Here is a 55,866-nt window from a genome sequence, read left to right as displayed (position 1 = left end):
GGCGGTCGGGCCTTGGTCAGCCATCACCGGGCCGCCACCGCCCCCAGGATCTGCCGACGCTTCCGCATCCCCACCGCCGCGTTGATCATCTTGTTCTCCGGTAGGGCCCGGCCCGTCCGCGTCAGGTGCTCAAGCACCATCGGGATCAGGTATGCCGGCACCGTCGAGGGGGCGACGTTGTTCTCGCGCTGCGACCTGGTCACCTACTTATTGTCGATCGCGTATCGACCATCTGTCTCGTCGCGCGATCATGCATTTCTGGATGCTTGACCCGGGTTTCGCCGCCTCGCTAGAATCCCCACGCCTGCGTCGAGAATCGACTCGAATGGCCCTCAAGTTGATCAGGCGTGGGGACGAACCCACGCCCATGTCCGACCGACACCGCCTGCCCTAGACCGCCAGACTTCGACACGTCGAGGACGCGAGCCGCCGTGGCATGCGCCCTCGGAATCGATGCACCATCGCCGCCCGCGACCCGGGCGAGCCGGAGGGTTTCATGCGCGCCCGATCTAGCCGACGACGCAGGCAGTCGTTCTCTCTGGAGCCGCTCGAGTCGCGGACAGTCCTCAGCGCAACGCCTCAGAACCTGCTCGTCAGCTCATCCTGGGAGGGCACGATCCTGGAATTCACGCCCTCCGGGCAATATGTCGGAGGGCTCCCCGTCCCCCAGCTCGACGGCGGAGCCCGCGACCTGATCCAGGACGCATCGGGCAAAATTCAACTCTTTAACGGAACATTCAATCCCTCGCTGAGCACCTACGACCCCGCCTCCTCGAGCTGGTCGCACATGACGCATCCCGGCTGGAGCTCCGTCGGCAACCTCACCTACGGCGGCATCGACGTGTCGGGCCCCTGGGTCTTCGCCACCGACTCCATGACGTACAGCGGCGGGGAGGCGCAGGGCATGATCCGCTTCGACCCGGCGAACGGGACGTCGCTGCGGTTCGCCGAGCACGCCGAATTCAACGACCTCGACGTCGGCCTGGATGGACGGCTCTACGGGCTGGCCGGCAACACGCTGTACGTCTATGACCCGGAGAGCCTGGAGCTGCGCGAGACGATCGCGCTGCCGCTCTATTCGGATGACAGCCGCGAGATCGCCGTCGACGCCAACGGCGACCTCTTCGTCGGGACTTTGCAGAACCAGATCCTGCACTACGACCCCACCGGGACGACGTTGCTGAACAGCATCACCCTGGCGACCGGCCTCTACGACATGGACCTCGCCGAGGACGGGCGGATCGCGGCCGTCGCCTGGGGCAACGTGACGCTGACCGACACCTCGCTCAGCTGGCAGACGGGCTTCCCGACCGGCGGGGGTCCGAGCTACATCGCATTCGGCCACATCCCCCAGCCGCCCAATGCCGGCGGGCCTTACTATACCGTCGAGGGCGGGAGCGTCTCCCTCGATGCCTCAGGCGCCGTCGAGGAAGGGGAGGACCCCGCCGCCCTGACCTTCGAGTGGGACCTGGACTACGACGGATCCGCGTTCCAGGCCGACGCCACGGGCCTGCAGCCAACGGTCGGCTTCCCCGAGAGCTTCGCCCCCCGGACCATCGCGCTGAGGGTGAGCGATGCCGATGGGGCGGTCCGCACCGTGCTTTCGACCCTGGAAGTCGCCAACCTCGCCCCGGCGATCACCTCGGCGACGACAAGCTCCCCCCCTCCCACGGGCGGGGCGAAGGAAGGAGACGTTGTCACGGTGACGGCAGGATTTGCCGACCCCGGGGTCCTGGATACATTCACGGCCATCATCGACTGGGGCGACGGGTCCCCGGCCGAGTCTTTCGCCTATCCGGCCGGGACCACGACCTTGACCCAGGGCCACCTCTATCGCGACGGCGGCCAGTACGACATCTCCGTCGTCGTGGCCGATGACGAGAACGCGTACTCCTCGTCATTCTTTGCCCGCGCCGTGGTCGCCGGCTCGAGGCTCAGCGGGACGACCCTGCAGATCTACGGGACCGAGGGGGCCGACACCCTCACGATCGGGCGGGTCAACGACACGACCGCCAAGGTGCAGGGCTCATTCATCTCCGGGACGAAGTTCTATGACCTGGTCTGGGTCGACCAGATCCAGGTCTTCCTGGGCGGTGGCAACGACCGGGCGACGATGGCCGCGGCGATCGCGAAGCCGGCGTACTTCGACGGCGGCAACGGCAAGGACATCATCACCGGCGGCGGCGGGCCGAACGTCATGCAGGGCGGAGACGGTGACGACCAATTAACCGGAAGCTCGGGCCGCGACCTGCTGATCGGCGGTCGCGGCGCGGACAAGCTCACGGGTGGAGGCGGCGAGGACATCCTGATCGGCGGCACGAGCGTCTACGACACCGACTACGGGACCCTGCTCTACCTCATGGGTGAATGGAACGGTCCGGGTGACTTCTGGTCCCGGACCCGCCTCCTCCGGAATTCCCTCAACACCACGACGGTTCTCGACGACGGGGCCGTCGACGACCTGGGCGGCGGAAACGACCTCGACTGGTTCTTCGCGGGGACGCGGGACAAGACGGACCGCCGCAAGAACGAATAACTAAACCGGTCATGGGGGGAGGCGAGGGGCCGCGACGGTGCGGCCCCTCGACTCGGGGATGGAGCGGGGCATGGCGGCCACGGGTGGCGAGGTGATCGGATCGCTTATTTCATGACGAAACTATCTGTTTAATACTACACTCGATAATGACATAAGTCCAGCGGATTCCCGGGATTCGGGCAGAATTTCGGTGCGTCCCTTACCTGTGCGCGAAACCCGCGAGACCCGGCCATGAGAGAACTGCGAATCGCCGTCGGCACACTGCTCGCCATGGGAAGCGCGTGGCTACTGATGGTAACCCTCGGATTCTCCACGCTCGCGGCGGTAGGCCTGTAGGACGGCAGCCCGGAGTGGTGGCTGGCTGTCTTCAAGGCATTGCTCGGGACGCCGGATGTCTTCATCGACATCGCGGGGGTGATCGGCGGCCTCTGCCTCCGCCTCGACCGACCGGGCCTGCGGATGACGAAGCGAAGGCTGATGGCCCTGGCCGGCATCCCCGCCGTACTCCTGGGGCTCTTCTTGCGGGCGGCCATTCAGGAGAGGCAGTGGATCGAAAGTCGCACGGCCAACCCGGACGGGACGAGCCACGTCGTGAAGGAATACCGCAACTGGTTCGGAGCGACCCGGACGGTCGAGACCGACAAGCCGTAGCCGAGGTTCGTCGAATTCGCTTGTCGGAGTCGCCCTCCCATCCCCGTACTCTCAGCTCGATGCAGACCAGGTGGAGGTTGCGGCCCTCAGTAAGGCGCCGGCTCCCACCCGTAATGATCCGGAGACGGCGGGTTCCGACCCTCGCCCACATACTCCGCCGCCTCGCCCAGTTCCATGAACTGGCGGCCCACGCAGATCCAACGGCCCGGCAGTTCGGACTTGCCGAGCGTCAGCCGGTAGACCACCACCGGACCACGACGATCGGCCATCCGCCCCACCGCGTAGGCGATCCCGCATTGCCAACTCGCCCGGAACGGGATGGACGCGTCGGCCGGGTCGACCGGATGCAGGCCGATGCAGCCCGGCAGGTTGTCGCGCCCGCGGATCGGGCCGTCCGCGGGGCCACACGACGACCAGAATGGGCCGATCGGAAGCACCAGGGCAGGGGGATCGGGGGCGATGGGCTCGTGAGGCACGTCGCCAAGCTATGAGGAACGCCCGTCCACCGCAATCCGTGCGACCTCGAAGGGGGTTACTTCTGGTAACCCCCCTGAGCCTGGAGCCATTCTCCAGGGGGCGTCAGTGGCCCCCTTTGGCGGCAGGGGAAGCTCGGCCGGCCGGACGCTTGGGGTCATCAGTAGTGAGACGAGCCGAGGCAAGGGAGGGCAAGGGGGTCATCAGCTGTTCCCTCCTGATTACCAAGATCGGCCGCGGGGAGGCCCGGCACGGGACAGAAATGGTCGGTCAGAAGGCGTGCGTGAGGAGCGAGACAAGCCGGTCGAAGTCCACCGGCTTGACCAGGTGATGGTCGAAGCCCGCTTCGCGGGACCGGCGACGGTCCTCGTCCTGCCCGTAACCCGACACGGCGATGACGACCGACGCTGTGCAGCACGGCTCAGACCGGAGCCGACGGGCCACCTCGTAGCCGTCCATGCCGGGAAGGCCGATATCCAGGAGCACGAACTCCGGCTTGAAGAGCCGGGCCGTGTCGATGGCCGAGGCCCCGTCGTGGGCCGACTCGACCTCGTTGCCGAGGAGCTTCAGAAGCCGGACGAGGCCGCGTGCCGTGTCCACGTTGTCGTCGACCACGAGGATCCGCGACCCGCGGAGTCCCGGCGCGGCGACACCCCCGGGACCGGCAGGCAGGGGGGCGGGACGAGAGGCCGCAGGCAAGCGGACGGCGAAGGTGCTCCCCTTGCCCGGCCCGTCGCTCCTGGCGGAGACGCTTCCGCCGTGCATCTCGGCCAGCTTCTGCACGATGGTCAGCCCGATGCCGAGTCCCCCCTCGGAGCGGGCGATGGAGCGTTCCCCCTGGGCGAACAGCTCGAACATCTGCGGCAGCTTCTCGGCCGGGATGCCGATGCCATCGTCCTCGATGCTGATGACGACCTGGTCGCCCTGACGCTCGCCGACGAGACGAATCCGCCCGCCGTTGTCCGAGTACTTGGCCGCGTTCGTCAGCAGGTTCACTACGATTTGCTCGACGCGGGTCGCGTCGGCTCGCAGGTGGAGCGCCCCCTCCTCGAACTCGGTGACCAGCCGGTGCTTCCGCTCACGGATGAGCGGCTCGACCGACTCGATGGCCTGCCTCAGGATGGTCCCCGCGTCGCACAGCTCACGCCTCAGGCGAATCTTGCCGCTCGTGATGCGGGAGACGTCCAGCAGATCGTCGATGAGCCGGGCCAGCTGCCTCGTCTGCCGCTCGATGATGTCCTTCGCGAAGGCGACGTTCTCCGGGTCGCTCGACATCTTCAGGACGGTCGCGGCGTTGCCGACGGCGGCCAGCGGGTTCCTCAGCTCGTGGGCCAGCATGGCAAGGAACTCGTCCTTCCGCCGGCCGTTCTCGCGGAGGGCGGACTCGGCCTCCCTGAGCCTGGTCGAGTCGAAGAAATAGCAGGCCACGCCCGGCCGCCCGTCGGGCAGGGTGACGCGGTGGAGTTCCCACTCGTAACCCTCCACCCGGTCTTTGTCCGCCCGCGGGTTGACGAATTCCTTCGAGTGATAAGGCTCGCCCGCGACGAGCGTGTGGCGGAATGCCCGGATCACATCGGCGGCGACCGCCTCGGGCCAGAGGATCCGCATGGCCTCGTCGAAGGGCCGCCCGATGACCGGGCTGACGTTGACGAACGCCCCCTCCTGCGACCCCCGGTTCATCGTGGCGATGCGGAAGTCGGCATCGACGATGTAGATGCCGAAGGGGCACTGCTGGACCAGTTCATAGAGCAGGCTGAGGCTCTGCTTGGCCTCCCCCTCACTCGCTCGTAGCCGGTCCTCGGCCTGCTTGCGGTCGTGGATGTCGATGACCGAGCCCACGTACCCCAGGTACTCGCCCTCCGGCGAGAACCTCGGGCGGCCGATGTCGATGCCCCAGCGATACGCTCCGTCGGCCCGGCGGAAGCGATACTCGCAGCGGAACATCTCCCGCCGGGCGTTCGACTCCACGAAGAGACGTCCGGCGTCCTCGCGGTCCTCGGGATGGACGGCGTCGAGCCAGCCGAACCCGAGGGCCTCGCCCTCTCTCTGGCCGGTGAACTCATACCAGCCCTGGGAGAGGAACGAGCACGTGCCATCCGGCTCGGTGACCCAGAGCATCGCCGGGGCGGCGTCGGCGAAGCTGGCGAAACGCCGCTCGCTGGCCGAGAGGGCCTGCTCGGCCCGTCGCTGCTCGCTCGCGTCGTGGAAGACGAGGACGACCCCCGTGATGTGTCCATCGTCGCCCAGGATGGGGGCGGCACTATCCTCGATGGGACATTCGCTCCCGTCCTTCGCGACGAGCACGGTATGGTTGGCGAGCCCCTGAATCCTGCCCGTGGCGAAGACCGTATCGACCGGGTTGGGCACGGGGTCGCGGGTCGCTTCATTGAGGATGACGAACACCGAATCGAGCGGCAGACCTCTCGCCTGGGCGAAAGCCCAGCCGGTCAACGCCTCGGCGACGGCGTTCATGAAGACGACCCGGCCCGCGAAGTCCGTGGCGATGACCGCGTCGCCGATGCTGTTGAGGGTCGTGGAGAACCACTCGCCGGATTGCCTGAGGGCCTCCTCAGCCAGCTTCTGCTCGTTGCCCTCCCTCCGCAGGCGGACGACCTCCGTGACGTCCTCGACGTGGTGGAGGATGTGGGCGACCTCTCCCTCGGGCGACAGCACCGGCGTGTTGAGCGGGCTCCAGTGCCGCTCCTCGAAGCCGCCCCCGGGCAGTTGGATGTCGTACTGCTGGACGGGCATACGGTCCGGGGCCCGGGTCGCCAGGACCCGGACGAGGGAGGCCCGGAGGTTCCGCACGCCGGTCGCGTTGGGGTCGTCGGGGTTGTCGGGGAAGGCGTCGAAGAGGCCCCGCCCAAGTAGTCCCTCCCGCGTGGTGACCGTCGCCCGAAGGTAGGAGTCGCTCACGGCGACGATGGTGAACCGCCCGTCGGGTCGGAGCACGAGGAAGGGTATGGGGACGGCCTCGAAGAGGGCACGGTATTCCGGGGCGAGGCCCGCATCATTGGTCATGAGTGTGATACTTGCATGGGTGGTGCATGATGCGAATTCGGCCGTCATGGCCGTCGGCCTCGTCCGCGAAGTGCCCCGACTTGCACGGACTAGTATAGGTACCAAACTCCTCGCGAGACAGGCAGGCTTTGGCCAGCACCCGGCACAACACAGCCCGATGTGTCTTCTCCGCGCCAGCCGACGACCTGCACCAACTGATCACGCGGGCGTCCGCACGCGGCCGGTAAAGATGGTCGATTTCGATGGCCCGAAATCAGCCTGCGTGCAGGCTGCCGAGCAGGCTGATCGAGTCGCCCGGAACCGGACGATTCGGGATGCTCGATTTTCCCCGCGAGCAGGGCGTTGAGCAGGGAAATCCGATGGCTCTAAAATGGGCGCGCGGAGGCCCCGAAACCATGTCCTGCGCATGCAGGAAATGGTTGACGCTCGTCCACCGGGACGCGACCCACTCAGAAGCCGCTGATCGAACTGAGGCTCAACGCCCGCCCAACTGCCGGCCCAGCATCTCCGCCAGGCTCCCAGGAGCCCGCAGGAGAGATCGCGACGGGACGGAGGCCTTCCGGCCCGACCCAGGGGCCGGCGGGCCCGCCATGCGGGAAGCAAGGGCCTTCTCGGCGATCTTCCGCAAGGGGTCCGACGCCGGCCGGTCCAGCCAGCCCAATGCTGCATAGTCCAGCGGGTCGGGCAGCGGGGTTGGCCCGGTCTTCATCTGGCCATCCGGCCCCGAGCCGTCGAGGCTCAGGTGGGCCGGTTTTTCTTCTCTCTCTTCTGAATCTACTTCGGGTGCAACGGGCAGCACGGGTTGGGGTGAAGCAGTCTTCAGGTCCGGGGTGCAGGGCGTTTCAGGTCGACGCCAGTTCAGGTAGATGATCCTTCCGCTGCGGCTGCCCGGTGCGTCGTCACAGGCCTCACGCGAGATCCAGCCGGAGTGCTCGAGCCTGGCGAGGCTGTACTGGATGGATCGCTCGGAGCATCGCCCGTGATCGGCCAGTGCATGGTTGGACATGGAGGCCCAGTGCTTGGCCCTTGCGTAGCGGAGGATTGCGGCGATGGTGGCCAGGTCCCTGGGCTTGAGACGCGGGTCGTCCTGGAGCCGGTTGGGGAGGGCCGAAAAATGGTCTTTGACAGCGGGCGCGAGGCGCGTAGAATCGACGCAGCTCAACATGGGGGTATCGTCCCATTGAGTAACCAGCCTTGGCGGTGTTGGTGCACCGAACCACGGCAAACCAGAGATACTTGGCCCCGGCGAGAGATTGCACCCTCTCACCGGGGCCATCTCTTTTATCGCGCCCGCCTCTCGCAAGCAACGCGAGGCGGTCAAGATCCGGACGACAACCGGGCTCGTCTCTGGAACGATTCCATTCTTCGAGGCCGATCCTAAGGCCGTCGAGGCGGCCGATTGCGACCACTTTCGTGACAGCACGAAAATGTTCCGAGACCTGTCGGCTAGAGCTGCGACAGCTTCACAGCCAACTGCCGAAGGTCGTCGCGGGTGCTCGGATTGGCCTGGATGGCGGCGATGATCACCCTTGCTTGGACCAGCCTCAGTCGCCGTGGGCGGCGTCACTTGGGACTCCTTGCGCGGCAACGATACCGTGGCGATTTCGCGGATGGTTTTCGCGACGGCCGCGGTGTACGATCTCGTTCCTCTGTGGCATTCGGATGAGCCGATTTCGTCGCGCTCCTGCCCCGACATGCCCGGATGGGGTGCGGCCTGCATGGTTCTCTCGTGGATCACGAGCATGATGTCCGGAAATCATGCCGTTGCAGATTCGGCACGAACCTGGCGAGGGGCAGTCCGACTCCGGCCATCGAGACGACTCGGTCCGCAATCTCCGCGAGTTGCCAATGCGATCCTCTGGACCATCTTCACCCCCGCTGCCCTGTTCGGCTGCATGGGCTCCAGCGAGATGCCTCCCCCTCAAGATCGGACTGTCGGAGCGACGCCCACGTCCGGGGACCGCCCACCGACCATGGATCCTCCGAGGGATCCCGCGACTACCACGATCGAGGCAACCGCACCGGCCACGGCGGCACCGGATGCCCCGAAATCCGACCCCCCGACCGCGGAGCCTCCGGATGCCCCGAAATCCGACCCCCCGACCGCGGAGCCTCCGGATGCCCCTAAGGGTGACCCTGCTCCCGTGGATTATCCGAAGGATGCCCCTAAGGGTGACCCTCCCCAACCCTTACCCCCTCGGTTCGATCCGCCGGAGGCCTCGAAGGAGCCCGTCGCCGACGAAGTCTCCGTCTTCTACGGGACCGATCGGCGTCCACTCGGTCCCGCGGCCGCAGCCGACGCGGGCGACTCATCCAGTTTGAGGACCGCGGCGCAGGCCGCCTGCCTTGCCCTGGCCGGCATTGCATCGCTCGTGGCGGTCGTGACCGGGCGAGCAACCCTCAGGGCGGCCCTGCTTGCAACTGCCGTCCTGGGTGTCGTCGGATGCGTCTCGGCCCGGATGTGGCTGGGGAAGAGGCGGGAGATCCCAGCCGTCGCCGATGGGAAGCCGATCGGATATGGGCCCGACCGTGGCGAGGTCCGATACGGGTTGTGTCGCGTCACCATCCCACGCGACCACAGGCTCGGCGTGCTCGAGTCTCCATCGATCTTCCGCCTGGAATTCGCCACGGACCCGGCCCGGCACGTCGGCCTGGCCGACGTTGCCGAGTATCCCGTCGACAAATTTCACGCCCGGCTCCGGGCCTCCCTCGACGAGCACCAGAAGGCCCGCGGCAAGCGGCAACTCCTCGTCTTCATCCACGGGTTCAACAACAGCTTCGAGTATGCCGCCCGGCGCACCGCGCAGCTCGCCTACGACCTGGAGTACGAGGGCGTCGCTATGTTCTGGAGCTGGCCGTCGCAGGGCCAGATCGCCAGCTATGCCCACGACGAGAACAACGTCCGCTGGACCGAGCCGCACCTGGAGCGATTCCTGCGCGAGGTGTCCGCCCGCTCGGGGGCCGAGACGATCCACCTGATCGCGCATAGCATGGGCAATCGCTGCCTGACGGAGGCACTGCGCCGACTGTCCACCGGGGCGGGCATCCCGGCGGCGGTGCGCGAGGTCGTCCTGACGGCGCCGGACATCGACGCCGAGACGTTCGCCGAGGACGTGGCTCCGGCGATCGTCGGACCGGGCCATCGCGTGACGCTCTACGCCTCGTCGCGAGATCGCGCGCTGGCCAGCTCCAAGGAATTGCACGGCGGGCCGCGTCTGGGCGAGTCGGGTAATGGGATCGTGATCATCCCTCCGCTGGAGACCATCGACGTCTCGGCGGTGGACACCAGCTTCCTCGGGCACGCCTACTTTGGTGACAACACGTCGGTGATCTCGGACCTGTATTACGTTCTTCGCGGCCATCCCACGTCAAAGCGTGATGGGATCGTGCCCAAGGCGCATTTCGGCAAGGCATACTGGGCGTTCCAGCCGCTGGTCGTGCCGTGACGTCCCCGCACCAGGATGTCGCAAGGCCGGTCAATTCATCCTCGCCGCAAGGATCGGGATGAGCTTTCAGCCCCGTCCATCAGCGTCGCCAGCTTCCCTGCCAACTCCCTCGTGTCCTGACGGCAGATCGGGTCGTCCAGCAGTGCCTCAACGGCCACCTTGACATGGAGCTTTACCTCGGGCTCGACGGGCCAGCTCTGGCGGTGCTTGAGGCACCGAACCGAGGCGAACTGAAACATGGGCCCCGGCCGTAGCTGGCAACTCCTGCCGAGGCCTTTCAGGTTCTAAGTGGTTCATCCGGCAGGTGATTTGCAGGTGGATGGAGGTATCTCCCAGGAGACCTCGCCATGGCCGCCCGCGTCCTTCTCCGCCCGATGACGTCCGAGGAGCAGCAGGCCATCGCCGAGTTGCTCCACTCGCGCACCGCCCCGGTCCGCCTGGTCGAGCGAGCCCGCATCGTCCAGGAGGCCGCCTACGGCCGATCGGCCCCCACCATCGCTGCGGCCCTCGGCTGCTCGCGGCCGACCGTCTATGCTTGGATCCGTCGCTTCAGCGAGCTGGGCATGGCCGGCCTCCAGGAGCGGCCCCGCGCCGGCCGACCGCCGACCTATACCGTCGACCAGCGGGCCGAGGTCCTGGCCGTCGCGCTGACCGCCCCCCAGGACCTGGGCCTGCCCTTCGGCTGCTGGACGCTCGACCGCCTGGAGGCCTACCTCAACGAGCAGAAGGACATCGCCATCAAGCGGAGTCGGATCGACGAGATCCTCGCGGAGGAGGGCCTCCGCTGGCGCAAGCAGGAGACGTGGTTCGGCGAGCGGGTGGACCCCGAATTCGCCGAAAAAAGGGGGCCATCGAGCGACTCTACCGCGAGCCTCCGGCGGATTCGGCGGTCGTCTGCCTCGACGAAATGGGGCCGGAGAGCGCCAAAAGCTTCCCGGGACAGAACCCCCTGCGAACCAAGCCCGAGACGACGGCCGAGGGCAGCCGCCAGCCCGCCGGCCGCGCTCGGCAGGAGGCCGACTACGGCCGCCGCGGCAAGGGTTACGTCTTCGGCGCCTTCCGACCCGCCACTGGCGAAGCCTTCACCCGCCCCTACGACAGCCGCTCGACCCGCAACTGGGTCGAGTTCCTCGGCCAGGTCGAGGCGTGGGTCCCGGCGGACGCCGAACGGGTCTACGCCATCCTCGACAACCTGAGCGCCCACCGCGCCACCGACGTGCTGCTGTTCAGCCTGGCCCATCCCCGCTGGGAGTTCGTCTTCCAGCCAGTCTCCGCGGCGTACCTGAACCTGATCGAGCCGTGGTGGAAGGTGCTGAGAAGCCTGGCGTTGAAGGGCCGCCGGTTCGAGACTTGGGAGGAGATCTGCCAGGCGGTCGAACGAGCGACAGCGTACTGGAACGCGCATCGTCACCCCTTCGTCTGGGGCCGTCGTCGTCGCCATCAACCACGCCGAACGCCGGGAATCGCCGCCGTACCGGGTGTCAGGACACTTGCCGGATGAGCCACTAAGTGGCTAGCCAGAAGTTCTCGGAGAGGATGCGCGCGGTTTGGCGTCGTTGTTTGCCGGTCATGGCCATCAGGTGATCGACGGCACGCTCCAGCGAAACGTCCAGCTCGGGCGTCGGCTCGTTGGCCAGGATCTGCCCCTTGATCTCGCGCCACAGGCCCTCCATCGGGTTGAGCTCCGGGCACGCCGTCGGCAGGAACCGTAGCTCGATGGAGAACTGCTTGGCCAGGGCCCGCGACCGCCTGGCCGTGTGCGGCGAGCCCCGGTCCAGGAACAGCACGATCCGCCAGCCGCGCCAGGTCGAGCGGAAGTGCCGCAGATGGCTCTGGAAACTGTCCTGGTTCCATTGCCCGGCGCGGTCCAGGCGGAGCGTGCCGCGGCCCACGGCGATGGCGCCGAAGAGGACGCGGCGGTCGCGGTTGCCGGTGATCGGCACCTCGGCCTGCTGGCCAGCCCTGGCCCAGGCGGCCCGCAGCGGCGGAGTCTCGGTGAGGATGGTGGCGTCGGAGAAGAGGACGACGGTGCGCGTGCGTCCGGGCAGCCCGCGCCTCAGCCCCCTTTGGCCTGCCGCCAGGTGGGCGATCGGCGCGAGAGGACGAAGCGGGGCCGCTTCCAGCGATAGCCCAGCCCGTGCAAGGCCCGCCGCATGGTGGTGCCGCTGGCCTGCTGGCCTGAGGCCCGGTTCAGGTGGGCCAGCAGCAGGGGCACGGTCCAGTTGGTGTGGCGATAGCCGGCCGCGCGGGGATCCGTCCCCAGGGCGGCCTCGGCCGACTCTTCGGCGGCCCGCCTGGCGGCCGGCGGCCTGCCGGCGCGCGGGCGATCGCCCAGCGACGGGCTTGGATCTCGCTCCTTGGCGAACCGGCCGGCCCAGTTGTAGACGGTCGATCGGCTGACGCCGAGCCGAGCGGCGACGGCGAGCGGCGGCTGGCCGGAATCGAGGTCCAGCAGGGCCAGGGCGCGGTGGATGACGCGGCGGTCGTCGGAGTGACGGGCCAGTCCGCGCAGGTGCTCGCGCTCGGCCGGCTGGAGTGTGATCAGGGCCATGGTCGCGAGTCCTCTGTAGGGCTATCGCAACCATAGGTCAACTCCGGGGAGTCGTCCAATCACTACTGGTGACCTACTTAGTAGATCGTCACTCTTGCTTCGTCGGGTCCGATCCGCGAGTTTATCGGTTGGTGAACATGCGACATCCGGCGGGGAGGCCGTCATGGCCAAGAAGTATCGCGTGACGCTGAAGGCCGAGGAGCGGGGCGAGCTGGAGGCCATGATCTCCCGGGGCAAGGCCGACGCCCGCAAGCTGGCCCACGCCCGCGTCCTGCTCCAGGCCGACGAGGCCGATGGGGGCCCCGCCCGGTCCGACCAGGAGGTCGCCTCGGCCCTCGACCTCAGCACCCGCACCGTCGAGCGAGTCCGCCAGCGATTCGTCGAGGAGGGGCTCGAGTCGGCCCTGATGCCCAAGCCCACCAGGCGCATCTATGCCCGTGCCCTCGACGGCTCGCAGGAGGCCCACCTGATCGCCCTGGCCTGCTCGAAGGCGCCCGATGGCAAGAAGCGGTGGACCTTGCGACTGCTCGCCGAGCGGGTCGTCGAGCTGGGCTACGCCGGGAAGGTCTCGCACGAGACGGTGCGGCGGGCTCTTCAGAAAACGAGCTGAAGCCCCACCTGCGGCGGATGTGGTGCATCCCGCCGAAGCAGTCGGCGGAGTTCGTGCATCACATGGAGGATGTGCTGGAGGTCTACCACCGGCCCTACGACCCGGCGCAGCCGGTGGTCTGCATGGACGAGACGTTCAAGCAGCTCATCGGCGAGGTCCGCCAGCCGCTGCCGCCCGGGCCCGGCCAGGTCGAGCGTTACGACAGCGTCTACACCCGCAACGGCGTGGCCAGCGTATTCCTGGCGTTCGAGCCCCTAGACGGATGGCGCGAGGCGAAGGTCACCGACAGCCGCACGCGGGTCGACTGGGCCCAGTTCATCCGCGAGTTGGTCGACGGCCGGTACCGGGAAGCGGAGCGGGTGGTCCTGGTGATGGATCAGCTCAACACGCACTCACCAGCGAGCCTGTATGAGGCATTCCCGCCCGCAGAGGCGAGGAGGATCGCCGACCGGCTGGAGGTGCATCACACGCCGAAGCACGGCAGCTGGCTGAACATGGCCGAGATCGAGCTGAGCGCGCTATCGCGTGACCTGCCCGATCGGATCGGCGATCGGTCGTCGATGGTGCGGCACGTCGGTGCCTGGAAGGGCCGCAGGAACGGTGCGTGCGTGAAGGCCGATTGGCAATTCACGACCGCCGACGCGAGGACGAAACTCCGCAAGCTCTACCCGACAACCCACGCGTGACAGACCACTAGGTCCTGGAGGTGGTGGACCGCCCGGCGGGCGCGAAGGGGTTCGTCCTGCTGCATCATCGCTGGGTCGTGGAACGCACCTTCGCCTGGCTGGGGCGTTATCGCCGCAACAGCCGGGACTACGAAGGGCGCGTGGAGTCGAGCGAGGCGTTCATCAAGGTGTGCTCGATCCATCGGATGCTCAGGCTCTTGAAGCCCGATCCCGCCGAGGCGACCGCCTATAAATACCCGAGAAAACCGAAGATTATTACCGGATAGACTCTTACTCAGCAGCCGCTTCCTGGCGGCGGGCGACGATCCTGTCCAATGCATCGGGGACCAACCGCTCGGCAAAGCCCGCGGCGAAGGACCAGATCAGGAGCTTGAACCAGTCGATCCCCGCCACCGGACCCGTATGGCGGACGAAATCCGGGAACGACAGATAATCGCCCCCGTGGGCCAGGTCCGGGCCGGCCGTCGCGATCTCGGGGAACGCGATCCCTTTGAGGAGGCCGGCTCCGAAGATCAGGTAGAGGATCGCCGCGAAGATGGCCCCGCTGCACGGGGCCAGAAGCAGGCTCCCCTGCGCCTGCTCCCACGCCAGGCTCGTGGCGATCGGGTCGCCGCCCCCCTGGGCCTTCTCCATCCTGTGCAGGACGCTCATCGTGGCCCCGACCAGGCCCGAGAACAGGACCAGGACCAGCGACGGGTTGTGCTCGCGATGCACGATTGCCAGGTAGGCGATGAAGCACGCGGAGAGGACGAACAGCAGGGCGCTGATGTATCGGATGAAGCGGATCCTGAACCGCTCGCGCACGGGCTGGAGACCGTAGAACCAGTGCAGCTCGCCGACCAGGTGCTCGATATCGGCCCTCACCTCGGGCTCCGGCGCCGTTCGGGGGTCGGGCGGGCTCGAGGCCAGGTAGGCGTCGTATCGAGCCCGGCCGGCCACGTCGCGCAGGCGGTCGCGATACGCCCAGGCGTCGCGCCGCAGGCGGTCGATGTGCCGCAGCTTCAGCAGGGCCAGCTCCAGCGGGTGCAGGTCGGCGCGATGGTGCTTCGGCGACTGGAGGATCGACTCGATGGTCCTCCTCGCGTCGCCGTCTCCCGTGTCCGGCGGCAGCCCCTGGTACTCGGAGACCAAGTAGTCGAAGTAGACCCGGTCGAACTCGTGGAATCGATTCCGGCTGCGGCGGCCGAGGTGGCGGCTCGGCACGCTCGGGCGGTATTCGACGTGACTCATGGAAGCGGCCTTTCGGTACCTCGATGCGATCCCGGCCGCTCGTAGGGCCGGCTCGCTCGCGAGGATCTTCGTCGGGCCCGGGGAACTATTGCCCTCGGAGAATAACGCGGACAAGATGCGACGAGAAAGGTTGACCTACCATGACTCAACTCGACCCCCGCCCGATACGACGCCTCCTACTCCTCGATACCATGATTCTCGTCGCGGTCGGCGTCGAGGGGCACTGAGCCGATTCGACATTTCACATAAGGAGAAGAAAATGCGTGCGAAATCGCTCGCGGCGGGCCTCCTCCTGTCTGCTGTCGCGTGGAACGCGACCGGCCTCCTTGCCCAGCACGCGGACGTCGCGATGAAAGCCGCCGTCAGCCGGCCGGACGATCTTCGTTGGAAGGCGGGCCCGCCTTCCCTGCCGCCTGGGGCCGAATTCGCGGTCCTCGAGGGCGACCCGTCCAAACCCGGACCCTTCGTCTTGCGCATCAAGGTCCCGGACGGCTATCGCATTCCCCTGCACACCCACCCCAAGACGGAACGCGTCACCATCCTCGACGGGACGTTTCGGCTCGGCATGGGCGAGAAATTCGACGCGACCAAGGGCGAGGCTCTGCCGGCCGGGGCCTACGGGACGTGGCCGGCGGGCATGAAACATTACGTCTGGGTCGAGGGCGAGACCATCATCCAGTTGCACGGGGAGGGGCCATGGGCCATCGAGTACGTGAACCCGGACGACGACCCGAGGAAGAAGAAGTAACGCAGGAACGATATGGCTGCCGGGCATGGGGCAAATGAGCAGGGCTAGCCTTCGTCCGAGGCGAGTTGCTCCCATGCTGCCCGGATCACATCGGGCTCATCCCCGTGCGGCCCGCGTGATGGGAACATCGAGGCGGCTTTTGGGGCTCTGATGACTGCTCGGATCGAAGCAACGCCCTTGCGGACACCTATCGGTACATTTTGGCCGGCGTTAGTTCGCCCCGCTCGGGCGAGCATCCGGTAAAGCTCCGGCCGGCCGATCTTCGCTGCACGGGCTGCCTCTGTCCGGGTCATCCCCTGCGCCAGCAGCCGGAGCACCAGCCGGGGGCGCTTCCGCCTCGCCTTGACGCTCAGCATGATCGACCCCTTGAAACCACCGCTCGGGCGAACTGATTTCGACCGCCGAGATTTCAGTTTTTCAGCTCGCCCGCGTCACCGTTGCCCGCTCTTCAACCGAGGGTCCGACCTGGGCCGAGGCCTCGGAGGGGGCAGCACCTTCGGCAACCGGGCGTCGACGCCGGACCGTAGGCACCACAGGCAGACTTCGGAGACAGCCAAGGCCCTCGAGCCGCACCCCGCGCAAGCTCGACCTTGCACCAGCGGCCAGGGTCAGCCCAGCCCCATGATCTGACGGCACGGGGGAGGGGGTACGTCAGGAGGCTCGTAAGTCGCATCGCGCCGCACCTTCCGCTTCTTAAGCAGCGTCGTCCCGAGCTCCAGCGCGATCAGTTCGTCAATGGGCTCCGCCGCGGCCGGGTCGGCCACCTCGCCCATCACGTCCCGATCCTCCTCCGTCAGCGAGACCAGCTTCCACTTCGAACGCTCCTGCTGCGCCCAGCCCCGCGTCACCCACTTGCCCGTGGTCAGGTCGATCACCAGCCCCTGCCGGGAGACCTCGCCCGCGCCCAGGACCACCGCCGGACCGTCCGGGTACTCGGCCCACCGCTTGAACAGGTCGGCGACCCGGTCGAAGTTGTTCGCGAGCATGATCCTGTCCCTCGCGGTGGCGTTGCGAGCGAACCACTCGCGTTCGCCGTAATAACTCACGCTCTGCTCGACCTTGCCGATCTCCTTCATCACCCACCACCAGCCGCCCAACTCGGCGGGGTCGGAAGGGGACTCCCGCTTCGGCCTGGCGATCTGCTGGGGAAGGTCGTCCTCTTCCTCCTCCTCAACATCCGAGAGGAAGGTCGATCGGCCCGTCAGATCGGGCGTGCGGAGGGCCTCGGGCTTCGGCGTCCGCTGTTCGCGGAGATCCCGGGCCACCGCCTGCACCACCTTCGGGCCGTCGGCCACGATGGCCCGCTGCTGCTGCTCGGGCAGCTTGGCGACGGTCGCGGCCGCGGAAACAGCGACCTCATCGCGGTCGACCATCTCGACGAGTTCGGGGACGGCGTGGTCGATGACGGACTTGGACCGCTTCACAGTGTTGAGGCCGACGTTGAGGAGGTCGCCGGCCTCGGCCTGCGAAACAGAGGGTAGTTCAATTGGGCTACCCTCGATCATTGGCCGGTGCTGATTGGTTCCATTGCTGAGGTTGGCCAATCTGCCGGCGATCATCCCCCTCTGTGTCTCGATCAGGTGCATCACGTTCATGTTTGCTGATACGATATAGGCGACCAATTTGTCCGGGTCGCCGTCTCATTCCCGGACGTTCGGCTCGATGCCAAGCTCCTGGCAGGCCCGGTAACGGTTGCGGCCGTCGTGAGTCAGGATGTCGTGCTGCTGGAGGCAACTCCCTCCGGTCTTCACGGTCGCGGGCCCGCACCGGCACGAGCCGACTGGACGGCTCGGTACAGGATGCATCAATTCGCGGAAAGCGCTCTCCGAGCCCAAGGACTGATCGAAATCGGAATCTCGGGGATCACATCGCAAAAATCTGACCTATCCTTCGCATGGAGTCTCCGCAGCTTCCGCCCGCCGCCCTCAAATGGCAGCGGCACTGAATCTCGATAACTCTCCACCAGGAGTGGTTGATGAGGCACACCGTCCGGGGCCGGAGGAAGAAGGCCGCCGCGGCGCTCGAATTGACGATCCTGCTCCCATGGCTTTGCTTGCTGGCCCTGGGAAGCCTCGACATCGGCAGGGTCCTCTCGGCGCACGCGACGATCACCGATTGTGCCCGCAACGGCGCCCTGCACGCGAGCGATGCGACCGCCGCGGCACGGTCCCCCTACGCGAACTATGCGGCCGCCGCGATGGCGGACGGCGCATCGCTGTCGCCGGCGCTGACCGCTTCGAACGTCTCCCTCTCCACGTCCAGCGACAGCTATGGCAGCTACGTCGAGGTGAAGGTCGCCCACGAAGTCCCGCTGCTTTGCGGCGTCCTCTCGGCCTCGACGTGCAAGGTGTCACGCACCGTCAGGATGCGCGTGGCCCCCTAACCGCCGGGATCACCCGGCCGACCCAGGAATTCCCGGGAGGGATCATGCTCGCCAGCCGAAATTGCCGCCGGCGACGCGGTGCGGCCATGCTCGAAGCGGCACTCGTCCTGCCCGTCCTGTTCATGCTCATCTTCGGCCTGGTCGTCGTCGGGATGGCCGTCTCCTGCCATCAGCAGGTGACCCTGCTGGCCCGCGAGGGCGCGCGTTACGCATCGGTGCACGGGGCAGGCCACGCAAAGGATACCGGAGGGGCCGAGGCGACGGAGGAGACCGTCTACTCGCAGGCCATCCTCCCCAAGGCCGTCGGGCTCGACCCCGGCCAAATCACCTCCACGGTGACGTGGGACCACTCGAGCAAGTCGCCGATCTATCAGCCCACCGGATCGAGCACCCTCTACCGGATCAATTACGTCACCGTGGTGGTCAGTTACAAGTGGCGGGCCCCGTCGTTCCCGGGGTCTGCTGCCAGGACGATCACGCTGACGAGTACGTCGAGGATGCCGCTGTGCAACTGAATCCCAGGGAGGCCGCAGGCCGGACGCACCGTGGGGTCGAAGCGAAGCCGGCCGGCTCCGCACTCCGACGGCGGGCCCCTCGCCGGGGGGTGGTCGCCGTCCAGTGTGTCCTGGCACTCAGCGTGCTGATGGGCGCCGCAGCTCTGATCGTCGACGGCGGCATCCTGATGTCCGAGCGCCGCCACGTACAGGCGGCCGCCGACGCCGCGGCCCTGGCTGGCGCCATCGACCTGTACAAGAACTATGCGACCCACGCCGGGGTCGATACGCCCGGCTCGGCCGCCGATTCCGCCAGGGCCATCGCCCTGGCCAATTATCCGGCGGACCCCGCCAACGTGGCGGTGACGGTCAGCATCCCTCCCCAGTCCGCCGAGTCCTCGTCCTACAACGGCAAGGCCGGCTACGTCGAGGTCAGGGTTACCTACGCTCAGGAGCGGGGCCTCAGCACCATCTGGAGCTCGTCGAGGATCCCGGTCACCGGCCGAGCGATCGCGAGGGGACGCTGGGCACCCTCCGACTTCGCGATCCTGACCCTCGCCCCCACCGGCGCCGCCGAGTTCAACGTCTCGGGCGGCGGCTCCGTCGAGGTCAACGGCGGGTCGATCATGGTGAACTCCAACGACGTCGGTGCCCTGAAGAATTCCGGCGGCGGTTCAGTGAAGGCCTCGTCGATCGAAGTCGTCGGCGATTACACGGGCGGCGGTTCGTTCTCGACCACCCCCAAGACCGGCTCAATGCCGATCGAGGATCCGCTTAAATTGCTGGCCGCACCCGCGATACCATCCCCCGGCAATTTCACGATGACGTCGATACCTAACTCTAATGCAAAGCGGTACACACTCTCGCCCGGGGCCTACGATGGTAACGGCGGGACGCCGATGCCCTCGTTCAAAAGCGGCGACGAAGTAATCTTCAAACAGGCCGACGCCAACTCCGCAGGTGGCATCTACTACCTCTACAAAGGGCTGAAAACCTCCGGCGTCACCATGACGATGGGCGACGGGACCGGCGGGATGATGTTTTACAACGCCGGAGTCGGCTCCAGCGATGGCTTCTCGATCACTGGCAATGCCTCGGGGACGGTCAATCTCTCTGGCCTGGACGGGACGGCCAGCTCCACGCGGGCTTACAAGGGCCTGATCTATTACCAGGCCCGGGGTTCGACGCAGGACGTGAGCGTCGCCGGCAACGGGAGCTTCACGCTGAGGGGGACGTTCTACGCCCCGAGCGCCGCCCTCAAGGTCACGGGCAATTCGAGTACCCCGCCGTCGACGATCGGCTCTCAATACATCGCCAACTCCCTGACAGTGAGCGGCGGGGGGGCCGTCGTCCTCGACTACAACAGTGGGCTCGTCGCGCCGGCCCGGTTCATCGGCCTGGTCGAGTAACACCGGATCTCGCGGGCCGTCCCCGGATGGTCCGCCCCCCTCATCGAGCGATGACCGTCAGTTCCAAAACTTGGAATTCGGACGTAGAAGGGGGATGAATCACCAACCTTACCCCGGCGACCTGACCGAAGCCCAATGGGCCATCCATCAAAGACTGGCCATGCCTACGGCCCCCGGTCGGCAAGCCCGGATGCAGGGCCTGATGCGGGAGAATCCCATGTTCTCGACGCGAACAATTGCCAGCCTCCGGGCCAGCGTCGGACCCATCCGTTTTTCGTTGCACTCAGGAAAATGGATGGGATTGCGCATCATTTCGGTCGAATAAGGCGGGAGTCCTTGGATGCGAGCAAGCCTCTGGTCCTCGGATTCGACTGACCCCCCTTGGCTCGCATGACGGACCTTCCGCAGGCCTCGCGGCCTCGGTCGGCCGCCGGGACCTGCTCCAGGTTTTCCTCGAGCAGGCGGCGGCTGAGGCGCGCACCGGCCCCAAACTATTTCCTGCGGTCGCAGGAAATGGTTGACGCTCGTCCACCGGGACGCGACCCACTCAGAAGCCGCTGATCGAACTGAGGCTCAACGCCCGCCCAGCTGCCGGCCCAGCATCCCCGCCAGGCTCTCAATGGATCGCTCGCCGCATCGTCCGTGATTGGCCAGTGCGTGGTTGGACATGGAGGCCCAGTCCTTGGCCCTTGCATAGCGGAGGATTGCGGCGACGGTGGCCAGGTCCCTGCGCTTCAGGCGTGGGTCGTCCTGAAGCCTGTTAGGGATGGCGGAAAAATGGTCTTTGACAGCAGCAGCAGCGCGCGTAGAATCGACGTAGCTCATCCGGGGTCAACTCCCGTGAGTGCACGCTGAGGCGGTGCTGATTACACCGAACCGCAGCAACCAGAGATACTTGGCCCCGGCGAGAGTTAGCGCTCTCCCCGGGGCCATCTCTTTAATCGCGCCCGCCTCTCGCAAGCAACGCGAGGGGCGCAAGATCTCCGAGGACCGACGATGCGGCTTACCAAGCAGACGGCCCAGCAGAAGCACGTGGCGACTGCTCCCGATCAGGGCCGATCCCCGGCGGCGCTACCACTGACGGTCGCCGGGCAGGCCTCGGGGTTGAGCCGCCGGCAACGTCTGGCTCTGGCCGCGAAGTCGCGGGGCCGGAAGTGGGCCTGACGGTGCTCGCCGCACCCGGGGATTGGCCCGTCAGCGTCATCTGCGGGTCAAATTTTCCGGACATCCGCAACGTTGCCAATCGTGTTCGGCACCGGGCATGCTGAGCCTGGGCCGTGATGGTTCGAGGCCGGCACCGGCCTCGAAACACGGACGAACTCTGCTTATTCCGATCCGGTCGCGGCAATCGGGCCTTCGCGACGCGCAGCGTCGACCGCCACTCGACCCGGCGAAGGGGGGGCGGTGGGGACGATTCAGGGCTTGGGCGGGGCGGATTCCCGGGCCGCCAGCTTCGCCAGGTGGGCCGTCATCTCCTCCAGGCTCGCCAGGCCCAGGAAGTCGTAGCAGAGCATCTCGTAGGTTCGACGCGCCGGCTTGCGGCCCGTCGAATGATTGATCAGCAGGCAGGCGATGATCGCGCAGTACGTCTCCAGCAGGATCCCCTTGGGATGCTCCCAGAGCAGGTGGTTGCAGCCCAGCGTTTGCTTGAAGAACCGGAAGAAGATCTCGACCGTCCACCGGTAATGATCGATCAATGCGATGATCGCTGCCGGCACGTCCGTGAGGTTCGTCGCCAGCAGCAGTTCGCCGTCGCTGGAGGGGCCCGCGGTCTTGCCCTTGCGGCCGCCTCGCTTCTCGTGCGGCTGCGTTTTCACCGCGACCAGCCGCGTGGCGTGGCCGGGACGCCGGGCGACGGCCGACGACAGGCCGAGACTGACGATCGAGTCGGAGGCGACCCCGGCGGCGATGGCCTCGTCGGTCAGGGGTCGGGACTCGACGACCTCCACCCGGCTGTTGTCGCGGATTCGGCAGACATAATCACTCTTGGCATGCACGATCGCGTTGAAGAGGGTGAACTGGCCGAACCAGCGGTCCATGACGTAGGTGCGCCCGGCCTCGGCAGACTTGCGGAGCACGGCCTTCTCGTCGGAGTCGCCCGAGTTGGCCGGACCGGTCAGCTCGACGCGGGCGGGGACCGAGCGGTCGACGTCGAAGTGGACGTGAAGCCGCCAGGCATGCCGCGGCGTGCCGTGCCTGCTGTCCAGCCAGGCCGACTCGACCATCCTCGGCAGGGCCTTCAGCAGGGTGCCGTCGACGGCCGTCAGCGGGTTCTTCAACGCGGCCAGTCGGGGGTCCTTGGCGACGCCACGGACCTCTCCGGCCAACTCGGCGATGACGCCCGCGAGCGCCTCGGGATCGAAGAGTCGCGCGGCCTCGGAGAGCGATCCGGTCGCGGCGTGGGCGACGCCGAACCGCTTGCGGACGTGTCCCAGGTCGCTGACCTGCGAGAGCGCCCGCAAGCTGCGAGCGACGGGATTGAACATGGCCAGGGTGACCAGCGAGGCGAGCTGATCGAGGTGAAGCGTGCGATTCTTAGCCTTGTCGCGGTGACAAGCGTGGTCGTGGAGATGGGCGAAGAGCGGCCGGATCCGACCGAGAATCTTCAGCCCGGCGAGGTTCCGGAGCTCATCGTGAGTGCCCATGCCCGACAATTCTGACGGAGAGGCGGCGGTGGCGCAAGAGGAAATCGATCAAATCGGGTGACGGCCGCATGCGCAAAACCGGTGCCGAACACGATTGCAACGTCGCCAGTTTCCCGGCCAACTCCCGGCGGACTTCGCAGGCTTCGACGTCGGCCTGGGCCGGGCAGATCCGGGGGTGCCGGTCACTCTTTCGTGAATTGGAACGCGTACAGTTTCGCGCGGCGCAGCTTGACCTGGATTCGCACCGGGCGCCCCGCGATCGCGGAGACGTCCGGGCTGCCCCTCCAGTGGACGGCCTGGTCGATGAAGTTGCCGCCGATCTCCTCGCAATCCTCTGCGGCGAAGCCCGGAATCGGCCGCCCCTCTTCGTCGAGCAGGCCGACGAACGCCGTGCCCATGGCCCCGGTGTCGATGTTCAGCCTCAGCCGACTGCCCTTGAACCTGACGGCGGGCGTCGTGAGTGACCCTCCCCGGTGGTCGGCGTCGGCGGAGACGAACCCATCCAGCCGTTGCCGCACGACGCCTACCCCTCCGAGCTGTCTGGCGGCTTGGTCGTACTCGGGCCGAAGGATGGCCGAGTCGTGCAGTCGCCCGCTGGAGTAGTAATACTGATAGAGGTAGTTCCCCCGACGAACGATGCCGGGTCCCGTCACCGCATACCAGCGGTCCCACTCGTCGGCCAGTCCGGTTGCGACATAGGGTTCGCGGTTCGGTCGTGACCATTTCACCCCGTCGCGGCTGACGGCCAACTGTGTCTCGAGCATGCCGAAGTCCTCCCACTTCCCCCCGGCCCTCGGTTTGACATAGGGGTTGCGCTGAGGAGAGAAGTGTCGGAAGCTGCTCGGGAACATGAGGTAGACGTCCTGGGCCCAGGGATAGAGGGCCGAGGCGTTGTAGTAGAGGTCGGAGTGGGGGTCGTCCTCCGCGTCGGCCTGGAGCACGACGTCCACGTTCCCGGTCGCGAAGAACATGCGGTCGTTGCCCGACTTGCGATATGGCCAGGGCTTGAGCGGGTCGTCGGTCTCGATGCGGCCGATCCTCCTCTGATTCTCCGAGTCGTAGGAGAGGGCTCGCGTATAGATCACGTATTTGCCGATCCGATTGTCCCAGTGGACGATCGTCGGATTATCGGTGAAGAACGGGAGTACCTGGCCGGACTCGTTGAAGTGCTCGCCGTCGGCCGAGTAGCTGGCGTAGACGCCGTGCACGGCGGGGTCGAACGGCTGGCCGGACTTGAGGCGGAAGAGCTTGTATCGCCTCGCCGGATCGGCCTCGTGGAGATCGAGGAAGATCGTGGGAAAACCGCCGCCGCCGAGCTTAGTCCCGGTGCGGCGGAATTGGAGGCCGTCGTCACTTTCCAGGACTTCGGCATCATCCGCGCCGAGATACATGCGAACCTTGCCGCCGTCCTCGATCACGCGGCCGACATGCCCTTGAAAGGGCGTGCCGTGTTCGTCGCGGAGCAGGCCGAGCTTCTGGGGCGGATTGGCGTGCAGCTCGACCCGATCGCTCTCCGTGATGAAGCGATGGTCGATGAAGAGCTGCTTGCGATCGGCCACGTCGATCGGGGCCGGCGGGGCGGCGAGCGCCAAGAGCAGGAAGAGGGCGTGGGACATGGGCTGCCTCGTGCGAGGTCGGGACGGGCCTGGCGTCCCGCGTTACCCGGGCCCCTCGCGGTTGCCTCGGGTGACGACGCTCACCCCGGGCCGTGCTGGGTTCTGCATTGCCGCAGCGAGGATTGGAACGGGTGCCGGGCGTCGGAGCAAGGCCCGCCCTAGGCCGGCCGTCTTGGCCGAAGGTCACGCCCTGCTGACCGCGGTCGGTACGCTCACCTCGCCGTCACCCCACCGCCCAGCAGTCTGACCACCACCTCGGCACGGTTGCGTAGCCGCCTGCCGGCCGTCGGGTCGTTGACCAGGCCGGCCACCGCCGATGTCGCCCCTGGCCCGGCCCTCGTTGGGCACCGGAGAACTGCGGCGGAGGGCGAACTCGGCTATCCTGGTAACGCCGAGCATCGTTCGCGAATGACGAGCTCGACTGCGGACGACTGCCTCATCCCGACGGGTGCGAGGCCGATCCGCCGCCCGCCGTCGAAAGGACCACCATGAGCAGTGAAGCAAACGAACCCTATCCCGGCGAGGCGATGAACCTGGCCCCATTCCCAAACCCGAGCCCGGACTGGTCGCAGGACGACCCGTCCCACCCGGGCTTCATGCTGAACGGCCTCGACGACACGCCGGGTCGGAAGGCGTACTACATCCACCTCGAGGCCAGGCCGGGCAAAGAGGAGCTACTCCAGGCCTTCCTCCGGGACATCAACGCTGGCGTCGACCAGGAGCCGCTGACTGGCCCATGGTTCGCCCTTCGTTACTCGAAGACGACGTTCTGCATCTTCGAGGCGTTCCCGGACGCCCAAGCCCGTCACGCGCACGACAACGGGCCGGGCGGGCACAACTTCCTCCGTTCTGAGTTGCTGCGCGAGGTGCTTGCCTACCCGGCGCAGATCCATCGCCTCGACGTGCTGCACGGCAAGTTCGGGGTCATGCTTGGTCAGCCGGTCAAGCCTGCCTGAAAGGGGGCATCACGCAGGAGATAGCAACCGTGCCACCTGGCCGGCCAACTCACGCAGGTCGTCTCGTGCCCCGGGGTCGGACAGGATGACGGCGACCGCCTCAGAGACCTACTGCCTGACCTCGGGCTCGACGGGCCAACCCTGTCGTAGCGACTTGGCCAGCAGTCGCAGGTCGGATTTGCGGGTTAAGTCGAGACTGGTCGTGCTATCGGGCACGGCCGGCGTCCTTCAGGTTGGAGCCGTTGAGCACCACGACGGAGGCCGCGGCCCTGACCTTCACTGCGTCGGGGCAGCGGGGGCCCTCGACGACGGCCATGGGGCGCCTGGCGGCCCTGGCTCGGACGGCGACGGTGACGTCCCAACCTTGCCCGACGGCGGCGGCGAGCATGCGGACGTCGACCTTCTTTCGCATGCCGAGGCCGGCCAGCTGGTGGGGGGACATCGCCGTTCCCTCGTTTCGAGTCCGGACGCCGCGTTAGCGCACGCACGGTACCCCGTCGCCGCGACCTGCCGGGACGCCGGAAGCCACCGTCGTAACGACTTTTTGAATCGGCAAACTCTTGGCAAGACTGCGATGGCACCGGCCGGTCGCGTGTCAGCCCGGCGTTGATCCGATGATGGTGCGCGATGAGGTGGCAAAACCATCGGGCCGGGATGCCTCGCAAGGACCTCGGAATCGACACATCCTGGTTGATCATGCCGCGCAACTTCCGACCTCGGCCCCGACTGCGGCGAGTGCATCCTCTTGACGAAAGGCCGCATGCTGCCGGGTGCCAGCAGGGGGCATTTCGTCCAGGAGGGAGATAGCACCATTCCCAATTAATCCGTGGGCAGAGCACCGATCCCTCGGCCCCGAGCGGCGGCCAAGGCACGTGGGCAGGGCCGCGACGCGATGGCCTCCGACGCCGCCGGCCTTGGCCATGACGGGGACCCGCGGCGGCGGCGTCGTGTCTGACCGCTAAAAAAAGGGGCAGGCCTTTCGGCCTGCCCCGGGGGACGACTGCTGCGATCAGGCCGCCCGGCGCGAGCCTGGCCGGCGCGGCAGCTCCTTGCGGCGGGCCCGGCCGTCGGGACGGGCCAGGCCCCGGTCGCGGAACCAGAGCTCCAGCGACCGCCGCACCAACGGGACGCTGTGACGCACCTGCGCGGCGATCTGCCGCAGCGTCAGGCGCTCGTCGTAGAGCCGCTTGATCTCGCCGGCGAGCGCACGCATCGGCGGCTGGGGGGCGTCGGGCTGGGGGAGCCTGGCCTGGCGGGCGCGGCCGTCGGGCAGGGGGGTGCCGGTGCGGGTCGACCAGGCGAGCAGGGCCCGCCGTGCTAGGTTGTAGGTGATGCCCAGGCGGGCGGCGATGGCCTTGATCTCCAGGCCGTCGTCGTAGAGGGCCTTGGCCGCGTCGGCGTGGCGCTCGGCCGGGGTGGGGTCGCGGTAGGCGATGACGATCTCCTCCCCGGAGGAGGCGGCCGGTTCGCCCGGGGGCCGGCCCAGCAGGTGGGCGGCGAGCCGGACGTGGCAGAGGGTGAAGCGCCCCTCGAGCCAGCCGGCGTGGGCGGTGGGCTTGCCGCATTGCCTCAGGTCGATGCGGCCGCCGGTGAGGATCCCCAGGACTTCGCGCAGCCGCGCGGCCGCCTCGGGGCCGGCGTCCGTCGCGGGCTCGAGCCGGGAGCCGAGGCCCCCCAGCCAGGCCCGCACGTCGGAATCGGTCGGCGTCGGCAGCGGGCCCCGCCCGGTGGCCTCGAAGTGACTCCGCTCGCGGCGGATCTCGGCCAGCTCGCGCCGGTATCTCGCCAGCCGTTCGCGGGTATCGCGGCGTTCCTCGGGGTCGTCGCCGGGCTGCTCCATGAGCAGGTCGATCGCCCCGACCTTCTGCTTCTCCTGCCTGTCCAGCGCGGGGCGGCGGCTGGGGTCGGCCGCGGCGTCCCGCTCGTTTTGTCGTAGCGCCGCCTCGAGGATCATGGCGGGCAGCTCGCCGTCTCCGCGGATGGCCGCGGCCAGGGCGGAGCAGGTCAGGCTCAGGGCCCGCTCGCGGTTGAGCATGCTGAAGAGGGGACGCTCGGCGGGGGCCTGCATGCGGCAGCGTTCGCAGACGAGGAACTTGCCCCTGCGCCCGCCGGCCTGGAGCGATCGGCCGTGGGCGGTGCAGTAGAACAGCCCGCCCAGGGCGTTGGGACGGTGGTCGTTGGGTCCCCCCTTCCGGCGCCGCGGCCGACGGCGGCGGGCCGTCGGCCGCGGCGGCGCTGGACGCGGTCGAAGAGGTCGTCGTCGACGATTCGCAGGGACTCGTCCTGCCGGGTCCGCAGCGGCTCGGCGCGGCGTACCTGGCGGGAGTAGTCCCTGGTGGGGCTCCAGATGGACTCGGTGGCCCCGTAGCGGGCCTCGCCGCGATAGATGGGGTTGGACAGCATGCGGCCCAGGATGGTGTCGCTCCACAGGCCGTCGGGGCTGCGGCGGGGCCGCGGGGCGTCGTCCTCGGCGTTGAGGTCGCGCACGAGTTGGGCGATGCTGACGGCGCCGTCGGCGTAGCGGGCGAAGATGGCCCGGACGACCTCGGCGGCCTCGGGCTCGACGGCCAGGATGTTGCGGGCCCCGCCGCGGCCGTCACCCCCGCCGTCGCCTGGTGCGGAGCGGTAGCCGAATGGGTAGGAGGAGCAGACCATTCCCCGTTCGAAGCGGCTGACGTGGGCGGCGCGGATGTTGGCGGCGTAGGCGGTGGTGCCCTGCTCGTCGATCATGCCGTGGATCTGGAAGAGCAGCCTCCATCCGGGGGTGGCTGTGTCGATAGAGTTGGCCGGGAGGATGACGCGTGCGCCGCAGTCGACGACGACCTCCTCTACGAACCTGAGGACGCGGTACTGCTTGCGATGGAGCCGGCTGGAGGCGATGCAGAGGAGGACCGAGGCCCCGCGGTCGCTGAGGAGCCCGGTGATGCGTGCCAGCCCGGGCCTCCTGCCTGACCGCCCGGAGGTGGCGAGGTCGAAGGCGACGTTCTCCTCGGGGACGAAGACGCCGGCTCGGAACGCGGCGTCGCAGCAGGCCCTGACCTGGTCGGCGATGCTGTCCTGGTGCTTGGTGGAGTACCGGGCGTAGATGCAGCCGATGGCGTCGGCCCGCTCGCGCGGCAGCCGGGCGTGGTAATCTCGGAGGATGTCGGCGATCTCGGAGGATGTCGGCGACCTGCCGCGCGGTGTCCCGCCGGTGGCCGTCGTCGAGGGGCTTGTTTCGGCCCCGCTGTCGCCGGAAGTTGTCCATGGGATGGTCGTCTCGTGTGGGGCCGGCCGTGCCGGCGGCGCGCAGGGCCTGCGCACCGCCGACGGGGGGGCGTGTCGGGATCGGCGTCGCCGATCCGAGTTTGGTTTGAGGGGCGTCGGTACGTCGGTGCCGCGGCCGTGGGGTTCGGATCGGATCGCCCGGTGGCGGGCGATGGGCTCGCCGTCGCGGCGGGCCTGCGGTCTCTCGGCCGTCTCAGGGGGTCGCGTCATCCGTGCGTCGCGCCCGGTCCCCGTCCGTGGGGCCGTCGCGATGTCGTGCCTTCCAGTCGTCGGCGAAGAGTCGTCCCAGCAGGGTCGCCAGTCGTCGTCGCGCGTCGTGGTCGGCCGGCACGGCCGTATCGCGTGGGCGTCCTTCCTCGCCCGCTTCTCCTGGTTCGTTCTTCCATAGTAAGTCATCTCGGCCGGAAGTCATAATCGCGCATTCCCCGGTAAACGAAGGCGTTTTCGAACAATCTGAAAACTATTTTGGTCGCCCGGTGTCGGGCGGCGCCGCGAGTTGTCTCCGGGTGCGGCCCGTCGTATCGTCAGGTGATGGCGACGAGGAAGGGCCGCGAGACGCTCGCGGCCTGAAGTGGCCGGTGGGGGGCGGCGATCGCGGCCAGGAGGTCCTCGTCGTCGACGGCCTCGGGAGCCACGCTCAGGCGGCCGCGCATGGCGTCCAGCAGCCCGGGCCTGAAGCCGGGGTCGGCACAGTCGGCGTCGGCGAGCCGGTCGATCAGGGCGTCGAGCCGGCGGGGATGCCAGGCACGCGGGTCGTCGGGGAAGTCCCGCGGGATCAGCCCGCGTGCTCGGAGCACGGCGGCGGCGGGGTTGGCCAGGTCCCGGCCGCGGAAGTCGGCGACGTGGGCGAGGGGCTCGGCCTTGCCGCCCTGTTGGTCCTCGGGCCCACGCAATGCGGCGGCGAGCCGGTGCATCGAGATGGCCGTCGGCACGGAGCGGTCGCGGAGCAGAGTGGCCAGGTCGAGGGCGACGCGGCAGAGGTCGCGGCGGTCGAGGATCTCGGCGCGGCCGACGCCGGGCCCGGCCACCTCGAGTATCCGCCGCGGCGAGCCTTCGAAGGGTCGGTGCCCGTCCCCCGGGTCGTGGATCCTCAGGGCGAGGCGGTCGTCGATGCGCCCCAGCAGCGCCAGGCGGAGCCCGGATGCGGGCACCCTGTCGGCGTCGAGGACGGCACCATCCCGGGAGTCGAGCAGGCAGGCGGCGTGGCGGTGGCGGGGGAATTTGCGTGCGTCGAGGAGTCGGATCCTGTTGCGAACCCCGCCCCTGGGGCGACGTCTGGCGGGGGGCGAGGCGGCGAGATGGGCGGTGCTCATGGTCGGGTCTCCGCTTGGTTCACGGGGTTCGATGGCGGCGGCCGCGGCGACGCGGCGGGGCTCACCATAGATGCCGCGAAATCGGCGGAAATTTAGGGGATCCGGCTCACGGCCCGCTCCATCTCCCGCTCGTCGAAGGGGGGGACTTCCCCGTCGGGGAGGAACGCACGTCGTGCCGAGGCCGGAATCCCGAGATGCGAGCGCATGTCCCGGAGACGCCATGGCGTGGGTCTGCCTTCACCGACAAAAACGTGCGGCTCCACCGATGAAGCGTATTATTTCGGGTGCAAACAAGTCTTCAGCCGTGAGCATCGATCCGACACGCCTGCCATCGGGACGCTCGAACGCCGACGTCGGTCGTCCCCCATCTCGACGTGGCGGTTCATCCGCTCGTCGGGCCAGGCATCGAGTCGTCGGCCCTGGAGGAGAGGCTCGACGCGGCCCGGCACCCTTGATGACTCGCGTCGCACGTCTTCGCGTCTCTCGCCGGAGTCGATCGAGCCATCAACGCGCGAGACGAGTCCGGTGGCCGCTCGGAGTCGGTTCCAAAAGCAGGGCGTCCAGAGTCATGCGACGAGGAGTCTCGGAGCGATGACATGACGCTCGGCGTAAATGTCTCGAGCCCACTTCGACGACTCCTGCCGGATGCCCGGCACTGCGTACTCGTCCTTCGATTGCGGACTTACATGACTCAAAATGCGTAATTCTGTGGGTAATACGTCTTGCTTGATTGCAGACGGCCAATAAACCCCTTTATGGTGCAACGAGCGACGAGCGACGAGATGCGAAAGCTCTTCGGGCTTCTCGGACCGCTGTGATCTCACGCGAGGTGAAGAGCCCGAGCGTCGTGAGTGTCAAACTTCAAGGCTGCTCAACCTGGAAGTCGATTGTCGCTCAGGGATCGCCCACCAAGCGATACATGCCGCGATGGTCGAGATGATGGCCGCACCAAGGAACGCTCCGGAGAGGCCTCCTACGAACTGCCCCGGCACGGCAGGGATCGCATAGATCGACATGATCGCAGCGATACCGAGTGCTCCGCCGATCTGCTGGTCCATTTGCAGGAGCCCGGAAGCGGCCCCCGCATGCTCGTCGGGGACGCCGTCCATGATCGCCACGGTGCCGGGAGCAAATACCAGAGCGATGCCAATTGCGTGGATGAACATGGGCAGGAGCACGGCCGGGAAATAGGAGCTGGTCGCACTCAGCATCGCGAATCCGACCAGGCTTGAAGCCACAAGTATGCTTCCATTGATCAGGAGTAACCTGGCACCGAATCGCTCGATAAGCTGCGGGACGAACTGAGTGACAATAAACACGGTCGCAGTCAGGGGCAGGTAAGCAAACCCGGCGGCCAGCGGGCCGAAGCCGAGGACCTGCTGGAGATACTGGACGACCAAGAAGAGCATGGAAAAGTGCATGCCGACGACGATCGCCATGACGGCCAGCCCGCCGAGCCGTGCTCGATTGCGGAGCAGGTCCAATTCAAGCAATGGTTCGGCGATACGCCCTTCGATTCGTAGAAAAGCGAGGAGCAACACCGCGGCGGCAACGAAGGCCGGAATCGTCCCGATCGATGTCCACCCGTGGTCTGCCGCACCGATGAAGCCATAGACGATCGCCAACGACCCAAGTGTCGCAGTCGCGGCACCCCAGATATCGAGGCGGGCGGGCGTTCGCGGCGTCTCCGCGACCAGGATCCTGACGAGGATGAGGACGAATGCTCCGACGGGCAGATTGATCAGGAGTGACCATCTCCATGAGAAGAAGTCGGTGAGGACGCCTCCCAGGATCAGCCCGGCCGATGCACCGATCGACGACACCGCGATGAAGAGGGAGAGCCCGCGGTTCCGCTCGACTTCGTCACGTGCCATCACCGTAATCAGCGCCAGCACGCTAGGACCGGCGACCGCCGCCCCCATGCCCTGGAGCAGCCGCGCCAGGATGAGTACGGCGGGCGACTGAGCGAACCCGCCGAGCAACGAGGCCGCCAGGAAGAGCGCGAGGCCCGCCTGGAACGCACGCACTTTCCCGTAGATGTCGCCCAACCGCCCCCCGAGCAGCAGGAGGCCGCCGAAGGCCAATGCGAAGGCGTTCGGGACCCAGGAGAGGCCGGCCGTGCTGAAGCCGAGGTCCGCCTGGATTCGCGGCAGGGCCACGATGTCGATCAGGAAATCCATCTGCAGCATGAACTGGGCCGCAAGGATCGTGCCGATGGCGAGGATCCGTCGAGTCGAATTCGATGGGGCGATTTCAAAATCTTTGGGAGGCATATTGTCACTTCCAGATAAATTAATTTTATCGAATCGATGCATCGCTTCTCCGCCCCGACCGCTTGCTCAACTCCGACCCTCGCTGTTCCCGGAAGAGCCTGATGTTCAGGCCATCGGCACGCAAAATGGGTCCAGGAGATGCATCGTCGAGGATCGATCGCCAGCATTCGGATCGCTCAGGTCCTAAGAATTCCACCGTCCACTACAAGGTCGGCACCGTTGACGAATGCCGCTGCGTCCGAGGCCAGGAAGACGGCGGCGTCTCCGATCTCCTCGGCGTTTGCCACGCGTCCGAGGGGGACACTGGCGGCCAGTGCGGCGATCTGCTGCTCTGTTTCGTCGGGCCCGAAGAACCGCAGCATTCCCGGCGTCTTGACCGGGCCAGGGCTGAGCAAATTCACTCGAATCCCCGTGCCCATGAGGTCCAGGACCCAGCTCTCGACGAACGCTTTCACGGCCGCCTTTGAGGCGACATAGACGCTGAAGTTCCGATGATTTCGCCGGGCCGAGACCGAGCCGACGACGATGACCGACGCTCCCCTGGTGAGCAGCGGCAGGGCTTTTTGCACGGTGAAGAGCATCCCTTTGGTGTTAATGTCGAAGATGCTGTCGTAATGCTCCTCGGTGATCTGCCCCAGCGGCAACAACGCCCCGATCCCGGCATTCGCCACCAGAATATCGATCCGCCCATACTGGTTGCGGACGCTGGAGAAGAGTGTGTCGAGGTCGGACAGGCTGGAGACGTCGGCCTGCAGCCAGGACGCTTTCCCTCCCAGGAGGGCGACCGCCGCTTCGAGCTCGGGTTGCCGACGTCCTGTGATCACGACCGTGGCGCCCGCGGCCACGAAACGCTGGGCGATGCCGAGCCCAATGCCGGCACTGCCGCCGGTCACCAGCGCGATTTTGTCCTCAAGAATTCGAGTCATTGTTTTCTCCTTCGCATTTGTTAACGGATTCGAGCACGCATTCATCCGGAACGGAGCTTCGTCTTAGACTTGAGAAGCCCCGCCGTCTGCGAACAGCTCGATCCCGTTCACGTAGCTCGACTCGTCACTCGCCAAGAACAGCGCGACGCTAGCAATCTCCTCGGGCTCGCCGATGCGGCCGATGGGGCTTCGACCCGTGAGGAACGTGAGGCCCGCCTCGATGTTCTCGGGGCCGATCGCATCGCGAAGGGACTGGGTGTTGACGGGGCCGGGGCTCAGGACATTGATGCGGATTCCCGACCCTTTGAGATCGAGGACCCAGCTGCGGACGAGGTTACGAACCGCCGCCTTCGTCGCGCCGTAGACCCCCATGCTCGCGCCCGGCTGGAGGGAAGCCGTCGAGCCGACAACGACCACGGAGGAGGCCTCACCCAGGAGGGGCATCGCTTGCTGGATGGCGAAGATCTCGCCCTTGACGTTCGTGCCGAACATACTGTCGACCTCTTCGTCGGTGATCTTCCCGAGCGGCGAGTAGGTGCCGCCCCCCGCGTTCGCGACCAGCACGTCGAGCCGCCCGTGCTTCGCCTTCACGTCTGCATAGAGCGCGTCCATCTCACTAGATTTCGAGACGTCCGCCGCGAACGAAGAAGCCCCGTGCCCGATCGCGGCGATTGCGGCATCGAGCGTCTCCTTGCGCCTTCCGGCGATGACAACCGTCGCGCCTTCTTCCGCAAAACGCTTCGCGATCGCGAAACCGATTCCGCTGCCGCCGCCGGTTACGACGGCGATCTTTCCCTCAAGTCTCTTGGTCATAATTTTCACTCTATTTTTGTGTCCGACGTGCGGACGTGATGTTTTAAATCTCCGAACAACCTCGGCTCAACCCGCCTCTCGACGAACCGCCAATCTCCATTCATGCGTACGAAGCGGTCGTGGTATTTGCCCGTCACGATCGGCTGGAGCGGGAAGTCGGTGTGCGCCTGGAAGACCGTGAAGTAGTTGGTCGAGGTGGCCGCATTCGCATTCTCATCGACATCGATGAGGTAGTTTGTGTTGACGTGCCATGTCTTGGGCGTCCCGTCCTCGTGGACCTGAACTCCGTTGAGTAACTGCCGATGGATGGCCTCTTTGCCCTCGGCCCGCAGGTCAATGACGGTGAACGAGGCGTCTTTGAGGAGTTCCGAGACCTCCTCGAAGCGGCCCGCATCCAGGAGGTGAGCGTACGTGGAGCAAAGCCTCTGGATTGCCTGCTCGCTCGCAAGGGCGGCGGGTTGTTGCGATGGGTTTTGAATCATAGTTCTCCTCCGTTAAGGACAATGGTATCCTTAGGGTACCTGGTGTCAATTAGGCACTTAAATCCCACTAGGTACCTTAAAAGTAACCTAGTAACGGGGATTGGAAATGGCAAAGGATGTCGGAGACCTGGCCATGACCACCGGCGAGGAGTCGAAGGAAGTTGCCGAGAAGTATCAGCTTCTCCTCGGCGAGATCGCCGACAAATGGACGGTGCTCATCCTCTCGAATATCTGCAGCAACCGTGGAAGCCGATTCAATCAGATCCGTCGCGAGGTGGGCGGAATCTCGCAGAAGACGCTCACGCAGTGCCTACGCAAACTCGAGCGGAGCGGTCTCATCAAGCGGACGGTCATCCAGGCCGCACCCTTGGGCGTGATGTATACGCTCACCGACCTCGGCTCGACACTTCACGAACCCCTAAGTGCGATGGCCACTTGGGTAGACCGGTATCTTGCCGAGGTGATGAAGGCTCAACAAGGTTTCGACCAAGAGCTCGGGAAGCATTCAACCGGAACTCCCATGGACTAGGATTGGAGGACCAAAATGGGAACTACTCAAATATGTGAACAATTATCGAATAGTTTACATGGAAAAACTATCACTAGTTAATAAACCAGCCAGTCGGTTTTGCCGGAGATAATTCCCTTCATCTCCGGCAATCGGTCTGGAGTTAACGGCTGCCGTTTTCGTCATCTCGGTCGGCGTCTTCAGTTGAGGGCTCCTCAGGCAAAAATAGAGAACGGAAGAGACGCTCTCCCGAGCCGAGTAGACGCACCAGGAGCCGAATCCATGAGCCGGATTTACCTACCTAACTACCTCCCCGACCCTCGCATGCTCGACTCCGTCGGCAATCGCATGGCCGACCGAGCCGCCCACCTTGCATTGCTTCGAGCATCGCAATCGAATCCTTGCCCGTGGTCGATTCACTCGAACGGGCTCAGAGCGGCGTTCCCTCAGCGACCTGACCACCGCCTGCCTGACTTGCCGCCGTTGAAGTAACGCGGAACTTTGGGGGATGTCGAGAGCCGTCCAGGGCGTCCCCCAAATTGCATCCTTGCAACCAATTGGAGCTAAGCCAAGTCGTGCAGGATAACCCCCTTCATCCTGCACAAGCCTCCTACGACGAACTTTATCATTTGTGAAAGGCGTCACGCTCCCCTGCGATGAGCAATTGGCTCTCCCATAGGATTGCCACCCGACGTGAACTGAAGGACGCCCCCTCCTCGCAGGCGGTAGGGAAGTCGGAACTACATGGCACACACGCCGCCATCGACGGGCAGGGTATGGCCGGTGACGAACCGGGCTTCGTCCGACAGGAGCCACACGATGGCAGCGGCGATTTCGTCGGGCTGGCCAATCCGCCCCATCGGCACGAAGGCGGCGTAGCTGTGCGGGTCGCCGCCCGTCCCGTTCGCCAGGAGCGGAGTCTCCACCGGGCCGGGTCCGACCGCGTTCACCCGGACGTTCGACCTGGCATAGTCCAGTGCCGCCGACTTCGTCATGCCCGTGACGGCGTGCTTGGTGGCGACGTACAAGCTCCAGCCGGGGTATCCATTCAGCCCGAAGATGGACGACGTGTTCACGATGCTCCCGCCGCCCGTCCTGAGCATCTCCTCGATTTCGTACTTCATGCAGAAGAACACGCCCTTGATGTTGACGTCGAACAAGGCGTCGGCCTTGTCGAGGTCCTGCTCGTGGAGCGGCACCTGCTCGCCGTCCATCCCGGCGTTGTTCACCGCCAGGTCCAGCCGCCCGAACTCCTTCACCGCCCTGTCGACCAGGGCCTTCACATCGGCAGGCTTGCTCACGTCGGTCCTATGGAAGACGGACTTCCCGCCGTCTCGCACGATGAGGGCCACGACCTCCTCGCCCTTGGCCGCGTCGCGATTGCCGAGTACGACGGACGCCCCGTCCCTCGCCATCGCCAACGCCGTCGCCCGACCGATGCCGCTCCCGGCACCGGTCACGACCCCCACCTTGCCCTTCAAGTCCGCCATCGTCTTCCTCCATTCCGAGCGTCGGTTGAATCGACAACGACCGCCGAGCCGCCGTTCGTGCTTCAGGGTCAATGTCTTGCCTTAGCAATAGATGCGATTCCAAGGGTCGATTCCGCAAGTAGGAACCGTTTGGTACCCTAGGGGCCAAAAAAGGACGAAATCATGGGCGACGATATGACGGTCTACGGCAAGGACTACCTGACCCGCCGTCTCCTGGACGTGGTCGGGGACCAATGGCGGCCCATCGTCATCTTCATCCTGGGCAAGGGTCTGAAGAGGTACGGTGAGTTGCAACGCTGCCTGCCTGACGTGTCGAAGAAGATGCTGACGCAGACGCTCAGGGTCTTGGAGCACGACGGGTTGGTCAAGCGGACGGTCTATGCCGAAGTGCCCCCGAAGGTGGAGTACGAGCTGACCCCGCTGGGACGTTCCTTTCTGGAGCCGGTGACGTCGCTGTGCCGATGGGCGACGACCCACACGGAAGATCTCGACGCTGTCCTCGCGTCTCGCAAGAAGTCGGACCGGCGGAAGAAATCGCTGCCAGGTGCCAAATAGGCCCCGTCGCCGATTCTGCGGTTACGCCCTTCGACAATTAATGGAGGCCCCAACCGAACCGTCCGATTACAGGACATAACGCCCTTTATGAACTGTAAAATTTTTTATCTACGCCAATGCATTTATGTGTTCCCTGCCCTCCGCAGGATCCTGACGACCTGGACCTGCCCCCACGGCCTGCATCCCCGCGTGGTGTGCCCTTCGTCGTTGAGCCTCCCGGCGATGGCGATAGGCATGGCCGGCCATGTCAGGAGGATGCACGAGTGGGTTACAATGCCCTCGATTCCATGAGCCGCACGCACGATACCTTTGCGCGATCGACACAACATGAACAAGCGACCGAAGCGATCGCGGCCGATGACTGGGCGAGGCCGACAGGCGTTCCGGCCGGAGGTCCTCGGACTTGAACGGCGGACGATGATGGCGAGCGGCCTCGCGGCCGCATCCGCGCAGGCCGCCCGGGCGGCCGATCGGATCGCGACGTCCGTGATCATGGGCGAAGTGACGACCTTCCTCGCCGGACAGCCACTCCCCGCCCCGCTCCTCGCCCGACTCGACCGAGGGATCGACCGGGGGAGCCTGACCCGAGAAGGCGCGCTCCAACGCATCCTGCGGACACCCCAGGTCCAGACAGGGCTCGTCCGGAGACTCACGGAGGATCTGCTGAACCGCGAGCCGACGACGGCCGAGTCGCGGGCGCTGGTCGGGGGGATGCAGACACGCGGCGCGGACGTACCCTGGGCCCTCCTCCAGGTCATGACCAGGCCGGAGTACTTCGACGCCCAGGGCGCCACCAACACCGGCTTCGTCCGGGCGGCGACGATGGAGCTGCTCAACCGGCCAGCGTCGTCGGACGAACTGGCCCGGGCCGTCCCCGCCCTGGACCGCGGCGCCCCGGCGCGTGCGGGGTTCCTGCGGACCCTGATCGGCGGGCGCGAGTTCCACCTGGCCCGCACGCTGGACGCCTTCCAGCAGTTCGCCGGGACGTCGGGCACTCCCCAGCAGCAGGCGTCCGCCCTCGAGGCATTCCGCGGGCCTCTCGGCTACACGAGGATGTTCGCCCGAGTCCTGGGCTCGGCCGCCACCTCGACAGGGCTCGTCCCGACCCTGGCCCAGAATCCCGGGCTGAGCGTCAAGCGGGTCCCCGGCTTCCTCGCGGGATGGACGGTCCCCAATCTGGCCGCCCCCTACAACGTCGCGAATCAATCGGACCGTAAGATCGACAACGGGACCGTCGATTACTGGGCGATCACGCTCAACCAACTCGATGCGGTGCTCCTGACCATCGTCCCGACGGATAACCAGCCCGACACGGGCTTCGCCGTCCGGATCTGGGGTCCCGACGGCAAGGAGATCGGGGCGGCAGTCGCGGGTGCGCAGTTCTCCTACGTCGCCGCGACCACCGGCACCTACACCCTGGGCATCTCGACGAAAGACGACGGCGTCTATGCGTTCAATCCGAATGGCGCGCAGAAGACCCCCTCCGGCCCGTCGGCCCGCACCTTCACGGCCGAGTTCCAGACCTATCCTGGGGCGAACACGGACACGGTGAACCTCCTCCTCAAGTACCAGAACCCGGCCTATACGGACAACAACTGGCCCGTCTGGACGGCCGCCCAGAGCCAGGCGTACCAGACCCTCACGACCATCGCATCGGCCGGCGCAAATGCGAATTCCCCCGGGCTCGTGAACTTCACCGACTTCCGCCAGATCGGCGACATCACCGACCCCAAGATCATCGGCAACTGGCTCACTACGACCTGGAACCCGTTCCAGGTGATCATGGACGATCTCAACAATCCGCAGATCGCCAGCATCAGCTATCAGTACGTCTTCAACGCCTACTCGCCCCAGGACTGGACGACGATCGTCGACGCGTTCATCCACAACCCTGAAATCCATGACGCCTACGTCTCGGTCGACACCCGCCTGGCCCGGGCCAACGACGCGCGATCGGACATCTACAACGACTACCTCCTCAGGTTCCAGGCGTGGTCCACATCAAACGAGGTCTTCCTCGGGCAAGACCCCACGATCATCGCCCAGCTGATGACAACCGGACTGACGGATATACCGCTGCCAACGCCGGTCAATCAGAACTCCTGGATCGAGCGGCTGCTCGCCGGCCTTGTCGCCGTGGGCGCGAGTTTCGCGGGTGCGGTCGGGACCCCCGCCGCGGGCCTGGCCGTCGCGGCGGCCGGGAATCTGATCGTCAACAGTATCGACGCCTGGCTCGACGGCGATTTCGGGAATCCGAAGCCTCCGCCGCCCCCGCCGTCCCGCCTAGAGATCCTCGGTGCGGCCATCGACATGCAGAACACGGCGTTGAACGCGTACAAGAACACCTTCGATCTCCTCACCAATCAAGGCTTCCTGAAGTCGGTGTTCAGCAACTTCGGCCTGCTCGAGGCCATGGGAACCATCCAGTTCACTTCCTCGGCGAACGACCAAGCCACCGCGGCCGCGGTGGTGAGGCAGAACTATGATCGGTCGATCTGGGAGCAGCTCTTGCCACGGGCGTTCTCGTGGAAGCTCATCGCCCCCACCGACAACGGGCCGAACGACACGCTCCCCAACTTCACCTTCTTCATCCCCTCCGGCGAAAAGGTGCAATGGGAGACGCCGAACAGCGCCCTGCCCATTGCCGACGGATCCAGCGGCCCGACCTGGAGCTATTATCCCACGAACAGTCAATATTCGTTCGCATCGCCGGGTGGCCAGGCGATTGCCGACGCCAAGGCCCAGATCGTGGCCCTCCAGAGCGAGACGCCGCAGTTCTCCTTTCCTGGCTATGACTTCACCCCCAGCTACAACAGCGACAACAAGGACTGGTTCGGTCCGGGGGCCGTCTCCGCACCGCAGGAGCTCACGGGGCGATTGGGCCGTTTCTATACCATCTCGACGAATTCGCACCTGTCGGAGACCCTCTACCGCCACACCCTCTACGGCGTGAACGGCTTCTATCAAAGCTGGTACACATGGGCCGACCTCGATGGCGTCACGATCCACCAGTGGGCCCTGGAGACCCCCGACGGCAAGGGCGGCTACCAGGAATTATCCCATGATGCCGCCGCGGCCCTCTTCGGCACCGGCGCCCTGGTAACGGCCAGCCCCGATCCCGTCGACTACAAGGGCGGCGGCTCCTACTTCGACTTCAAGATCCCCGGGCAGGGGCTCGCGACCCGGTTCGAGGTCTTCACCCAGTGGGGCAAGGATACGCCGGGCTTTGCACCAGGTTCGTTGCAGCCGGCCGCTATCCTCCAAGGCGGCAACATGCACGTGGGCTTGAATCCGTTCAACGGTTACTCGCAAGATTTCGATAACAGTTATGTCACCACCTACAAACTCACGTACGGTGCGAATCGCCTGAGGAGCGTGCGGAGGCCGTCGGAGGTGCCGGGTCCCGGAGCCGTACCGACCCCGCCGAGGCGAGTCTGAAGGTCGGCCGCCGGGCGGAGTCGCTCGTAGCATCCTCGGATGCGAGCGGCTCCCGATGGCGGGGTGGCACGCTCACGAAGCCGGCAGCACGTCCGGGATCGTCGTCGCCGGTGACCTCGAGCCGTTCAGGAGAACCGGTTCAGTCCGCTTGCCAGCACTTCCATCCCTCACGCGGACAAGGAGCCCGGACGTCAAGGTTGCAACGGGCTTGGCCGAGGGCCGTGAGCTGACAGTCTGGACAAGGGTCGTGAGCTGACAGTGTTGTTCCTGGACGGGGTCCCATGGCTCCTCGACCTGTGGCGTCGTCGGCCTCTCCAGGAAGTGGGCCTTTGCGTCCAGGAATTGCGACCGAGCCGTTCAAGATGTGGTCCGATACTCGCTTGCCGCAGAGTGGGAGGCGGACCGCCGCGAGTTCGAGCGGCAGCACCGCGAGCTCGAATCGAAGTCTCCCGGGAGCCTCGCCGGCTACCGACTCCCGGCCGATCCGGAGACGCTTCGTGTGCTGGCGGCCTACTACGCGGCGTTGAGGTCGCGAGACCGGCGCTCGGTGCGGCCCGGTGCTCGGCCTGAATCTCGGCCGGTCGAGGATCGACGGCGGGAGGCTCGAGTCCCGAAATGCTGGCCCGGCGTAGGGGGACGATCCGACGCTCTCCTGGGTCCGATAATGGCCGCTATGGTGCCAAAGTTACGATGGAGCGATTGAATCGATTGTGGGGCATACCCGCCACGCCCTTATTGGGAGGGTCCGACGGGGTCGACACGGACTGCGCGAACCTCCGCAGGCACACGCACGAAATGGACTAGGTCTTGATTGGTTCGCCCCATGTTCGTCCGCGCTATCGCCGTATCTGCAAGGCGGCCGTCGCGAGCAGGCCAAGACCTTCCTTACCCTGCGGGCCACAGACATACTGGGGCCGATGAACCTGCTTCACCAGGCGTTCTCCCGACATCCGGCCGGCAGGCATACCGCCGCGAGAGTCCACCGTGACGGGCGGGCACCCCCAGGAGACCCTCCATGACCACGAATCCTTCATCGGCCCTGCTCCGGCAGATTGGCAGGATTGCCCTCGCCTTGGCTGTGGCCTCGACGAACAGCATCGCAGACGACCTCGCGCCGAAGGCGGAAGAGCGTCAGCTCCCGCATGCCATGCACTCCGAGATGAGCGAGCGGCCGAGCGTCAAGGTTGGACGGGCGGGGTCCGACATCGTCGGGTCCGACAACCGGGCCCTACAGGCGGCAGTCGATTACGTGGCCGGCTTGGGCGGCGGGGTCGTCGAGATCGGCGAGGGCGAGTATCTGATGCGTGATTCGCTCCACCTCCGCTCGGGCGTCACAGTCCGCGGCATCAAGGGCAAGTCCGTCCTGCGCAAGGCCGATGCGGCCGTCTCAGCTTTGGCCATCGACGGAGACTTCGGCGAGCAGCAGGTCACGCTCACGGAGCCTGAGGGCTTCACCCCGGGCACCGGCCTGGCCATCTGGGATGACAACGCGGGGGGCTTCCACACCACCGTGGCAAGGATCATCGGGCGGCGCGGTCAGACGGTCGCGTTCGACGCGCCGCTGATGGCCGACTGCATGGTCTCCGCCCACGCGAAAGCGGCCACCGTCTTCCCGGTCATCAGTGGCTCGGACATCCGTGGCGCACGCGTCGAGGATCTGATCATCGAGGGGAACAAGGCAGCCAATCCTCATTTGAACGGCTGCCGTGGTGCGGGGATCTACCTCAATCGTGGCTTTGGCACGGCCATCCGAGGCTGCGTCGTGCGGGGCTACAACGGTGACGGGATTAGCTTCCAGCAGTCGAATGACGTGGAGGTGATCGACTGCATCAGCGAGGGTAACGCCGAGCTCGGGCTTCACCCGGGCAGCGGATCGCAACGAGCCGTGGTGAGTGGCTGCACCGCGCGGGAGAACGGCACCGATGGCCTGTTCCTCTGCTGGCGCGTTCGCCACGGGGTCTTCGAAGAGAACCGCCTGGAGGGCAACGGCCGGTTCGGTATCTCGATCGGTCACAAGGACTCCGACAACTTGCTGCGAGGTAACCGCATCACTGGCAACGGCTCGAATGGCGTTTTCTTCCGTGACGAGACGGCGGGGATGTCGCCGCACCGCAATCGATTAGAGCACAACGTCATCGAGGACAACGGCCGGGAACCCGGCACGGCCGGGATCCGGGTCCGCGGCGAGCCATCAGGCCTGGTCTTCGAGGGCAACGAGATCCGGGACACTCGCCGCGGCCCGGGTCAGACGCAGACGGTGGGCATCCAAGTTGAGGGCCGTGTCGGCCCGGTGGAGGTCGGGTCGAACCGGATCGAAGCGAGCACCGTCGTCGACGACCGACGTCGGGACGCGCCGGAGCCTGGGTCTCCGCATTGACGGTGCGGCTCGTGTCGGCGATCCGTCCAGAGTCGAGGGCCGTCGTGTCCCGGCGGCCCGGACTCGTCGCCGCGGGCCTTGTGTCGCTCGGCCGCGAGCCGGCCGTGCGTTTCCTCGGCGGGACATCGTCATGATTACCTCTCGAACGGCCGCGGCATACGGAGCGAGAGGACGAACAAATCCTGCCCGATCATGTTCGCGATGCCGGCCTGCTGGGCCGTACCGGTGAGGCCCATCACGCCGGCCACCACGTCCGTCGCGGCCCGGTGCTGGACGGCCGACACCCCGGGCGGGGTGCGGTGGCAGGACTCGATTGCGAACTCGTCCGCCCGGTGCCGATCCTCTGGACGATGCGGGCGGCCCAGCGAGCGACGTGCTCGTACTGGGCCGGACCCAGGACCCTCATTACCGGGCCGAGGCCCTGCGCAATCTGCTTGGCCAGGTCGGCAGGTGATCGGGGATCGCCCCAAGGGGGTAAACAGTGGCGACCCCCTTCCCGTCGGCGGGCGAGGTCGTGGCGGTGTGAGGCATGTGCTGGATCTCGTTCATCTGTCCCTCCGGTTCAGTGGCACTCGACGCCGTCCAGCGGAGGCAGTTCCCGCCTGGCTCGCTCCACTAACTGACGGCCGGCGTTGGTCGTGTAGGCCAATTGGCCATGGCCCGCCGGGCCGAAGATCGTCGCGATCGCGGCCGCGGTCCTCAGGGCCTCCAGCTTCCGCAGGGCCGGCCCGTCGCCTACCAGGAATACCAGCAGGTACGCGACCAGTCCCTCGCCCTCGGCGATCAGGTCGCGAACCATCCCCTCGTCCCGGCCCGCCGACCGCCGCCGCCATGCCGACGTCGAGATCGGGCGCGGCCTCGAACGCCAGGTCGCCGAGGAAGTCGACCCGGCTCCTGCCCTCGGCATCCAGGATGTCGATCACCGCGGAGGCGAGGGCCCTCGCCCTGCCCACCTGGGCGGCCCGCTCGGGCGTCAGGTCGGCCAGCTGGGCGGCCAGCAGCGCGTCCAGGGCCTCGCGGTCGAAGTCCTGCCGCAGGCCCTCCACCACGTCCCGCAGCTCCTGCCCGGTCATCGACGCAAAGTCGGGGTGGCTCACCGGTCGGCCTCCCGGAACAGTCGCGGGTGCGAGTCCCGCGTCACTCCGATCCTCTCCAGGAAGGCATGCCCGTCGGGGTCGAAGGGGTTGCCGTCGATGTCCAGGCTGCTGCCGGCCAGCTCGTGCTCGATGGCCAGGCCGGTCGTCTGGGCCAGCCACCGCTCGAACGACCCAGGCCGGATCCACGACTCGGACCGCTCCCGCACGATCGCGGCGGCCGCGTTGGGCGCCACTCCCCCGATGGCGACCTGAGACCGCAGCCAGAATCGCTTGGAGCGGTAGGCGCCCAGGCGTCTGGCCAGGATGGCGGCGTGGTAGGACGACTCGAGGCCCAGGTCGGCCACGCGGATCGGCTCGCTCATGACGGATCCTTTATGGGCCAAAGGTCACCGTTCTGGGGGAGGCTCTTTGAACCCGATAGCTTTGGCGTACTGACTCATCGCGATGCCGACTAGCGCATTGAGCGAGACCGGGACGCCCAGCTTCTCGGCTGCGTGAGCCCGCAGGCGATCGGCCCACCCTTTCCACTCAGGTCTGGCCCGCACAGCGATCGCGATTGGCCTCGGCCCCTCGGACGCTCCCGAGGGTTCAGGGCTGCTTTTACGTGCCAATGCAGGAGCCTCGCATGTCACGAGAAATGCCCCCCGATAGTGGTTTAACCGCGATGACGCGGATATAGCGTGACGCTATCAACCAGTATTGCGTCACGCTATCGGAAGGCAACGGGTTGTGGAATCGGCAGGCGCCGAATTTCGACGCGACTCCGCCCCGAAAGAAAATCGCGAAACGCTAGCGTGACGCTACTTTGCAATTGTCCTGAGCGAACGTCACCCGGGACTAAAACAGAAGGCCCCGACCGGCTGTCACCGATCGAGGCCCGAATGGCAGAAGGCTTTCTTGGAGCCCCCTACCGATGATCACTTTCGCCCCCGCCCTCGCCTCAGTCAAGCCCGCCGCCCGCGTCCTGTTCTACTCGGCCGAGTTCTACAACTACGCCCTGGACTTCGGCACCGACCTCCAGCCGCCCCGCATGACGCTCGTCGAGGAGCTGGCCCACTGGGACAGCCAGGACCTGGCCGACTTCGCCGCCGGCCGGCTTGATCACCGCGGCCGAGCTTGAAGCCCGGCTGGAGGCCGAGGACGAGATGCGGCTGCTGAGCCAGTGCCCGGCCGAGGTCCACGAGGAATCGCTCTATCGTTTCGAGGCCTGAGGCCATCCCGCCAGCCCCGGGGGACGAACCCCGGGGCCCGTGCAACCCACCCCGTGCACAGCCCGGATGGCCTCACACCAAGGACGATTCGCCATGACCACGACCGCAACGATGCTGGACGCCCCCCTGTCGGAGACGACCCACCCGCTGGCCGTCGAGATCGTCCGCAAGGCCTGCCGCAACTTCACTTCCTCGCGGGAGTTCCACGACAAGATCTACGACATCATCGCGAGAGTCAGCCCCTACGAGAGTTCGATCGCTGGCCCTTGATGATCGGCGGCCTGGAACAGATCGACATCGGGGCCGAGCGGGCTTGCCTCGAGGCCCTGCTGGGGCTGCGGCCCGCCGATGACACGATGGACGCCAAGCTCGTCGACCGCGGCAACCTGGGCATCGTGGTCGACGGCAAGCTGTACGCCCTGGTCTACGACCGCGACGAGTCGGAGGAGATCGTCCACGAAAGCTCGCGTCCGACGCCCGGCGAGAAGTACAGCCGGGGGGTCTACAAGGTAGCGGTCGTGCCGCTGGACTAGGTGCTCGAGTTGGAGCCCGACCACTCCGAGCCCCCGGTGCCGACCGCCCCGCCCTCGACCACCTTCAGCGTCGGGGTATTGGGCTGGCGGGTGGCGTATGAGCCGGACTTCGTCGCCTTCATCTCGGCCAAGCCCCCGCTGGCGGGCGTCACCTGCCTTCCGGAGCCCGGCGGCGGTGCGTTCATCTTCACGCGGCTCGACGCATCGGCCGGCCAGCAGCCCGACCCCCTGAACGACCTGACCCGGGCCTATTCCTCCTGATCGCAGGGCCCGAGGGGCCAGACGCCGACCCCCGCCCAACCCATCTCGCACGCACAGGAAGTCCGCCATGACCATGCCGCTGACCATCGCCCGGCCGACCCGCCCCTCGCGCATCGCCCGGCCCGCCGTCCGGCTCCTCTCCCGCCTCAGGGACCACGGACGGCCCGCTACCAGCTTCCAGCCCGCCACCGGCGGCATCTACCGCCTCGAGTTCGAGGGGGTGCAGGACGAGCCGATCGCCACCTTCATGGTGGCCTACGTGGACAGCGAGGGGTACGCGTTCATGCACCGCGCCTACTTCGGCCGCGGCCTGGCGTCCTCGGACCTCGTGACCCACGTCGAGCACACGCTGCCGACGCCCGACGAGGGGTACGTGCATGCCGAGGTCTACGAGAACGGCAGGCTCGTCGCCACCGTGTTCCAGTTCCTCGACTGCCCCGTCGAGGTCTGGGAGTGAGCCGTGCACAGCCAGACCCATCAACCTCGAAGGGAGCCCGCCCCATGTTCCTGGCCACGCCGCGGCTGACGCTCAACGTCGGCTTCATCAGCACCCTGGAGATGGACCGCGACCGCTTCGGCGACGTGCCGAGGTCGATCACGTTCCGGATGAACAACGGGTCGCCGCACCACTTCGACGGCAAGGAGGCCGAGCAGGTCTACCGGGCGGTCACGGCCCTGGCCAACGACGGCGAGACGAACAAGTTCAGCAAATTTAAGATGCTGCAGGTGCCCGGATTCCCCCACAAGGAGACGACCCCGCCATGTTCCTGACCATCGAGAGGTCGAACGGCTGGATCCGCACTGTGAACCTGGCCCACGTGGGGGAGTGGGCCTATAAGCCAGCGGGGGCCCATGGCCCCTCCTGCCTGAAGTTCGAGGACCCCCGTGGCGAGGAAACGCATGCCTTCGAGGGCTCTAAGGCCGACGCGATCCACGCCACGCTGACGGAGATGTTGGCCTCAGGCAAGGTGGCGAGTTTTCGCTGCAAGCCGCCGCAGCGATCCGCCCGCTCCTCGCTGGACACTGATAGTCGGCCCGGGTTCAATACGTGCTCAGAAACCTGAGGCGAGGTTTACCCCCAGCGAGCGGACCGGTGGCCCGTCGACCCTTGGTCGCGAGTTCCACCCGCCGGCCGTGGTCAAGCCTGGTCCCCGCGACCGACGGCACGAGGCGTATCGGCAATCCATGAATCCAACTCCCTCGCCCGGGGGGTCAAACTCCCGGGCCGCCATCTTCAGCGGCCTCATCGTCGCATTCCTCGGTTGGTGCCTTCTCCATTACCTCGACGGCCTGGAGGATGGCACACGCGATCCGAGGAGCGTGCCGCTGATCTTCGACGTCCTGTACCGGATCGGCGGGAAGTGGTTCGCGTCGATAGCCGTGATGAGCGTCGGCGGATTCGTCGCCCTGGCTGGCCTGATCCATCTACTGAGGGGCGACGTCGGCGAGGAAGATTAGCACGTGCCCTCCCCCCACGACTTCGCCGGGAGCCCGCGGACGGCGGCACTTTTCAGGAGGAGGACAGAACGATGTCACCGCGTGATGCATCTCGACAGGCGGAGTGTCTCTTGTGCGGGGAGCCCACCCGACTGCCGACGACCTTCTATTTGTGCGCCACGAACTCGAAGAGCGATTCGAAGAAGATCGTCTACAGGCGCATCTACGTCCAACTGGAAGGCTGCCGGGATTGCTGTCGCAGGCTGGCCCGGATCGAACTCGCGACGAACGTTGGCTTGGGTGCAATTCTCCTGGGCGGGGCGGGCGCCGCGCTCTTGTACCAGTTCAGCCCCGAATGGGCCCCTGCCCTCGCCGCGCCCGCCTGCCTCGGGATCGCCTCTATTGGCCTTTTCACGACCATCGTCAGCGCGCTCGTCCAGACCCGAACTCGCACCAGGAATCCGGAGCTTGAGCGTGCGGCCCGGGGCATCGCCAAGCGACTCGACCTGGGCGGTAAGGCCCACGTACACCCGAGCGCCAATCTGCCGAAAGATGTCAAGCCGGTCCGTCTCGAACAGCTCGACATGGCCTGATCGGATTCATCGGTCCACGGCGAAGCTTGAGATGACCCCCATCAACCCCCCCCGTCCCAAGCCAGCCGGAGAGCGGAAGGCCAAGGGGCGGCCGCGGGTGTTCGGGCTGAGCCCGAAGCTTTTGAAGCAAGGGCCGGCGATGCGGGCCTGGGTCATGCGGAACTATGTGGTGGAAACGTCCGAGAGTGCCCAGAATGATCCCGGACCACCGGCCTCATTCCGCACCTGAATTGCCCGAGCCCGGACTCGCCGGGCCGTGGGCCGAAGGCCGGATGTCCTGCCCACATCCAATTCGCACAGGAACGAGCAAGTATCACGGATATGAGAGCATTCCTTTTCGCGCTCGCTGGCTCACTGATCGGCGGCTCGTGCGGCCTGGCGTGCTTCCTCGCCCTGCTATCCGGCCAGGGCGCTCTACCAGACAATGGCGACGGCGGGGTTGCGACGTTGATCATCCTGGGCGTCATTGCCGCCGGGTTCGCGGCGTCGGGCGGTCTGGTCGGCTGCCTGGCCGGACTCCTGATCGGGCTATTCACCGCCGGCCGCGAGGACAGCCACGCGGGGCCTCCATTCCGGCTGCCGGAGGAAGGGAAGAAGCCCCCGCCGCGGGGGATCTGGGACGAGTATTTCGACTCCTGAGCACGCCGATAGCCCCCGCCTCGACAGCGAGAGTCGGCCTGCCCGGCCTCGGCCTCGCACGACTTCCGCGATGACATCTTGGTAAGATGCCGGGTGAGTGGCCGGCGGGAAACCGCCGCGGCCGCCCGCGAAGCATCGGGGATCGCGGAAATATTATGGAATATTTATTTCTAAAATATACAATTCCTTTTATATTAATGATTTCGAGTCCATTCGTCTTGTTGTTGTTCTACTTCACGCTCAGAGAGTGGGGGGTTTTCGTTTCAATCTCCATTGCATTGGCGGCAATTTTGACGCCTGTTGCGGCCGGACTCGTATTCTTCCTGTGTGCTGTTGCCATTACGTCGATCGTCAGGGATCGAGATGGACCGAGCACGCCCGAGACGATTGGCCTGCGGGCCCTGGCTGTCAAGGTAGCGTGCCCTGGACCCGGTCGTCGAATGCCTTGGAGACGGCCGTGTCTTCGGCTGATCTCCAAAAGGTTATTGCCGCCTCCTGCCCCTGCCCTGCCATTGATTCTGCGGCCGGAGAAAGCAGTCCGGCAATTAACCCACCATCGATCCCTTTGCGAAGCTCAGCCGGCCTGGCGGGTCAGGGATTCGACGCCATCGGCGGGCGATCGGCGGCATAGAGGAGATAACGGCCGTCGGGCGAGAAAGTCAGCCCGCCGAGGCGATCGTCAAAGCCCCGGCCTTCGAGGCGGACGGGTTGGTCGGGGTGGGCCGGATCGATGGCGATGAGCGTCCGCTTGCCTTCCTCAACCCCGACGAAGTAGCAGCGTCGTTTGTCCCGATGATAGACGGGCGAGAACGGCTTGAGGTCGAGCGAGGCGTTACGCTTCCAGAGGACTTCGACGACTTTCGATTGGCGCGGCTGGCGGACATCGAGCAGAGCGATTGACTCGGCCCCGTCCTGGGCCCGGATTGAAGCCACGACGGTTCCCGAATCGACCCAGCTCGGCCAGGAGAAGATTTCGTGGCCGGGGACAGCCATGACCCCGCTCGTCACGTCTTCGAGCCGGAACATGGTGTTCGTGGAAGGCTGGCCGAAACCCTTGATGAGGAACCCCTGGCCGGTAGGTGACCAGTTCGGTGCGCCGAACTCGGTGGTCAACTGGCGACGTTCAGAGCCATCGCCCCACATGATCCAGACTCCGGGCTGCGGGTTGCCTTCCGCCCCGGGGTTGATCAGGAATGCGACCTGCTCGCCGTCCGGCGAGAAGCTGGGGCAATTGCCCGGGCCGAGGTCGGCGATCGTCGGTCGCCCGTCGCGGACCTCGAGCGTCTTGATCCGGGCGCGCTGGAGCTCCGTGGAGATCGTGGCGTCGAACGCGATCCGTCGGCCATCACGCGACCACCTGGGAGATCCACAGCTATCAAAGCCGGGGCTTGGCCGGTCGGCAATGAGCATCGCCTTGCCACTGGCCAGGTCCATCAGATAGAGCTGGGTGCCGTTGCTATCGTTGGGGGTCCGCGTCACGGGATAACGTCCGAGGGCCTCGACAAGCCGATCGACGGCTCGGGACGAACCGTCTTTCATCGCACCAAGAAGCTGTTCTGCGGCCTCCTTGCCGACGTCCTGATTCTGGCCGGCGGGCTGGTCCTGAATGCCGGCCCGGATCGCCTCCAACTGCCCCTCGGTGGTCCGCAGGGCCTCCTGCAGTCGGGCATTCTCCCGCATCGCTTCCTTCACGTCGGCCTGGATCTTATCCAGGGTCCGGGGCAGGTCCGGTGATCCCCCCTTCAACGGCACCTGCACGGCGGCGACATCGGACGGACCTGCACCTCCAAGACCTCCGGACTGCCCGAACGTGTCGAGGCTGACCAGCGACAGCCCGAAGGCCAGCATCGTGACGGCCAGGATTTTGACTTTGCTCAGCGTCATTCCGATCATCACTTTCTCGGCGAGGATAGTGGCGGGTCGGAGGCGAAGAGAGCCTGGGCCGACGGCAACCGGGTGTCGCTCAAGCACACTCGAAACAATTGTCCCCGCCGAGTCAGTTGTCAATGAGGCAAGTCCCACGGCCCGGACGCTGCGACGATCATTCGGCGGCTGGGCATCAGGTCGTCAGACGGTCAGGCCGCATCTTGCCTCTTTCCCCGGAGCATCTCCAGGGCTTGCAACAACGCCGCCTCGACTTCAGAAGAGGCGAGCCCCTTGCGGAATTCGACCATGACCTTGCCATGCGGGACCCGCATGGAATTCACGACGGGCTTGGATGGATTGCTCACCCTGCCCTTCGGGCCCTTGGCCGCGGCCTTACGCCGTCGGACCTCGGCCACCGTCGCGGCATGATCCAGCCCATCGACGACGAGTTTCTCGGCGACTTCGCGCTGGGACTAGGCGTCCGGTATTTTCGGCTACTGCTACCCTAGAGCCAGACGGCCGCACCCCTTGAAGGATCGTTCGCCGCTCATGGCTTTGTCGGAGTGGGATCCAGACTCGGGGCTCGCGAGGCTTCCATGAGTTTGATGATGCGGTCGAGGCTACGCTCCATGGACTGCAGGCGACGCTCGATCGACGCGGACTCCGGAGTCTCGACCGGCCGATCGGACTTCGGGTCGCGCGAGACGACTAAGTGGTTCATCCGGCAGGTGATTTGCAGGTGGATGGAGGTATCTCCCAGGAGACCTCGCCATGGCCGCCCGCGTCCTTCTCCGCCCGATGACGTCCGAGGAGCAGCAGGCCATCGCCGAGTTGCTCCACTCGCGCACCGCCCCGGTCCGCCTGGTCGAGCGAGCCCGCATCGTCCAGGAGGCCGCCTACGGCCGATCGGCCCCCACCATCGCTGCGGCCCTCGGCTGCTCGCGGCCGACCGTCTATGCTTGGATCCGTCGCTTCAGCGAGCTGGGCATGGCCGGCCTCCAGGAGCGGCCCCGCGCCGGCCGACCGCCGACCTATACCGTCGACCAGCGGGCCGAGGTCCTGGCCGTCGCGCTGACCGCCCCCCAGGACCTGGGCCTGCCCTTCGGCTGCTGGACGCTCGACCGCCTGGAGGCCTACCTCAACGAGCAGAAGGACATCGCCATCAAGCGGAGTCGGATCGACGAGATCCTCGCGGAGGAGGGCCTCCGCTGGCGCAAGCAGGAGACGTGGTTCGGCGAGCGGGTGGACCCCGAATTCGCCGAAAAAAGGGGGCCATCGAGCGACTCTACCGCGAGCCTCCGGCGGATTCGGCGGTCGTCTGCCTCGACGAAATGGGGCCGGAGAGCGCCAAAAGCTTCCCGGGACAGAACCCCCTGCGAACCAAGCCCGAGACGACGGCCGAGGGCAGCCGCCAGCCCGCCGGCCGCGCTCGGCAGGAGGCCGACTACGGCCGCCGCGGCAAGGGTTACGTCTTCGGCGCTTCCGACCCGCCACTGGCGAAGCCTTCACCCGCCCCTACGACAGCCGCTCGACCCGCAACTGGGTCGAGTTCCTCGGCCAGGTCGAGGCGTGGGTCCCGGCGGACGCCGAACGGGTCTACGCCATCCTCGACAACCTGAGCGCCCACCGCGCCACCGACGTGCTGCTGTTCAGCCTGGCCCATCCCCGCTGGGAGTTCGTCTTCCAGCCAGTCTCCGCGGCGTACCTGAACCTGATCGAGCCGTGGTGGAAGGTGCTGAGAAGCCTGGCGTTGAAGGGCCGCCGGTTCGAGACTTGGGAGGAGATCTGCCAGGCGGTCGAACGAGCGACAGCGTACTGGAACGCGCATCGTCACCCCTTCGTCTGGGGCCGTCGTCGTCGCCATCAACCACGCCGAACGCCGGGAATCGCCGCCGTACCGGGTGTCAGGACACTTGCCGGATGAGCCACTTAGGAAGTCGCCGGGAATCAGGAGATAGTTCGTGGCCGTGTCTCCCCTCTTGGTGATTGCGTCCAGGTCCACCGGCAGCACCTGCGGGCCGCTGGCCCCGGTCGGGGACGGCCTGGCCAGCCGGATGGCGCGCGGAACGGAGGATGCAGTCAGTCCGCCGGCGAAGATGATCGCGTCGAGCACCCTGTCGTTGCCGGTGACGGGCAGCCTGCCCGGGGTGACGACATCCCCCAGGACGTAGTAGTGCTTGCTGTTGTATGCCGCGACGTCCACGATGACGGTGTCCGGGTCGGCCGGATCGACAGCGACTTTCTCCCCCGTCTCCTCGTCCTCATGCACGAGGCCGAGGTACTCGTCGGTGATGAACTTTCGCAATTGGAGGACGATCTTCTCCTTCGCCTCGCGCAGCGTCAGGTCGTCCACGGAGACCTGGCCGTAGTAGCCGAGGGAGATCGTGCCGTCGGGCCGGACGAGCGTCTCGCCGGTGATCGGCTTGTTCGGAAGGGCCTGCACGACTTCGACGATGAGCAGGTCGGGGGGACCCACGCGGTATTCAGCCCTCGTGGCCTTGGCCGGACCGGGCGTCTTCGCCACATCGCTGGGCGCGATGACGAGATGATCCCCCGCCGTCCCGGGTGGGGACTGGGCATCCGAGCCGGTGGCCCCCGCAGCCAGGAAGATCAGCACGACTCAGATCGATCGCAGCCGATGATCCCTGATCATGAGCTTCAGCACCTCTCGAGTGAGTTCGCCTCTACCCTCGAAACCAGGGCAAAGTGCGCACCGCGGCCTGCCGACGACTCGACGGGACGATCAAAAACACCGACATGGCCGCCGCTGACGTCTCGGCGGAGAGTGACACACCGATCCTACCGCAGCCCTCCGGCCTCGTCGCGTTCGACAAGCTTGGGGATGTTAACCAGGCCAGCGACCGGCTAGGGTCTGGAATCATTTGGTGTCCGCCTAAAATTGCTGGCCACCAAGGGGATAGGTGAGATGAGAACCGGTCCTGATCTAGTGGCTGGGACGATCGTCTTCCGGGGGCGGCTCGACGAGTCGGATGCGGTCGACCTCTGGAGGGGCAGGGCCCGCATCGAGGTGAGATGGCAAATTCGATGGCTTGCCCTCGGGCTCCTGGGCTTCATCACGCTCCTGACGATCGCGGCCTCGGCCGTCTGGCTCTTCCGCCGGCCGCCCGACCTCCCCCCTCCCCTCATCCCGGCAGCGATGATGATCGCCATCTGGGCCTATCTGGCCTTCGGCCTGCCCGCCGCTGTGGACCGGCGGGCCAGGAGGTATTACAGGGCCACGATCGACAACAACCTCGAGACCGAGGTGCGGATCTCCGAGGACCGGATCGACTGCAAGAGCGAGATCCTGGAGATGTCGCTCGGCTGGGGCCTGGTCAAGCTCGTCGTCGACGCCCCGGTCGGGATCATCCTCTGCAATGCGGCGAACAACCTCATCGTCTGGCTGCCGTCTCGGCTGCTCGGCGACCCCGGGGCCCGGGAGGGCGTGCTGAGGCACGCACAGATCCACGGGATACCGATCCGCCGGCTAGGGTGAGCCGCCGAGCTAATTCGCGCCTTGGAACCCGGCGGTGTACCGTCCACCGCCAAGCTCAGAACGCCCCTCGTTGTACCGTACACCAGCGACTCAGGCCGCCGCCTCCTGCCCGTCGAACATTGCAAGGGCCGAGCGGAGGGCGGAGGCGATCGAGGCGGAATCGAGGCCCTTGCGCAATTCGATCGTGATCTTGCCCTCCGCCACCCGAACCGTCTTGACGACCGGCTTGCGTGGCCTGGCCGCGGCCCCCCTGCCCTGCGACTTGCGGGCGGTCGCCTGGCGGACAGCCTCCCTCGTCTCCATGCGGTTGAGCCCGCCGGCCACGACCGCCGCGGCAACCTCGGCCTGGGCCTCGGGATCGCCCTCGAGCTTCGACACCTCGTAGGCGGAGGTCGCCGACAGCTCGCCCCGCTCGACCCGATCCTGGACTTCGGTCGGGAGGTCGAGCAGCGAGAGCGACCGGAGGACCAGCGTGTGGTCGAGCGCCAGTTCCCGGGCGAGCTGGCGGACCGACCACTCGTTGGCCGTCATGAGGGCCCGGTAGGCCTTGGCCTGCTCGACGGGCTGGAGGTCCTCCCTCAGCATGTTCTCGACGAGCTGCATGGCCAGCAGGTCGGCCGACGACACCGGCCCGTCCGCGATTACGCAGGTCATGGTCGGAAGCTCCGCCAGCATGGACGCCCTCCAGCGACGCTCGCCGCATACGATCAGGTAGACGCCGGACGGCTCGTCCCACCGCACCCGGATCGGCTGGATCTGGCCCCGAGTCTTCAGCGAGTCGGCCAACCGGGCGATGGCCTCGTCGTCGAACACCTCGCGAGGCTGATTGGGATCGGGCCGGATTCGGGACGTCTCGATCTCGGCCGCGTTTTTGGACCGCTTCACGCCCTGCTGGTCGGCGGCAACCGGCCGGGGTCCCGCCGCCGGTGAACCGTACACCGGGGCGCCGTGGCGGCCGGTCGAGTCCGCGACGTTGCCGCCGATCGCCTTCCTGAGTTCGTCGATGCCGGCCATCACGCAGCCCCTTTCTTGAGAGACGCAGACTGGGCGACCTCGAGCCTCGCCAGCAGCTCGTCCGCCACGGCCGCCACGGCCTTCGCCGCGGCCGACCTGGGCTTGGCCTGCGCGACCGTCTGCCGCTTGGCGATCGCCTCGGGATAGTCGAGCGAACGGGGCACAACCGCGTCGAAGACGGCCGCGCCGTACTCGGCCCTGAGCGACTCCTGGTAGATCCGGTGGACGGAGCTTCGCAGGACCGCCATCGTCACCAGGTAGCCGAGGATCCGCAGCCCGGGGTTGGGCCCCGCGACGACCAGGTCGACGGCCACCAACGCGTCGGCCAGGGCCTGCGCCCCGTAGTCCTCCGGCTGGGTCGGGACGATGAGGAAGTCGCTGGCGATCATCGCGGCCCATGAGCAGCCGAAGCGGGTCGGGGGGCAGTCGACCAGCACCAGGTCGTAAGGCTCGCGGGCCTCGTCCAGGAAGTCGCGGATGCAGTTCTGGACGTCGGCCGGCGCGTCCTGCGGGCGTGGGACGTTGTAGTCCTCGGCCGCGAGCGAGCCGGGCAGGAGGTCGACGCCCTCCAGGCCGGTCGGGTGGATGACGGCCGAGGGGAAGGGGCGGTCGCCGGCATACAGCGACGCGATGGTCGACGACGGGTCGAGCTGCCTCGTCGCGACCCGTCCCCAGAAGCCCTGCGTCAGCGAACTCTGGGGATCGTTATCGACCAGCAGCACGCGGCGGCCGAGCTTCGACAGGGCCCCCGCGAGGTGATGGCAGGTAGACGTCTTGCCGACGCCCCCCTTCATGTTGACGGACGTGATGACGACGGACAC

At 66.6% G+C, this 55,866-nt stretch carries 57 protein-coding genes and 4 pseudogenes (1 of these 61 only partly in view); 33 read left to right on the top strand and 28 right to left on the bottom strand.

What is annotated here, in order from left to right:
- Position 1, top strand: partial view of a hypothetical protein gene (locus EP7_RS28245; protein WP_463528562.1) — a 1-nt sliver only. The gene continues 323 nt to the left of window position 1, outside the view; just 1 of its 324 coding nucleotides falls inside the window; the start codon falls outside the window, past its left edge; the stop codon is cut by the window's left edge — 1 of its three bases falls inside, at position 1.
- A gap of 22 nt (positions 2 to 23) precedes the next feature.
- On the opposite strand, the gene EP7_RS28240 is transcribed toward EP7_RS28245, so the two are convergent.
- Complete coding sequence (locus EP7_RS28240; protein ID WP_463528561.1) at positions 24 to 203, bottom strand: hypothetical protein; 180 nt, start codon at positions 201 to 203, stop codon at positions 24 to 26.
- Between the two features lie 293 nt (positions 204 to 496).
- Here EP7_RS28240 and EP7_RS28235 point away from each other — a divergent pair, with 293 nt between their 5' ends.
- Entirely contained in the window at positions 497 to 2,536 is a 2,040-nt protein-coding gene (locus tag EP7_RS28235; RefSeq protein ID WP_463528560.1) for a hypothetical protein, read from the top strand.
- Between the two features lie 375 nt (positions 2,537 to 2,911).
- On the top strand, positions 2,912 to 3,187 hold the full coding sequence (locus EP7_RS28230) for a hypothetical protein (RefSeq protein ID WP_463528559.1): 276 nt from the start codon (positions 2,912 to 2,914) through the stop codon (positions 3,185 to 3,187).
- 86 nt (positions 3,188 to 3,273) lie between these two features.
- Here EP7_RS28230 and EP7_RS28225 read toward each other — a convergent pair whose 3' ends face one another.
- From EP7_RS28225 to EP7_RS28215, 3 genes are all read right to left on the bottom strand, one after another.
- Positions 3,274 to 3,663, bottom strand: a complete 390-nt coding sequence (locus EP7_RS28225; RefSeq protein WP_463528558.1) for a hypothetical protein — start codon at positions 3,661 to 3,663, stop codon at positions 3,274 to 3,276.
- A gap of 268 nt (positions 3,664 to 3,931) precedes the next feature.
- Entirely contained in the window at positions 3,932 to 6,682 is a 2,751-nt protein-coding gene (locus EP7_RS28220; protein WP_463528557.1) for a PAS domain S-box protein, read from the bottom strand.
- Between the two features lie 475 nt (positions 6,683 to 7,157).
- Positions 7,158 to 7,847 carry a hypothetical protein gene (locus tag EP7_RS28215; protein WP_463528556.1) on the bottom strand — a complete coding sequence of 230 codons (690 nt, stop codon included), beginning with the start codon at positions 7,845 to 7,847 and terminating at the stop codon, positions 7,158 to 7,160.
- Positions 7,848 to 8,826: 979 nt separating this feature from the next.
- Between EP7_RS28215 and EP7_RS28210 the strand changes: the two genes are divergently transcribed.
- The 3 genes and pseudogenes from EP7_RS28210 to EP7_RS28200 all read left to right on the top strand — a co-directional run bounded on the left by EP7_RS28210 (position 8,827) and on the right by EP7_RS28200 (position 11,629).
- On the top strand, positions 8,827 to 10,128 hold the full coding sequence (locus EP7_RS28210) for an alpha/beta hydrolase (protein WP_463528555.1): 1,302 nt from the start codon (positions 8,827 to 8,829) through the stop codon (positions 10,126 to 10,128).
- Between the two features lie 347 nt (positions 10,129 to 10,475).
- Positions 10,476 to 10,883: pseudogene (locus EP7_RS28205) on the top strand (helix-turn-helix domain-containing protein); the annotation flags it as partial.
- Positions 10,884 to 10,957: 74 nt separating this feature from the next.
- A complete protein-coding gene (locus tag EP7_RS28200; RefSeq protein ID WP_463528381.1) occupies positions 10,958 to 11,629 on the top strand; it encodes an IS630 family transposase in 672 nt (223 codons plus the stop codon).
- Positions 11,630 to 11,633: 4 nt separating this feature from the next.
- Here the strand turns inward: EP7_RS28200 and EP7_RS28195 are convergent, their stop codons facing one another.
- Entirely contained in the window at positions 11,634 to 12,176 is a 543-nt protein-coding gene (locus EP7_RS28195) for a transposase (RefSeq protein ID WP_463528596.1), read from the bottom strand.
- Positions 12,177 to 12,184: 8 nt separating this feature from the next.
- On the bottom strand, positions 12,185 to 12,679 hold the full coding sequence (locus EP7_RS28190; RefSeq protein ID WP_463525294.1) for a helix-turn-helix domain-containing protein: 495 nt from the start codon (positions 12,677 to 12,679) through the stop codon (positions 12,185 to 12,187).
- Between the two features lie 163 nt (positions 12,680 to 12,842).
- Between EP7_RS28190 and EP7_RS28185 the strand changes: the two genes are divergently transcribed.
- Together EP7_RS28185 and EP7_RS28180 are read left to right on the top strand one after the other, a co-directional pair.
- Positions 12,843 to 13,975, top strand: a protein-coding gene (locus EP7_RS28185) for an IS630 family transposase (RefSeq protein WP_463528554.1) whose coding sequence is annotated in 2 segments (ribosomal slippage) — positions 12,843 to 13,284 and positions 13,284 to 13,975 — 1,134 coding nt in all. Because the reading frame shifts where the segments join, the coding sequence is not laid out codon by codon here.
- Between the two features lie 11 nt (positions 13,976 to 13,986).
- A pseudogene (locus EP7_RS28180) lies at positions 13,987 to 14,241 on the top strand (transposase); the annotation flags it as partial.
- Positions 14,242 to 14,245: 4 nt separating this feature from the next.
- Here EP7_RS28180 and EP7_RS28175 read toward each other — a convergent pair.
- Entirely contained in the window at positions 14,246 to 15,205 is a 960-nt protein-coding gene (locus tag EP7_RS28175) for a hypothetical protein (RefSeq protein WP_463528553.1), read from the bottom strand.
- A gap of 259 nt (positions 15,206 to 15,464) precedes the next feature.
- Here EP7_RS28175 and EP7_RS28170 point away from each other — a divergent pair, with 259 nt between their 5' ends.
- Positions 15,465 to 15,953: a cupin domain-containing protein gene (locus EP7_RS28170; protein WP_463528504.1), complete on the top strand. Its 489-nt coding sequence runs from the start codon at positions 15,465 to 15,467 to the stop codon at positions 15,951 to 15,953.
- A gap of 608 nt (positions 15,954 to 16,561) precedes the next feature.
- On the opposite strand, the gene EP7_RS28165 is transcribed toward EP7_RS28170, so the two are convergent.
- Positions 16,562 to 17,512 carry a hypothetical protein gene (locus EP7_RS28165; RefSeq protein ID WP_463528552.1) on the bottom strand — a complete coding sequence of 317 codons (951 nt, stop codon included), beginning with the start codon at positions 17,510 to 17,512 and terminating at the stop codon, positions 16,562 to 16,564.
- 416 nt (positions 17,513 to 17,928) lie between these two features.
- Here EP7_RS28165 and EP7_RS28160 point away from each other — a divergent pair, with 416 nt between their 5' ends.
- The 3 genes from EP7_RS28160 to EP7_RS28150 are packed head-to-tail and all read left to right on the top strand — an operon-like array spanning position 17,929 to position 20,239.
- Complete coding sequence (locus tag EP7_RS28160) at positions 17,929 to 18,336, top strand: TadE/TadG family type IV pilus assembly protein (RefSeq protein WP_463528551.1); 408 nt, start codon at positions 17,929 to 17,931, stop codon at positions 18,334 to 18,336.
- A gap of 44 nt (positions 18,337 to 18,380) precedes the next feature.
- Positions 18,381 to 18,851, top strand: coding sequence for a TadE/TadG family type IV pilus assembly protein (locus EP7_RS28155; RefSeq protein WP_463528550.1), 471 nt, complete (start codon positions 18,381 to 18,383; stop codon positions 18,849 to 18,851).
- The gene (locus tag EP7_RS28150; protein WP_463528549.1) at positions 18,842 to 20,239 is read left to right on the top strand and encodes a pilus assembly protein TadG-related protein; all 1,398 of its coding nucleotides are present in this window, start codon (positions 18,842 to 18,844) and stop codon (positions 20,237 to 20,239) included. The genes EP7_RS28155 and EP7_RS28150 overlap by 10 nt, the downstream gene beginning before the upstream one ends.
- 573 nt (positions 20,240 to 20,812) lie before the next feature.
- On the opposite strand, the gene EP7_RS28145 is transcribed toward EP7_RS28150, so the two are convergent.
- Complete coding sequence (locus EP7_RS28145) at positions 20,813 to 21,064, bottom strand: hypothetical protein (protein ID WP_463528548.1); 252 nt, start codon at positions 21,062 to 21,064, stop codon at positions 20,813 to 20,815.
- A gap of 171 nt (positions 21,065 to 21,235) precedes the next feature.
- Here EP7_RS28145 and EP7_RS28140 point away from each other — a divergent pair, with 171 nt between their 5' ends.
- Positions 21,236 to 21,403 carry a hypothetical protein gene (locus EP7_RS28140; RefSeq protein WP_463528547.1) on the top strand — a complete coding sequence of 56 codons (168 nt, stop codon included), beginning with the start codon at positions 21,236 to 21,238 and terminating at the stop codon, positions 21,401 to 21,403.
- A gap of 251 nt (positions 21,404 to 21,654) precedes the next feature.
- Here the strand turns inward: EP7_RS28140 and EP7_RS28135 are convergent, their stop codons facing one another.
- Both EP7_RS28135 and EP7_RS28130 read right to left on the bottom strand, forming a co-directional pair.
- Positions 21,655 to 22,884, bottom strand: coding sequence for an IS4 family transposase (locus tag EP7_RS28135; RefSeq protein WP_463528546.1), 1,230 nt, complete (start codon positions 22,882 to 22,884; stop codon positions 21,655 to 21,657).
- A 182-nt stretch (positions 22,885 to 23,066) separates the two neighbouring features.
- Entirely contained in the window at positions 23,067 to 24,500 is a 1,434-nt protein-coding gene (locus EP7_RS28130) for a hypothetical protein (RefSeq protein ID WP_463528545.1), read from the bottom strand.
- Positions 24,501 to 24,988: 488 nt separating this feature from the next.
- On the opposite strand from EP7_RS28130, the gene EP7_RS28125 reads away from it, so the two are divergent.
- Positions 24,989 to 25,456, top strand: coding sequence for a putative quinol monooxygenase (locus tag EP7_RS28125; RefSeq protein WP_463528544.1), 468 nt, complete (start codon positions 24,989 to 24,991; stop codon positions 25,454 to 25,456).
- 205 nt (positions 25,457 to 25,661) lie between these two features.
- Here the strand turns inward: EP7_RS28125 and EP7_RS28120 are convergent, their stop codons facing one another.
- From EP7_RS28120 to EP7_RS28090, 7 genes are all read right to left on the bottom strand, one after another.
- Positions 25,662 to 25,898, bottom strand: coding sequence for a hypothetical protein (locus EP7_RS28120; protein WP_463528543.1), 237 nt, complete (start codon positions 25,896 to 25,898; stop codon positions 25,662 to 25,664).
- A 567-nt stretch (positions 25,899 to 26,465) separates the two neighbouring features.
- On the bottom strand, positions 26,466 to 27,524 hold the full coding sequence (locus EP7_RS28115; protein ID WP_463528593.1) for a hypothetical protein: 1,059 nt from the start codon (positions 27,522 to 27,524) through the stop codon (positions 26,466 to 26,468).
- Complete coding sequence (locus EP7_RS28110) at positions 27,467 to 28,933, bottom strand: recombinase family protein (protein ID WP_463528592.1); 1,467 nt, start codon at positions 28,931 to 28,933, stop codon at positions 27,467 to 27,469. Before EP7_RS28110 ends, EP7_RS28115 begins: the two co-directional genes overlap by 58 nt.
- A gap of 314 nt (positions 28,934 to 29,247) precedes the next feature.
- A complete protein-coding gene (locus EP7_RS28105) occupies positions 29,248 to 30,036 on the bottom strand; it encodes a hypothetical protein (RefSeq protein WP_463528591.1) in 789 nt (262 codons plus the stop codon).
- Between the two features lie 854 nt (positions 30,037 to 30,890).
- The gene (locus EP7_RS28100) at positions 30,891 to 32,351 is read right to left on the bottom strand and encodes an MFS transporter (protein WP_463528590.1); all 1,461 of its coding nucleotides are present in this window, start codon (positions 32,349 to 32,351) and stop codon (positions 30,891 to 30,893) included.
- A gap of 134 nt (positions 32,352 to 32,485) precedes the next feature.
- Positions 32,486 to 33,235: an SDR family NAD(P)-dependent oxidoreductase gene (locus EP7_RS28095; RefSeq protein ID WP_463528589.1), complete on the bottom strand. Its 750-nt coding sequence runs from the start codon at positions 33,233 to 33,235 to the stop codon at positions 32,486 to 32,488.
- Between the two features lie 63 nt (positions 33,236 to 33,298).
- Entirely contained in the window at positions 33,299 to 33,982 is a 684-nt protein-coding gene (locus EP7_RS28090) for an SDR family NAD(P)-dependent oxidoreductase (RefSeq protein ID WP_463528595.1), read from the bottom strand.
- On the opposite strand from EP7_RS28090, the gene EP7_RS28085 reads away from it, so the two are divergent.
- Positions 33,890 to 34,087, top strand: a complete 198-nt coding sequence (locus EP7_RS28085; RefSeq protein WP_463528597.1) for a hypothetical protein — start codon at positions 33,890 to 33,892, stop codon at positions 34,085 to 34,087. The two genes, EP7_RS28090 and EP7_RS28085, sit on opposite strands and share 93 nt — an antisense overlap.
- On the opposite strand, the gene EP7_RS28080 is transcribed toward EP7_RS28085, so the two are convergent.
- On the bottom strand, positions 34,054 to 34,530 hold the full coding sequence (locus tag EP7_RS28080; protein WP_463528588.1) for a nuclear transport factor 2 family protein: 477 nt from the start codon (positions 34,528 to 34,530) through the stop codon (positions 34,054 to 34,056). The two genes, EP7_RS28085 and EP7_RS28080, sit on opposite strands and share 34 nt — an antisense overlap.
- Positions 34,531 to 34,636: 106 nt before the next feature.
- On the opposite strand from EP7_RS28080, the gene EP7_RS28075 reads away from it, so the two are divergent.
- Positions 34,637 to 35,059, top strand: coding sequence for a winged helix-turn-helix transcriptional regulator (locus EP7_RS28075; RefSeq protein WP_463528587.1), 423 nt, complete (start codon positions 34,637 to 34,639; stop codon positions 35,057 to 35,059).
- Between the two features lie 719 nt (positions 35,060 to 35,778).
- Here the strand turns inward: EP7_RS28075 and EP7_RS28070 are convergent.
- Positions 35,779 to 36,528: a glucose 1-dehydrogenase gene (locus tag EP7_RS28070; protein WP_463528586.1), complete on the bottom strand. Its 750-nt coding sequence runs from the start codon at positions 36,526 to 36,528 to the stop codon at positions 35,779 to 35,781.
- A 162-nt stretch (positions 36,529 to 36,690) separates the two neighbouring features.
- Between EP7_RS28070 and EP7_RS28065 the strand changes: the two genes are divergently transcribed.
- The 3 genes from EP7_RS28065 (at position 36,691) to EP7_RS28055 (ending at position 42,898) form a co-directional block, all read left to right on the top strand.
- A complete protein-coding gene (locus EP7_RS28065) occupies positions 36,691 to 37,083 on the top strand; it encodes a winged helix-turn-helix transcriptional regulator (protein ID WP_463528585.1) in 393 nt (130 codons plus the stop codon).
- Between the two features lie 417 nt (positions 37,084 to 37,500).
- Complete coding sequence (locus EP7_RS28060; RefSeq protein ID WP_463528584.1) at positions 37,501 to 40,521, top strand: hypothetical protein; 3,021 nt, start codon at positions 37,501 to 37,503, stop codon at positions 40,519 to 40,521.
- A 1,015-nt stretch (positions 40,522 to 41,536) separates the two neighbouring features.
- A complete protein-coding gene (locus EP7_RS28055; RefSeq protein WP_463528583.1) occupies positions 41,537 to 42,898 on the top strand; it encodes a right-handed parallel beta-helix repeat-containing protein in 1,362 nt (453 codons plus the stop codon).
- A gap of 405 nt (positions 42,899 to 43,303) precedes the next feature.
- Here the strand turns inward: EP7_RS28055 and EP7_RS28050 are convergent, their stop codons facing one another.
- The 3 genes from EP7_RS28050 to EP7_RS28040 form a co-directional block, all read right to left on the bottom strand.
- Positions 43,304 to 43,447, bottom strand: coding sequence for a hypothetical protein (locus tag EP7_RS28050; protein ID WP_463528582.1), 144 nt, complete (start codon positions 43,445 to 43,447; stop codon positions 43,304 to 43,306).
- 13 nt (positions 43,448 to 43,460) lie between these two features.
- Entirely contained in the window at positions 43,461 to 43,697 is a 237-nt protein-coding gene (locus EP7_RS28045) for a hypothetical protein (protein WP_463528581.1), read from the bottom strand.
- Between the two features lie 294 nt (positions 43,698 to 43,991).
- Positions 43,992 to 44,357, bottom strand: coding sequence for a hypothetical protein (locus EP7_RS28040; RefSeq protein ID WP_463528580.1), 366 nt, complete (start codon positions 44,355 to 44,357; stop codon positions 43,992 to 43,994).
- A 551-nt stretch (positions 44,358 to 44,908) separates the two neighbouring features.
- Here EP7_RS28040 and EP7_RS28035 point away from each other — a divergent pair.
- The 11 genes from EP7_RS28035 (at position 44,909) to EP7_RS27985 (ending at position 48,669) form a co-directional block, all read left to right on the top strand.
- Positions 44,909 to 45,115: a hypothetical protein gene (locus EP7_RS28035; RefSeq protein ID WP_463528579.1), complete on the top strand. Its 207-nt coding sequence runs from the start codon at positions 44,909 to 44,911 to the stop codon at positions 45,113 to 45,115.
- A 184-nt stretch (positions 45,116 to 45,299) separates the two neighbouring features.
- On the top strand, positions 45,300 to 45,476 hold the full coding sequence (locus tag EP7_RS28030; RefSeq protein ID WP_463528578.1) for a hypothetical protein: 177 nt from the start codon (positions 45,300 to 45,302) through the stop codon (positions 45,474 to 45,476).
- The gene (locus EP7_RS28025; protein ID WP_463528577.1) at positions 45,473 to 45,739 is read left to right on the top strand and encodes a hypothetical protein; all 267 of its coding nucleotides are present in this window, start codon (positions 45,473 to 45,475) and stop codon (positions 45,737 to 45,739) included. Before EP7_RS28030 ends, EP7_RS28025 begins: the two co-directional genes overlap by 4 nt.
- Positions 45,740 to 45,775: 36 nt before the next feature.
- A complete protein-coding gene (locus EP7_RS28020; protein WP_463528576.1) occupies positions 45,776 to 46,000 on the top strand; it encodes a hypothetical protein in 225 nt (74 codons plus the stop codon).
- A gap of 67 nt (positions 46,001 to 46,067) precedes the next feature.
- Positions 46,068 to 46,457, top strand: coding sequence for a hypothetical protein (locus EP7_RS28015; RefSeq protein ID WP_463528575.1), 390 nt, complete (start codon positions 46,068 to 46,070; stop codon positions 46,455 to 46,457).
- A gap of 44 nt (positions 46,458 to 46,501) precedes the next feature.
- A complete protein-coding gene (locus EP7_RS28010; protein ID WP_463528574.1) occupies positions 46,502 to 46,771 on the top strand; it encodes a hypothetical protein in 270 nt (89 codons plus the stop codon).
- Positions 46,762 to 47,064 (top strand): hypothetical protein, encoded by a 303-nt coding sequence (locus tag EP7_RS28005; RefSeq protein ID WP_463528573.1) that lies wholly within the window; start codon positions 46,762 to 46,764, stop codon positions 47,062 to 47,064. Before EP7_RS28010 ends, EP7_RS28005 begins: the two co-directional genes overlap by 10 nt.
- A 121-nt stretch (positions 47,065 to 47,185) precedes the next feature.
- Positions 47,186 to 47,458: a hypothetical protein gene (locus tag EP7_RS28000; protein WP_463528572.1), complete on the top strand. Its 273-nt coding sequence runs from the start codon at positions 47,186 to 47,188 to the stop codon at positions 47,456 to 47,458.
- Between the two features lie 71 nt (positions 47,459 to 47,529).
- Entirely contained in the window at positions 47,530 to 48,030 is a 501-nt protein-coding gene (locus EP7_RS27995; protein WP_463528571.1) for a hypothetical protein, read from the top strand.
- 31 nt (positions 48,031 to 48,061) lie between these two features.
- On the top strand, positions 48,062 to 48,259 hold the full coding sequence (locus EP7_RS27990) for a hypothetical protein (protein ID WP_463528570.1): 198 nt from the start codon (positions 48,062 to 48,064) through the stop codon (positions 48,257 to 48,259).
- A gap of 92 nt (positions 48,260 to 48,351) precedes the next feature.
- A complete protein-coding gene (locus EP7_RS27985) occupies positions 48,352 to 48,669 on the top strand; it encodes a hypothetical protein (RefSeq protein ID WP_463528569.1) in 318 nt (105 codons plus the stop codon).
- A 591-nt stretch (positions 48,670 to 49,260) separates the two neighbouring features.
- Here the strand turns inward: EP7_RS27985 and EP7_RS27980 are convergent.
- Complete coding sequence (locus tag EP7_RS27980) at positions 49,261 to 50,562, bottom strand: TolB family protein (protein WP_463528568.1); 1,302 nt, start codon at positions 50,560 to 50,562, stop codon at positions 49,261 to 49,263.
- 182 nt (positions 50,563 to 50,744) lie between these two features.
- Entirely contained in the window at positions 50,745 to 50,900 is a 156-nt protein-coding gene (locus tag EP7_RS27975) for a hypothetical protein (protein WP_463528567.1), read from the bottom strand.
- A gap of 406 nt (positions 50,901 to 51,306) precedes the next feature.
- Here EP7_RS27975 and EP7_RS27970 point away from each other — a divergent pair.
- Both EP7_RS27970 and EP7_RS27965 read left to right on the top strand, forming a co-directional pair.
- A pseudogene (locus tag EP7_RS27970) lies at positions 51,307 to 51,714 on the top strand (helix-turn-helix domain-containing protein); the annotation flags it as partial.
- A gap of 139 nt (positions 51,715 to 51,853) precedes the next feature.
- Positions 51,854 to 52,459, top strand: coding sequence for a transposase (locus EP7_RS27965; protein WP_463528594.1), 606 nt, complete (start codon positions 51,854 to 51,856; stop codon positions 52,457 to 52,459).
- 105 nt (positions 52,460 to 52,564) lie between these two features.
- On the opposite strand, the pseudogene EP7_RS27960 reads toward EP7_RS27965, so the two are convergent.
- A pseudogene (locus EP7_RS27960) lies at positions 52,565 to 53,059 on the bottom strand (polysaccharide biosynthesis/export family protein); the annotation flags it as partial.
- 402 nt (positions 53,060 to 53,461) lie between these two features.
- On the opposite strand from EP7_RS27960, the gene EP7_RS27955 reads away from it, so the two are divergent.
- The gene (locus EP7_RS27955) at positions 53,462 to 54,031 is read left to right on the top strand and encodes a hypothetical protein (protein WP_463528566.1); all 570 of its coding nucleotides are present in this window, start codon (positions 53,462 to 53,464) and stop codon (positions 54,029 to 54,031) included.
- 90 nt (positions 54,032 to 54,121) lie between these two features.
- Here EP7_RS27955 and EP7_RS27950 read toward each other — a convergent pair whose 3' ends face one another.
- Both EP7_RS27950 and EP7_RS27945 read right to left on the bottom strand, forming a co-directional pair.
- Complete coding sequence (locus EP7_RS27950; RefSeq protein ID WP_463528565.1) at positions 54,122 to 55,045, bottom strand: ParB/RepB/Spo0J family partition protein; 924 nt, start codon at positions 55,043 to 55,045, stop codon at positions 54,122 to 54,124.
- A complete protein-coding gene (locus EP7_RS27945) occupies positions 55,045 to 55,866 on the bottom strand; it encodes a ParA family protein (protein ID WP_463528564.1) in 822 nt (273 codons plus the stop codon). Before EP7_RS27945 ends, EP7_RS27950 begins: the two co-directional genes overlap by 1 nt.

The organism is Isosphaeraceae bacterium EP7 (genome assembly GCA_038400315.1).
GTDB lineage: Bacteria > Planctomycetota > Planctomycetia > Isosphaerales > Isosphaeraceae > EP7.
The sequence above is the reverse complement of the archived record's forward strand: the minus strand, read 5'-3'. Positions and strand labels throughout refer to the sequence as shown.

Coding starts and splice junctions, on each gene's coding strand:
- EP7_RS28235 (WP_463528560.1), top strand. CDS start 497: ATGCGCGCCCGATCTAGCCGACGACGCAGGCAGTCGTTCTCTCTGGAG.
- EP7_RS28220 (WP_463528557.1), bottom strand. CDS start 6,682: ATGACCAATGATGCGGGCCTCGCCCCGGAATACCGTGCCCTCTTCGAG.
- EP7_RS28215 (WP_463528556.1), bottom strand. CDS start 7,847: ATGTTGAGCTGCGTCGATTCTACGCGCCTCGCGCCCGCTGTCAAAGAC.
- EP7_RS28190 (WP_463525294.1), bottom strand. CDS start 12,679: ATGGCCCTGATCACACTCCAGCCGGCCGAGCGCGAGCACCTGCGCGGA.
- EP7_RS28175 (WP_463528553.1), bottom strand. CDS start 15,205: ATGAGTCACGTCGAATACCGCCCGAGCGTGCCGAGCCGCCACCTCGGC.
- EP7_RS28170 (WP_463528504.1), top strand. CDS start 15,465: ATGCGTGCGAAATCGCTCGCGGCGGGCCTCCTCCTGTCTGCTGTCGCG.
- EP7_RS28165 (WP_463528552.1), bottom strand. CDS start 17,512: ATGATCGCCGGCAGATTGGCCAACCTCAGCAATGGAACCAATCAGCAC.
- EP7_RS28160 (WP_463528551.1), top strand. CDS start 17,929: ATGAGGCACACCGTCCGGGGCCGGAGGAAGAAGGCCGCCGCGGCGCTC.
- EP7_RS28155 (WP_463528550.1), top strand. CDS start 18,381: ATGCTCGCCAGCCGAAATTGCCGCCGGCGACGCGGTGCGGCCATGCTC.
- EP7_RS28145 (WP_463528548.1), bottom strand. CDS start 21,064: ATGAGCTACGTCGATTCTACGCGCGCTGCTGCTGCTGTCAAAGACCAT.
- EP7_RS28140 (WP_463528547.1), top strand. CDS start 21,236: ATGCGGCTTACCAAGCAGACGGCCCAGCAGAAGCACGTGGCGACTGCT.
- EP7_RS28135 (WP_463528546.1), bottom strand. CDS start 22,884: ATGGGCACTCACGATGAGCTCCGGAACCTCGCCGGGCTGAAGATTCTC.
- EP7_RS28130 (WP_463528545.1), bottom strand. CDS start 24,500: ATGTCCCACGCCCTCTTCCTGCTCTTGGCGCTCGCCGCCCCGCCGGCC.
- EP7_RS28125 (WP_463528544.1), top strand. CDS start 24,989: ATGAGCAGTGAAGCAAACGAACCCTATCCCGGCGAGGCGATGAACCTG.
- EP7_RS28120 (WP_463528543.1), bottom strand. CDS start 25,898: ATGTCCCCCCACCAGCTGGCCGGCCTCGGCATGCGAAAGAAGGTCGAC.
- EP7_RS28115 (WP_463528593.1), bottom strand. CDS start 27,524: ATGCAGGCCCCCGCCGAGCGTCCCCTCTTCAGCATGCTCAACCGCGAG.
- EP7_RS28110 (WP_463528592.1), bottom strand. CDS start 28,933: ATGACGCGACCCCCTGAGACGGCCGAGAGACCGCAGGCCCGCCGCGAC.
- EP7_RS28105 (WP_463528591.1), bottom strand. CDS start 30,036: ATGAGCACCGCCCATCTCGCCGCCTCGCCCCCCGCCAGACGTCGCCCC.
- EP7_RS28100 (WP_463528590.1), bottom strand. CDS start 32,351: ATGCATCGATTCGATAAAATTAATTTATCTGGAAGTGACAATATGCCT.
- EP7_RS28095 (WP_463528589.1), bottom strand. CDS start 33,235: ATGACTCGAATTCTTGAGGACAAAATCGCGCTGGTGACCGGCGGCAGT.
- EP7_RS28080 (WP_463528588.1), bottom strand. CDS start 34,530: ATGATTCAAAACCCATCGCAACAACCCGCCGCCCTTGCGAGCGAGCAG.
- EP7_RS28075 (WP_463528587.1), top strand. CDS start 34,637: ATGGCAAAGGATGTCGGAGACCTGGCCATGACCACCGGCGAGGAGTCG.
- EP7_RS28070 (WP_463528586.1), bottom strand. CDS start 36,528: ATGGCGGACTTGAAGGGCAAGGTGGGGGTCGTGACCGGTGCCGGGAGC.
- EP7_RS28065 (WP_463528585.1), top strand. CDS start 36,691: ATGGGCGACGATATGACGGTCTACGGCAAGGACTACCTGACCCGCCGT.
- EP7_RS28060 (WP_463528584.1), top strand. CDS start 37,501: ATGATGGCGAGCGGCCTCGCGGCCGCATCCGCGCAGGCCGCCCGGGCG.
- EP7_RS28055 (WP_463528583.1), top strand. CDS start 41,537: ATGACCACGAATCCTTCATCGGCCCTGCTCCGGCAGATTGGCAGGATT.
- EP7_RS28050 (WP_463528582.1), bottom strand. CDS start 43,447: ATGAACGAGATCCAGCACATGCCTCACACCGCCACGACCTCGCCCGCC.
- EP7_RS28045 (WP_463528581.1), bottom strand. CDS start 43,697: ATGGTTCGCGACCTGATCGCCGAGGGCGAGGGACTGGTCGCGTACCTG.
- EP7_RS28040 (WP_463528580.1), bottom strand. CDS start 44,357: ATGAGCGAGCCGATCCGCGTGGCCGACCTGGGCCTCGAGTCGTCCTAC.
- EP7_RS28035 (WP_463528579.1), top strand. CDS start 44,909: ATGATCACTTTCGCCCCCGCCCTCGCCTCAGTCAAGCCCGCCGCCCGC.
- EP7_RS28030 (WP_463528578.1), top strand. CDS start 45,300: ATGACCACGACCGCAACGATGCTGGACGCCCCCCTGTCGGAGACGACC.
- EP7_RS28015 (WP_463528575.1), top strand. CDS start 46,068: ATGACCATGCCGCTGACCATCGCCCGGCCGACCCGCCCCTCGCGCATC.
- EP7_RS28010 (WP_463528574.1), top strand. CDS start 46,502: ATGTTCCTGGCCACGCCGCGGCTGACGCTCAACGTCGGCTTCATCAGC.
- EP7_RS28005 (WP_463528573.1), top strand. CDS start 46,762: ATGTTCCTGACCATCGAGAGGTCGAACGGCTGGATCCGCACTGTGAAC.
- EP7_RS28000 (WP_463528572.1), top strand. CDS start 47,186: ATGAATCCAACTCCCTCGCCCGGGGGGTCAAACTCCCGGGCCGCCATC.
- EP7_RS27995 (WP_463528571.1), top strand. CDS start 47,530: ATGTCACCGCGTGATGCATCTCGACAGGCGGAGTGTCTCTTGTGCGGG.
- EP7_RS27990 (WP_463528570.1), top strand. CDS start 48,062: ATGACCCCCATCAACCCCCCCCGTCCCAAGCCAGCCGGAGAGCGGAAG.
- EP7_RS27985 (WP_463528569.1), top strand. CDS start 48,352: ATGAGAGCATTCCTTTTCGCGCTCGCTGGCTCACTGATCGGCGGCTCG.
- EP7_RS27980 (WP_463528568.1), bottom strand. CDS start 50,562: ATGATCGGAATGACGCTGAGCAAAGTCAAAATCCTGGCCGTCACGATG.
- EP7_RS27955 (WP_463528566.1), top strand. CDS start 53,462: ATGAGAACCGGTCCTGATCTAGTGGCTGGGACGATCGTCTTCCGGGGG.
- EP7_RS27950 (WP_463528565.1), bottom strand. CDS start 55,045: ATGGCCGGCATCGACGAACTCAGGAAGGCGATCGGCGGCAACGTCGCG.